Annotated in this window: 54 protein-coding genes (2 of these 54 only partly in view); 26 read left to right on the top strand and 28 right to left on the bottom strand. The window is 57.4% G+C overall.

Going from position 1 to position 56847, the window contains the following annotated elements:
• Positions 1 to 170, top strand: partial view of a YheU family protein gene (locus AC2AXP_RS18800; RefSeq protein WP_004956277.1) — the 3' portion only. It extends 64 nt beyond the left edge of the window; only the last 170 of its 234 coding nucleotides appear in the window; the start codon falls outside the window, past its left edge; its stop codon occupies positions 168 to 170.
• Between the two features lie 139 nt (positions 171 to 309).
• Positions 310 to 1179, top strand: a complete 870-nt coding sequence (locus tag AC2AXP_RS18795) for a phosphoribulokinase (protein WP_004956278.1) — start codon at positions 310 to 312, stop codon at positions 1177 to 1179.
• A 53-nt stretch (positions 1180 to 1232) separates the two neighbouring features.
• Here the strand turns inward: AC2AXP_RS18795 and AC2AXP_RS18790 are convergent, their stop codons facing one another.
• A complete protein-coding gene (locus AC2AXP_RS18790) occupies positions 1233 to 1640 on the bottom strand; it encodes an OsmC family protein (protein ID WP_039991345.1) in 408 nt (135 codons plus the stop codon).
• Between the two features lie 374 nt (positions 1641 to 2014).
• Between AC2AXP_RS18790 and crp the strand changes: the two genes are divergently transcribed.
• Positions 2015 to 2647, top strand: coding sequence for a cAMP-activated global transcriptional regulator CRP (crp, locus tag AC2AXP_RS18785; RefSeq protein WP_004956281.1), 633 nt, complete (start codon positions 2015 to 2017; stop codon positions 2645 to 2647).
• A gap of 121 nt (positions 2648 to 2768) precedes the next feature.
• On the opposite strand, the gene argD is transcribed toward crp, so the two are convergent.
• The 6 genes from argD to ppiA all read right to left on the bottom strand — a co-directional run bounded on the left by argD (position 2769) and on the right by ppiA (position 9558).
• Positions 2769 to 3989: a bifunctional acetylornithine/succinyldiaminopimelate transaminase gene (gene argD, locus AC2AXP_RS18780; protein ID WP_039992454.1), complete on the bottom strand. Its 1221-nt coding sequence runs from the start codon at positions 3987 to 3989 to the stop codon at positions 2769 to 2771.
• 132 nt (positions 3990 to 4121) lie between these two features.
• Complete coding sequence (locus AC2AXP_RS18775; RefSeq protein ID WP_198773714.1) at positions 4122 to 4697, bottom strand: aminodeoxychorismate synthase component II; 576 nt, start codon at positions 4695 to 4697, stop codon at positions 4122 to 4124.
• A 58-nt stretch (positions 4698 to 4755) separates the two neighbouring features.
• Positions 4756 to 6279, bottom strand: coding sequence for a helicase HerA-like domain-containing protein (locus AC2AXP_RS18770; protein WP_004956288.1), 1524 nt, complete (start codon positions 6277 to 6279; stop codon positions 4756 to 4758).
• 130 nt (positions 6280 to 6409) lie between these two features.
• On the bottom strand, positions 6410 to 7135 hold the full coding sequence (gene btsR / locus AC2AXP_RS18765) for a two-component system response regulator BtsR (protein WP_004956291.1): 726 nt from the start codon (positions 7133 to 7135) through the stop codon (positions 6410 to 6412).
• On the bottom strand, positions 7135 to 8820 hold the full coding sequence (locus AC2AXP_RS18760) for a sensor histidine kinase (protein WP_004956293.1): 1686 nt from the start codon (positions 8818 to 8820) through the stop codon (positions 7135 to 7137). Before AC2AXP_RS18760 ends, btsR begins: the two co-directional genes overlap by 1 nt.
• 168 nt (positions 8821 to 8988) lie before the next feature.
• Positions 8989 to 9558, bottom strand: a complete 570-nt coding sequence (gene ppiA / locus AC2AXP_RS18755) for a peptidylprolyl isomerase A (protein ID WP_004956296.1) — start codon at positions 9556 to 9558, stop codon at positions 8989 to 8991.
• A 320-nt stretch (positions 9559 to 9878) separates the two neighbouring features.
• On the opposite strand from ppiA, the gene AC2AXP_RS18750 reads away from it, so the two are divergent.
• The 6 genes from AC2AXP_RS18750 (at position 9879) to tsgA (ending at position 16034) form a co-directional block, all read left to right on the top strand.
• A complete protein-coding gene (locus AC2AXP_RS18750) occupies positions 9879 to 10184 on the top strand; it encodes a PTS sugar transporter subunit IIB (protein WP_039991347.1) in 306 nt (101 codons plus the stop codon).
• A gap of 19 nt (positions 10185 to 10203) precedes the next feature.
• Positions 10204 to 11529, top strand: a complete 1326-nt coding sequence (locus AC2AXP_RS18745) for a PTS cellobiose transporter subunit IIC (RefSeq protein ID WP_004956302.1) — start codon at positions 10204 to 10206, stop codon at positions 11527 to 11529.
• Between the two features lie 24 nt (positions 11530 to 11553).
• Positions 11554 to 11892: a PTS lactose/cellobiose transporter subunit IIA gene (locus AC2AXP_RS18740; RefSeq protein ID WP_004956304.1), complete on the top strand. Its 339-nt coding sequence runs from the start codon at positions 11554 to 11556 to the stop codon at positions 11890 to 11892.
• Complete coding sequence (locus AC2AXP_RS18735) at positions 11889 to 13199, top strand: 6-phospho-beta-glucosidase (protein WP_484381868.1); 1311 nt, start codon at positions 11889 to 11891, stop codon at positions 13197 to 13199. Before AC2AXP_RS18740 ends, AC2AXP_RS18735 begins: the two co-directional genes overlap by 4 nt.
• Before the next feature lie 484 nt (positions 13200 to 13683).
• Positions 13684 to 14664 carry a LacI family DNA-binding transcriptional regulator gene (locus AC2AXP_RS18730; protein ID WP_484381871.1) on the top strand — a complete coding sequence of 327 codons (981 nt, stop codon included), beginning with the start codon at positions 13684 to 13686 and terminating at the stop codon, positions 14662 to 14664.
• A gap of 185 nt (positions 14665 to 14849) precedes the next feature.
• A complete protein-coding gene (gene tsgA / locus AC2AXP_RS18725) occupies positions 14850 to 16034 on the top strand; it encodes an MFS transporter TsgA (protein ID WP_484381867.1) in 1185 nt (394 codons plus the stop codon).
• A gap of 120 nt (positions 16035 to 16154) precedes the next feature.
• On the opposite strand, the gene AC2AXP_RS18720 is transcribed toward tsgA, so the two are convergent.
• Together AC2AXP_RS18720 and codB are read right to left on the bottom strand one after the other, a co-directional pair.
• Entirely contained in the window at positions 16155 to 17438 is a 1284-nt protein-coding gene (locus tag AC2AXP_RS18720; protein WP_484381866.1) for a cytosine deaminase, read from the bottom strand.
• Positions 17425 to 18678, bottom strand: a complete 1254-nt coding sequence (codB, locus tag AC2AXP_RS18715; RefSeq protein WP_484381865.1) for a cytosine permease — start codon at positions 18676 to 18678, stop codon at positions 17425 to 17427. Before codB ends, AC2AXP_RS18720 begins: the two co-directional genes overlap by 14 nt.
• Positions 18679 to 19002: 324 nt before the next feature.
• On the opposite strand from codB, the gene nirB reads away from it, so the two are divergent.
• The 4 genes from nirB to cysG are packed head-to-tail and all read left to right on the top strand — an operon-like array spanning position 19003 to position 24180.
• A complete protein-coding gene (gene nirB / locus AC2AXP_RS18710; protein ID WP_039991348.1) occupies positions 19003 to 21552 on the top strand; it encodes a nitrite reductase large subunit NirB in 2550 nt (849 codons plus the stop codon).
• The gene (gene nirD, locus AC2AXP_RS18705; RefSeq protein WP_004956321.1) at positions 21549 to 21884 is read left to right on the top strand and encodes a nitrite reductase small subunit NirD; all 336 of its coding nucleotides are present in this window, start codon (positions 21549 to 21551) and stop codon (positions 21882 to 21884) included. Before nirB ends, nirD begins: the two co-directional genes overlap by 4 nt.
• A 42-nt stretch (positions 21885 to 21926) precedes the next feature.
• A complete protein-coding gene (gene nirC / locus AC2AXP_RS18700; protein ID WP_004956322.1) occupies positions 21927 to 22727 on the top strand; it encodes a nitrite transporter NirC in 801 nt (266 codons plus the stop codon).
• Between the two features lie 49 nt (positions 22728 to 22776).
• Positions 22777 to 24180 carry a siroheme synthase CysG gene (gene cysG / locus AC2AXP_RS18695; RefSeq protein ID WP_484381864.1) on the top strand — a complete coding sequence of 468 codons (1404 nt, stop codon included), beginning with the start codon at positions 22777 to 22779 and terminating at the stop codon, positions 24178 to 24180.
• Positions 24181 to 24247: 67 nt separating this feature from the next.
• Here the strand turns inward: cysG and trpS are convergent, their stop codons facing one another.
• The 12 genes from trpS to pilM all read right to left on the bottom strand — a co-directional run bounded on the left by trpS (position 24248) and on the right by pilM (position 34553).
• Entirely contained in the window at positions 24248 to 25252 is a 1005-nt protein-coding gene (trpS, locus tag AC2AXP_RS18690; RefSeq protein WP_004956324.1) for a tryptophan--tRNA ligase, read from the bottom strand.
• A gap of 2 nt (positions 25253 to 25254) precedes the next feature.
• Positions 25255 to 25953 (bottom strand): phosphoglycolate phosphatase, encoded by a 699-nt coding sequence (locus tag AC2AXP_RS18685; protein ID WP_004956325.1) that lies wholly within the window; start codon positions 25951 to 25953, stop codon positions 25255 to 25257.
• Positions 25946 to 26623, bottom strand: coding sequence for a ribulose-phosphate 3-epimerase (gene rpe, locus AC2AXP_RS18680; protein WP_004956326.1), 678 nt, complete (start codon positions 26621 to 26623; stop codon positions 25946 to 25948). The genes AC2AXP_RS18685 and rpe overlap by 8 nt, the downstream gene beginning before the upstream one ends.
• Positions 26624 to 26681: 58 nt before the next feature.
• Entirely contained in the window at positions 26682 to 27494 is an 813-nt protein-coding gene (gene dam, locus AC2AXP_RS18675) for an adenine-specific DNA-methyltransferase (protein ID WP_004956327.1), read from the bottom strand.
• Between the two features lie 319 nt (positions 27495 to 27813).
• Positions 27814 to 28797, bottom strand: a complete 984-nt coding sequence (locus AC2AXP_RS18670) for an SPOR domain-containing protein (protein ID WP_484381863.1) — start codon at positions 28795 to 28797, stop codon at positions 27814 to 27816.
• Between the two features lie 139 nt (positions 28798 to 28936).
• Entirely contained in the window at positions 28937 to 30025 is a 1089-nt protein-coding gene (gene aroB, locus AC2AXP_RS18665; RefSeq protein WP_039991351.1) for a 3-dehydroquinate synthase, read from the bottom strand.
• A gap of 99 nt (positions 30026 to 30124) precedes the next feature.
• Positions 30125 to 30646 carry a shikimate kinase AroK gene (gene aroK, locus AC2AXP_RS18660; protein WP_004391482.1) on the bottom strand — a complete coding sequence of 174 codons (522 nt, stop codon included), beginning with the start codon at positions 30644 to 30646 and terminating at the stop codon, positions 30125 to 30127.
• Between the two features lie 457 nt (positions 30647 to 31103).
• Entirely contained in the window at positions 31104 to 32339 is a 1236-nt protein-coding gene (hofQ, locus tag AC2AXP_RS18655) for a DNA uptake porin HofQ (protein ID WP_004956334.1), read from the bottom strand.
• Positions 32336 to 32695 (bottom strand): HofP DNA utilization family protein, encoded by a 360-nt coding sequence (locus AC2AXP_RS18650; protein ID WP_004956335.1) that lies wholly within the window; start codon positions 32693 to 32695, stop codon positions 32336 to 32338. The genes hofQ and AC2AXP_RS18650 overlap by 4 nt, the downstream gene beginning before the upstream one ends.
• Positions 32679 to 33185: a hypothetical protein gene (locus tag AC2AXP_RS18645; protein WP_004956336.1), complete on the bottom strand. Its 507-nt coding sequence runs from the start codon at positions 33183 to 33185 to the stop codon at positions 32679 to 32681. The genes AC2AXP_RS18650 and AC2AXP_RS18645 overlap by 17 nt, the downstream gene beginning before the upstream one ends.
• Positions 33175 to 33711 (bottom strand): PilN domain-containing protein, encoded by a 537-nt coding sequence (locus AC2AXP_RS18640; RefSeq protein WP_004956337.1) that lies wholly within the window; start codon positions 33709 to 33711, stop codon positions 33175 to 33177. Before AC2AXP_RS18640 ends, AC2AXP_RS18645 begins: the two co-directional genes overlap by 11 nt.
• Positions 33711 to 34553, bottom strand: coding sequence for a type IV pilus biogenesis protein PilM (gene pilM / locus AC2AXP_RS18635; protein WP_039992456.1), 843 nt, complete (start codon positions 34551 to 34553; stop codon positions 33711 to 33713). The genes AC2AXP_RS18640 and pilM overlap by 1 nt, the downstream gene beginning before the upstream one ends.
• A 122-nt stretch (positions 34554 to 34675) precedes the next feature.
• On the opposite strand from pilM, the gene mrcA reads away from it, so the two are divergent.
• A complete protein-coding gene (gene mrcA, locus AC2AXP_RS18630) occupies positions 34676 to 37234 on the top strand; it encodes a peptidoglycan glycosyltransferase/peptidoglycan DD-transpeptidase MrcA (protein ID WP_004956339.1) in 2559 nt (852 codons plus the stop codon).
• A gap of 75 nt (positions 37235 to 37309) precedes the next feature.
• On the opposite strand, the gene nudE is transcribed toward mrcA, so the two are convergent.
• Positions 37310 to 37864: an ADP compounds hydrolase NudE gene (nudE, locus tag AC2AXP_RS18625; protein WP_039992457.1), complete on the bottom strand. Its 555-nt coding sequence runs from the start codon at positions 37862 to 37864 to the stop codon at positions 37310 to 37312.
• Positions 37865 to 38292: 428 nt separating this feature from the next.
• Here nudE and AC2AXP_RS18620 point away from each other — a divergent pair, with 428 nt between their 5' ends.
• The 7 genes from AC2AXP_RS18620 to AC2AXP_RS18590 all read left to right on the top strand — a co-directional run bounded on the left by AC2AXP_RS18620 (position 38293) and on the right by AC2AXP_RS18590 (position 45221).
• A complete protein-coding gene (locus AC2AXP_RS18620; RefSeq protein ID WP_198773707.1) occupies positions 38293 to 40425 on the top strand; it encodes an intracellular growth attenuator family protein in 2133 nt (710 codons plus the stop codon).
• Between the two features lie 121 nt (positions 40426 to 40546).
• On the top strand, positions 40547 to 41227 hold the full coding sequence (yrfG, locus tag AC2AXP_RS18615) for a GMP/IMP nucleotidase (RefSeq protein WP_004956343.1): 681 nt from the start codon (positions 40547 to 40549) through the stop codon (positions 41225 to 41227).
• Positions 41224 to 41631, top strand: a complete 408-nt coding sequence (hslR, locus tag AC2AXP_RS18610) for a ribosome-associated heat shock protein Hsp15 (RefSeq protein WP_273871281.1) — start codon at positions 41224 to 41226, stop codon at positions 41629 to 41631. The genes yrfG and hslR overlap by 4 nt, the downstream gene beginning before the upstream one ends.
• 26 nt (positions 41632 to 41657) lie before the next feature.
• Positions 41658 to 42539, top strand: coding sequence for an Hsp33 family molecular chaperone HslO (hslO, locus tag AC2AXP_RS18605; RefSeq protein WP_004956346.1), 882 nt, complete (start codon positions 41658 to 41660; stop codon positions 42537 to 42539).
• Between the two features lie 197 nt (positions 42540 to 42736).
• Positions 42737 to 44356, top strand: a complete 1620-nt coding sequence (gene pckA, locus AC2AXP_RS18600) for a phosphoenolpyruvate carboxykinase (ATP) (protein ID WP_484381862.1) — start codon at positions 42737 to 42739, stop codon at positions 44354 to 44356.
• 125 nt (positions 44357 to 44481) lie between these two features.
• The gene (locus tag AC2AXP_RS18595; RefSeq protein WP_039991362.1) at positions 44482 to 44745 is read left to right on the top strand and encodes a FitA-like ribbon-helix-helix domain-containing protein; all 264 of its coding nucleotides are present in this window, start codon (positions 44482 to 44484) and stop codon (positions 44743 to 44745) included.
• Complete coding sequence (locus AC2AXP_RS18590; RefSeq protein ID WP_198773705.1) at positions 44742 to 45221, top strand: type II toxin-antitoxin system VapC family toxin; 480 nt, start codon at positions 44742 to 44744, stop codon at positions 45219 to 45221. Before AC2AXP_RS18595 ends, AC2AXP_RS18590 begins: the two co-directional genes overlap by 4 nt.
• 64 nt (positions 45222 to 45285) lie before the next feature.
• On the opposite strand, the gene envZ is transcribed toward AC2AXP_RS18590, so the two are convergent.
• From envZ to cbpA, 4 genes are all read right to left on the bottom strand, one after another.
• Positions 45286 to 46656 carry a two-component system sensor histidine kinase EnvZ gene (gene envZ, locus AC2AXP_RS18585; protein WP_484381861.1) on the bottom strand — a complete coding sequence of 457 codons (1371 nt, stop codon included), beginning with the start codon at positions 46654 to 46656 and terminating at the stop codon, positions 45286 to 45288.
• Complete coding sequence (ompR, locus tag AC2AXP_RS18580; protein WP_004709363.1) at positions 46653 to 47372, bottom strand: osmolarity response regulator transcription factor OmpR; 720 nt, start codon at positions 47370 to 47372, stop codon at positions 46653 to 46655. The genes envZ and ompR overlap by 4 nt, the downstream gene beginning before the upstream one ends.
• 258 nt (positions 47373 to 47630) lie before the next feature.
• On the bottom strand, positions 47631 to 47936 hold the full coding sequence (locus tag AC2AXP_RS18575; RefSeq protein ID WP_039992458.1) for a chaperone modulator CbpM: 306 nt from the start codon (positions 47934 to 47936) through the stop codon (positions 47631 to 47633).
• Positions 47937 to 47941: 5 nt separating this feature from the next.
• Positions 47942 to 48889 carry a curved DNA-binding protein gene (cbpA, locus tag AC2AXP_RS18570; RefSeq protein WP_004956353.1) on the bottom strand — a complete coding sequence of 316 codons (948 nt, stop codon included), beginning with the start codon at positions 48887 to 48889 and terminating at the stop codon, positions 47942 to 47944.
• A gap of 249 nt (positions 48890 to 49138) precedes the next feature.
• On the opposite strand from cbpA, the gene greB reads away from it, so the two are divergent.
• From greB to AC2AXP_RS18545, 5 genes are all read left to right on the top strand, one after another.
• Entirely contained in the window at positions 49139 to 49612 is a 474-nt protein-coding gene (greB, locus tag AC2AXP_RS18565; RefSeq protein ID WP_004956355.1) for a transcription elongation factor GreB, read from the top strand.
• Between the two features lie 155 nt (positions 49613 to 49767).
• Positions 49768 to 52092: a Tex family protein gene (locus AC2AXP_RS18560; protein ID WP_088499840.1), complete on the top strand. Its 2325-nt coding sequence runs from the start codon at positions 49768 to 49770 to the stop codon at positions 52090 to 52092.
• Positions 52093 to 52660: 568 nt separating this feature from the next.
• Complete coding sequence (gene feoA / locus AC2AXP_RS18555) at positions 52661 to 52885, top strand: ferrous iron transporter A (protein ID WP_004956358.1); 225 nt, start codon at positions 52661 to 52663, stop codon at positions 52883 to 52885.
• Positions 52886 to 52962: 77 nt separating this feature from the next.
• Positions 52963 to 55278: a Fe(2+) transporter permease subunit FeoB gene (gene feoB / locus AC2AXP_RS18550; RefSeq protein ID WP_039992460.1), complete on the top strand. Its 2316-nt coding sequence runs from the start codon at positions 52963 to 52965 to the stop codon at positions 55276 to 55278.
• Positions 55278 to 55517, top strand: coding sequence for a FeoC-like transcriptional regulator (locus AC2AXP_RS18545; RefSeq protein WP_004956362.1), 240 nt, complete (start codon positions 55278 to 55280; stop codon positions 55515 to 55517). The genes feoB and AC2AXP_RS18545 overlap by 1 nt, the downstream gene beginning before the upstream one ends.
• Before the next feature lie 88 nt (positions 55518 to 55605).
• Here AC2AXP_RS18545 and AC2AXP_RS18540 read toward each other — a convergent pair whose 3' ends face one another.
• Entirely contained in the window at positions 55606 to 55887 is a 282-nt protein-coding gene (locus tag AC2AXP_RS18540) for a YdgH/BhsA/McbA-like domain containing protein (protein WP_004956363.1), read from the bottom strand.
• Between the two features lie 256 nt (positions 55888 to 56143).
• Positions 56144 to 56847, bottom strand: the 3' portion of a protein-coding gene (gene bioH / locus AC2AXP_RS18535; RefSeq protein ID WP_004956364.1) for a pimeloyl-ACP methyl ester esterase BioH. 79 nt of this gene lie beyond the right edge of the window; only the last 704 of its 783 coding nucleotides appear in the window; its start codon lies beyond the right edge, outside the window; its stop codon occupies positions 56144 to 56146.

Here is a 56847-nt window from a genome sequence, read left to right as displayed (position 1 = left end):
TGCGCGAAGGCACTGACTACGGCGAGCATGAACGTTCGCTGACGCAGAAAGTGGAGGACGTTCGCCGGCAATTGCAAAGCGGCGAAGTGCTGCTGGTGTGGTCGGAACTGCATGAAACCGTCAATATCATGCCACGTGGCCAGTTCCGTGCCGGTCAGGAAGAAATGTAATCCGCCCTATGACTGACGGGAAAAATCAGGTATCAATGTGCCATACCCTACAGCACTCGAGTTGCATCGAGGCGGCCTACAGCAAAGCAGCTGAGGTACGACGGATAAAACACGCATTTTAGACGGAGTAACATATCGTATGTCTGCCAAACATCCCGTTATCGCGGTAACCGGCTCCAGCGGAGCCGGCACCACCACTACCAGCGTGGCGTTCCGCAAAATATTCCAGCAGTTGAATATTCGCGCCGCACAGTTGGAAGGCGACAGCTTCCACCGCTACACCCGGCCGGAAATGGACGCGGCGATCCGCAAGGCGCGCGACCTCGGCCGTCATATCAGCTATTTTGGCCCCGAAGCCAACGACTTCGGCCTGCTGGAGCAGAGCTTCCGTGAATATGGCAACGGCGGCAGCGGCCGTTCACGTAAATATCTGCACACCTATGACGAAGCCGTGCCGTACAACCAGGTTCCTGGCACCTTTACACCGTGGGAAGCCCTGCCGGAACCCACCGACGTGCTGTTCTACGAAGGGCTGCACGGCGGCGTCGTCACCGATCAGCATGACGTGGCACAGCAGGTCGATCTGCTGGTCGGCGTGGTGCCAATCGTCAACCTGGAGTGGATCCAGAAGCTGATCCGCGATACTGGCGAACGCGGCCATTCTCGCGAAGCGGTGATGGATTCGGTAGTGCGTTCGATGGAAGACTATATCAACTACATCACACCGCAGTTTTCACGCACCCACATCAACTTCCAGCGCGTGCCAACGGTGGATACCTCCAACCCGTTTGCCGCCAAGGCCATCCCGTCGCTGGACGAAAGCTTTGTGGTGATCCACTTCCGCGGGCTGGATCAGATTGATTTCCCTTATCTGCTGGCGATGCTGCAAGGCTCGTTTATTTCGCACATCAATACGCTGGTGGTGCCCGGCGGCAAAATGGGACTGGCGATGGAGTTGATCATGGCACCGCTGGTGCAGCGGCTGCTGGAAGGCAAAAAGATTGAGTAGCCAGGCGACACCGGACGGGCGCGGGGAGGATTAGGCCACCGCGCCACATGCCATTAGGCCACTTCCCGGACTTCAAAGCTGTGGGTAACGCTGGCGGCCTTGCCGAGCATCAGCGCTACCGAACAGTATTTGTCGGCAGACAGATCCACCGCACGCTCCACCGCCTTGTCGCCAAGCCCTTTACCGCTGACGATAAAATGCAGGTTGATATGGGTAAATACCCGTGGTGCCTCTTCGCGACGTTCAGAGGTCAGTTTTACCTCACAATCACGCACGTCGTGACGGCCTTTTTGCAAAATCGACACCACGTCAATCGCGCTGCATCCCCCCACGGACATCAGCACCATTTCCATCGGACTTGGCGCCTTGTCACCGGCATTGCCGTCCATCAATACCTGATGGCCAGACGCCGATTCGCCAAGAAACGTTAACCCTTCAACCCATTTGACTCTTGCCTGCATGCTCATGACTCCGATTGATTCTTTGTCATCAGACTACGCGTTAGCAGCAAAACTGGCAACGGAACCTGATACTGGTCATGTGTGAGCGAGACAACACAAGACACCCGCGTCACTCTGTGCTACAAACAGAGCCGCAATAACGCTTTCTGGACAGCGCTTTCAGGGAAATGCCCACGGAAAGGCACCTTAATGTGTATGTTAACAGAATGTAGCTTGCAGCTCTCACTGCAAGTTAATATGCTAGGGCAATAGCGTATTTTTACGTCACGCCTCAAAAACGGTTAATGGTCGCCGCTCATGGACAGCCATAACACGTTTGACAGGGAACTCTGACCCCTGTGATACAGGCAGATTACAACAGAGGATAACAGCGAATGGTTCTCGGCAAACCGCAAACAGACCCTACTCTCGAATGGTTCCTGTCTCATTGCCATATCCACAAATATCCATCGAAAAGTACGCTGATTCACCAAGGTGAAAAGGCCGAAACGCTTTACTACATCGTGAAAGGCTCCGTTGCGGTGCTGATCAAGGATGAAGAAGGCAAAGAGATGATCCTGTCCTATCTCAATCAGGGCGATTTCATCGGCGAACTTGGATTATTTGAAGAAGGCCAGGAACGCAGCGCCTGGGTTAGGGCTAAAACCGCCTGTGAAGTGGCTGAAATTTCCTATAAGAAATTCCGTCAGCTGATCCAGGTGAACCCTGACATTCTGATGCGCCTGTCGGCGCAGATGGCAAGCCGCCTACAGATCACCTCAGAGAAAGTGGGTAACCTCGCCTTCCTAGACGTTACCGGCCGCATTGCGCAAACCCTGCTCAATCTGGCCAAACAGCCGGATGCCATGACTCACCCGGACGGCATGCAAATTAAAATCACCCGTCAGGAAATTGGTCAAATCGTCGGTTGTTCACGCGAAACGGTTGGCCGTATTCTGAAAATGCTCGAAGATCAAAACCTGATTTCCGCACACGGCAAAACCATCGTCGTCTACGGTACCCGTTAATCCATTAAAACGGCACGCTTCAAAAAATGCCGGTCAGTTAACGCTGACCGGCATTTTTATGCGCCGTTTACCGTGGGCACAGTCGGACATCCGATACCGTCTGCCGACCGCCAGTGGGTAGCTACCCGGCGTTGATCACGTCCTGAACCGCCAGCTCAAACAACGCCATACCGTCGGCAATATCTTGCGGCTCAACGACCAGCGACGGCGCAAATCGGATCACGTTCGGCCCGGCATTTAAAATCATCAGGCCACGCGCGGCGGCCGCGGTGAGGAAATCACGTGCCTTGCCGTGGTAAGGCGCCGTCAGTTCGGCGCCGATCAACAGCCCCATACCGCGAATCTCGCTGAAAATACGGTATTTTTCGCCAATGTCCCGCAACGCCGCAACATACAGCGTATGACGCTGTTCGACGCCGCTCAACACTTCGGCGGTATTGATCACGTCCAACGCCGCCTCCGCCACCGCGCAGGCCAGCGGATTGCCGCCATAGGTGGTGCCGTGGGTACCGACTTGCATCACCGAAGCAATCTCCTCGGTGGTCAGCATGGCGCTGACCGGGAAACCGCCGCCCAACGCTTTGGCGGTGGTCAGAATATCCGGCGTCACACCGTAGTGCATATAGGCGAACAGCTTGCCGCTGCGCCCCATACCGCTTTGCACTTCATCAAATACCAACAGCGCCTGGTGGCGATCGCACAGTTCACGCACACCTTGCAGGAACTGCGCATCCACCGGAGTAATACCGCCTTCGCCCTGAATCGGCTCCATCACCACCGCGCAGGTGTGATCGTCCATCACCGCCTTGACCGCCGCCAGATCGTTGAACGGTACATGCACGATGTCGGCCGGCTTCGGCCCGAAGCCGTCGGAATACTTCGCCTGGCCGCCAACCGAGACGGTAAACAGCGTACGGCCATGGAACGCGTTATAAAACGCGATGATTTTGGTTTTGTACGGGCTGTGGCGGGTAATGGCATAGTGGCGCGCCAGCTTGAATGCCGCTTCGTTGGCTTCGGCGCCGGAATTGGCGAAGAACACCCGATCGGCGAAAGTCGCGGCGATAAGCTTGCTGGCCAGGCGCAGCGACGGCTCGTTGGTAAAGACATTGCTGGTGTGCCACAGGGTTTCACCCTGCTGCTTCAGCGCCGCCACCAATGCCGGGTGGCAATGCCCCAGCGCAGTCACCGCAATACCGCCAGAGAAATCAATATACTCCTTGCCGTTGCTGTCCCACACTCGGCTGCCCTTGCCCTTGACGGGGACAAACTGGGCAGGTGCATAAACAGGCAGAATAACCTGGTCGAACGTATTGCGGCTGACTGGGTATTTTTCGGTCATTATTGGGTCCACCCTGAACGTGATCGGATTTTCAATGTTGCCATTAAGTGAAAATATAATCACAAAATATGCATAAAAAACCAATCAAGGGCAAACCTAAATCGCCAAAAAAGGAAAAAAACTCATAACCGGTTAACTTTTAAGGAAATTATCCAGCAGTTGGTGCCCCTGCTCGCTGAGAATGCTTTCCGGGTGAAACTGCACCCCTTCCAGCGCCAGCTGACGATGGCGGATCCCCATGATTTCGTCAGGTTCGCCGTCGCGCTCACTCCAGGCGGTTACCTCAAAGCAGTCTGGCAACGTGGCGGCTTCCAGCACCAGCGAGTGGTAACGGGTTACGGTCAACGGATTGTTCAGCCCAGCAAAAACGCCGCCGTTATGGTGCCGAATGGCAGAGGTCTTGCCATGCATCACCTGACGGGCGCGTACCACCGTGGCGCCAAACGCCTGCCCCAACGCCTGATGGCCGAGGCATACGCCCAAAATGGGCAGCCTGCCGGCAAAGTGGCGAATGGCAGCAAGAGAAATGCCCGCCTCATTCGGCGTGCACGGGCCGGGTGAAATCACCAGTCGCTGTGGCGCAAGCCGTTCAATATCGGCCAGTTGCAATTCATCGTTGCGCTTGACCAACACTTCGGCGCCCAACTGGCAGAAGTATTGGTACAGGTTGTAGGTGAAAGAGTCGTAGTTATCAATCAGCAGCAGCATGACATGTCCAGGCAGAAAAAAGCTGCGCTAGTTTACTGCCGCTGACGAAATTTTCCGCTTACTTTTTACGGCCGCCCATAATCGATCCCAAAACGCCGCGCAAAATCTGCTTGCCGAGGTCGCGAGCCATGCTCTTGGCCGCCGTTTGAACAATACCATCGCGCTTGCCGCCGCGTGGACCGGTAGAGCCGAACAGCAGATCGTTCAACCCGCCCATCAGGCCACCACCGGCTGCATCCGCCGCCGGTTTCTGTGCCGGTTGCCCCGGCGGTGGCGTGCCTACGGTGGCGAAACCTTCCGAAGACAGTTTTTCATAGGCGGACTCGCGATCGACCATATCTTCATAGCGACCATACAGCGGCGATTTATTGATCGCGCTGTTGAGCCCGTCGGCACCCAGCATGCCCATCTTCGATTCCGGCGCGATGACCATTGCCCGCTCCACCACGTTGGGCCGCCCTTTTTCATCCAGGAACGACACCAGCGCTTCACCGACGCCCAGTTCGGTAATCGCCGTTTCCGCATCAAAGTCGGGGTTGGCGCGCATGGTCTGCGCCGCCGCCTTCACCGCTTTCTGATCGCGTGGCGTAAAGGCACGCAGCGCGTGTTGCACACGGTTGCCCAACTGGCCCAGCACGCTGTCGGGAATATCCAGCGGGTTTTGCGTAACAAAATAGATGCCGACGCCTTTTGAGCGGATCAGACGTACCACCTGCTCAATCTTGGTCAGCAGTGCCGGCGGCGCGTCGTTGAACAACAGATGCGCCTCATCAAAGAAAAATACCAGCTTCGGCTGTTCCGGATCGCCCACTTCCGGCAAATGTTCAAACAGCTCGGCCAGCAGCCACAGCAGAAAGACCGAGTACAGTTTTGGCTGGTTGATCAGTTTGTCTGCCGCCAACAGGTTGATGTTGCCGTGGCCATTGGCATCGGTTTTCATCAGATCGTTAATGTCGAGCATCGGTTCGCCAAAGAACTGATTGGCACCCTGCTCTTCCAGCGTCAATAGCCCGCGCTGAATGGCGCCGACCGAAGCGGAGGAGATATTGCCGTATTGGGTCTGGAACTGCTTGGCGTTGTCGCCGACGTACTGCACCATGGCACGCAGATCTTTCATATCCAGCAGCAGCAAGGCGTTGTCATCGGCGATTTTGAACACCAACTGCAACACACCGCTTTGCACCTCGTTCAGATCCAGCAGACGCGCCAGCAGCAGTGGGCCAAGATCGGATACGGTGGCGCGGATCGGGTGGCCTTTTTCACCGTAAATATCCCACGGAATAATGGTACAGGCTTGCGGTTGCCAATCGGTGACGCCGATCGCCGCCAGCCGCGCCTGCAGTTTTTCATTCGGCACCGCCTCGGTGCCGATACCCGACAGATCGCCTTTAACGTCCGACAAAAAGACCGGCACACCGAGGCGCGAGAACTGCTCGGCCATTTTTTGCAGCGTCACGGTTTTACCGGTACCGGTCGCGCCGGTGATCAGACCGTGGCGGTTGGCCAAGGCCGGTAAAATCACCAGATCCTGCACTGGTTTTCCGTCTTTCATCGCTTTGGCGATAATCCGTGCTTCACTCATTTTCTTTTCCTTTGACGCTGACGCGGCGCAAACGCGCCTGTAGATGCCATAAAGCTATAAGCGCGGCCCGATCGCGTCAAGGGCAAACGAAACGATGTGTCGGCAAGCGTGGCGTGACGCCAGCCCGCTATTATCCCCGCAGCCCCAGTTCCTCTTTCAGCGACTTAAGATAGCGGCGGCTGACCGGCACCGGGTCGCCGACCGGCATGATCATTTCTGCCGCGCCGCTGTCGTCAAAGCGTATTTCCCGTACCTGCTCCAGATTGACCAGATATTGCCGATGGCAACGCACCAGCGGCGTGCGATTTTCCAGCGTACGCAGCGTCAGTTCGGTAAAGCACTCCATACCGTCATTGCGCACCACGTAGACGCCGCTTGAGCGCGAACGAATGGCGACCACCTCCTCGAAACGCAGCAGGTAAATACGGCTATGGCCGGTGCAGGGGATGTATTTCAGGTATCCCTCGCTTTCCGGCAGTGCCGCAATGTCCTGCGGTACACGGCGCTGTTGCAGTCGTTGCAAGGTTTTGTTCAATCGTTGCGGCTCGGCCGGTTTTAGCAAGTAGTCGAAGGCATGCTGCTCAAACGCCTGCAAGGCGTATTCATCATAAGCGGTGAGAAATACAATGTACGGCATTCGGTTCGGGTCAAGCATACCGACCAACTCCAGCCCGCTGATACGCGGCATCTGAATATCCAGAAACACCACGTCCGGTTGCAGGCGGTGGATCTGGCTGATGGCCTCTATCGCATTGGCGCTTTCGCCGACGATGGTTACGCCATCCTCCGCGTCCAGTAAATGGCGCAGGTTGTCACGGGCCGAGGGTTCATCGTCGACAATCAATACATTCAGCATCAGGCCGCCCTCGTCATCGGTAGGTGAAGCGTGATACAGGTATAGGTTTCCGGTTCGCAACAGACCTGCACGCCATAGTCCTCGCCATAACGCACGCGAATACGTTTATCCACCAGATTCATCCCCAGGCCGTTTCCTGGCGTTTTCGCCTGAAACAAACCGGCGTTATCGGTGATCTGCAATAACAGCCGGTCCCCTTCACAACGGGCGCCGATGTCGATCCTGCCGATCCCCAGCAAATGCGATGTGCCGTGTTTGATGGCGTTTTCTACGATCGGCTGCAACGAAAAGGCCGGCAGGCGCACCGCCAGCAATGCCTCCGGCAACGACACGGCAATTTCCAGCCGATCGGCAAACCGCGCCTTTTCAATTTGCAGATAGGCATTTACATGTTCAATTTCATCCGCCAACGTCACCTCGTCGTCCGAACGCTTAAGGTTCTTGCGGAAAAACGTAGACAGATATTGCACCAGTTCACAGGCGCGATCGCCGTCACGGCGGATCACCGCCACCAGCGTATTGAGCGCGTTAAACAGAAAGTGTGGGTTGACCTGCGCATGCAGCAGCTTGATTTCCGACTGCGCCAGCAACTGCTTGTGGCGCTCATACTGGCCGGCCATGATCTGCGCCGACAGCAAGCTGGCGATGCCTTCACCCAGCGTGCGGTTGATGGTGCTGAATAACCTGCTTTTCGGCTCATACAGTTTGATGGTGCCGATTACCCGCTGATTTTCGCCACGTAGCGGGATCACCAGCGTAGAGCCCAGCTTGCAATTGCTGCTGATCGAACAACTGTACGACAGCTCGTTGCCGTCGGCATACACCACTTCGTTATTGTCGATGGCGCGGTGAGAATGCGCGGAAGAGATCGGCGTCCCCGGCAGATGGTGATCGTCGCCAATGCCGATGAACGCCAACAATCGATCGCGATCGGTAATCGCCACTGCGCCGATGCCCAGCTCCTGGTAGATAATTCGAGCCACTTTCATGCTGTTTTCCCGGTCAAATCCCTGGCGCAGAATGCCTTCGGTACGTTCAGCCAGCTTCAGCGCCTTGGAGGAAAAGGCGCTGGTGTATTTTTCGAACATGGCGCGCCGATCCAGCAGGATTTGCATGAACATCGCCGCTCCCACGGTATTGGCGATCAGCATCGGCAAGGCAATGTGCTCCACCAGCCGCAGCGCTTCACCGAACGGCCGGGCAATGGCCAGAATAATCGCCATTTGCAGCACTTCGGTAGCAAAGGTGACGCCGGCGACAAACAGCGGATTGAACAGCAAATCGATCCGGCCGCGACGCATCGCCGCGCTGTGCACCAGTCCCCCCACCAGGCCTTCGGCAATGGTGGATACCGCACAGGCAACATCGGTCATGCCTCCCAGCGTGTAGCGGTGCAGCCCACCGGTCAGCCCTACCAGAAAGCCGACCGACGGCCCGCCCAACAGACCGCCCAGCACCGCGCCAATGGCGCGCGTATTGGCGATCGAGTCTTGGATATGCAAACCGAAATAGGTGCCCATGATGCAAAACACCGAAAAGATGACGTAGCACAGCAACTTATGCGGCAAACGGATCGTCACCTGCATCAGCGGGATAAACAGCGGGGTCTTGCTTAATAAATAGGCAATAACGAGGTAAACGCACATTTGCTGCAGTAGCAGCAAAACCTGGTTGAATTCAAACATAACAGCGGCTCATCCTGAACAAGAACAGCAGATAAACGCCGGGTATCCGGTCTGGTTATAGGATGGCGATTAAAGCATGTACGAATGAATAAAACAGTGATGCAGGCAAAGCTTCGAACGGGAAGGGCAACGCACGCCGGATCCCGAGAGGGAACCGGCACAAAAAGCTTAAGGCAGGACTTTGGCCGACAAAATGACTACCGGTTTGGTAGGGACATTCTGATAAGGTCCGACGTTGCCAGTCGGCACCTGAGAAATCTTGTCTACCACTTCCATGCCCTTCACCACTTTGCCAAAGACCGCGTAGCCAAAATCACGCTGGCCGTGATCGAGGAAGGCGTTGTCCGCCACGTTGAGGAAGAACTGGCTGGTGGCGCTGTCTTTATCTGCCGTACGCGCCATGGAGATGGTGCCACGCAGGTTGCGCAGGCCGTTGTCCGCTTCATTCTTGATCGGTGCCTTTGTCGTTTTCTGCTGCATGTCTGAGGTGAAACCGCCGCCCTGCACCATAAAACCAGGAATGACACGGTGGAAAATGGTGTTGTTGTAAAAACCGCTGTTCACGTAATCAACGAAGTTTTGGGTTGATACCGGTGCTTTCTGACTGTCGAGCGCCAATTCGATATTCCCGGCCGAGGTGGTCAGCATGACGTGGGTTTCACCAGCGGCGAAGGCGGCAGGTGCCATTGCTGTCAGGGAACACAGCGCAACGAAGGTCACTAAAGTACGTTTGAACATGAATGGGTCCTTTCTCTGAGAGACAAACAACGGAAAAGCGCATTGATTCTAAAGAGCTGTACCGGTGAGTGCCAGCCATTTACTTATATTTACTCAAATGTGGGACCTTTCTGACGCCGTCCCGCTTTTCTTGCCAAAAGTATGATCGTCTCACTCATTTTTGCCAAGCCGGTCACGCATTATTTGCCTGCTTGGCGGCTTCGATGATTTTTGCGAGCCACCTCCCGTTTTGATTTTTGGTTCCCGCTACCCTTAGCAAAATGAGAGCGCTCTCATTTAGCCGGAGCCAATAAAAATGACGTCTTCAACGGAGAGTAATGATGAAAAGAATAGTGCTGTGCTGTGCGGCGGGAATGTCCACCAGCATGCTGGTCAAACGCATGCAGGACGAAGCGGTGAAACGCGAACTGGCTATTGAAATCAAGGCGGTGCCCGCCGCCGAGTTTGAGGCCGAACTGCCCACCGCAGACGTCGTCCTGCTGGGGCCGCAGGTCAAATACGAACTGGCACGCTTTAACAAAATCGCAGAGCCGTACGGCTTGCCCGTCGCGGTGATCGACATGATGGATTACGGCACCATGCGTGGCGACAAAGTGCTGGATCACGCCCTCAACCTGATCGCCTGACGCGGCGGCGGAGAACATCATGAGCCTGTATGCATCCCTTATGCGCGTGGTGGAAAACCATATCGCGCCGTTGGCCGGCAGGATCGGCAGCCAGCGCCATATCATTGCCATTCGCGACGGTTTTATCTGTGCCATGCCGTTTCTGATTGTCGGCAGCATCATGCTGATCGTCGCCAACCCGCCGTTTGACGCCAACACCACCTCCAGCTTCGGCCGCGCCTGGCTCGGTTTTGCCAAAAGCCATTGGAACACCATCACCATGCCGTTCTTTATGACCATGGGCCTGATGAGCGTGTTTGTTGCCGTTGGCACCGCCTACAGTCTGGCAAAGCACTATGGTCTGGACGCGCTGACCGCAGGTTTGCTGTCGCTGATGGCATTCCTGCTGACCGCAGCGCCGCAGGTCGACAACAAGATGTCGCTCGATTTCCTGGGCGGCCAGGGGGTGTTCACCGCCCTACTGTGCGCCATCTGGTCGGTGGAACTGATCCGTTTGTTAAAGAAATACAACATCACGCTGCGTATGCCGGAACAGGTGCCACCGGCGATTGCCCGTTCATTTGAGCTGCTGTATCCGGTGGTCGGCATTTTGTTGACGGTATACCCGCTAAGCATTCTGATGCAGAGCGAATTCCAGCTGCTGCTGCCGGCTGCAATCATGCAGCTGTTCCAGCCGCTGATCGCCGTCGGCGATACGCTGCCGGCCATTCTGCTGGCGGTGTTGATCGCCAACCTGCTGTGGTTCGCCGGCATTCATGGTGACAATATCGTTACCGGTCTGCTCAACCCGATTTTTATGGCCAATCTGGCCACCAACGCCGCGCTGGTGGCGCATGGCGATCCGACCAGCCAAACGCTGACCGCGCCCTTTTGGTCATTTTACGTCTGCATCGGCGGCTCAGGCTCCACGCTGGTGCTGGCCTTGCTGTATCTCCGCAGCCGCTCCGTTCATTTACGCACCATCGGCAAACTGAGCGTGGTGCCGGCGGCGTTCAACATCAACGAACCGCTGCTGTTTGGTTCACCGGTGGTGATGAACCCGACGCTGTTTATCCCGTTGATGGTGGTGCCGGTGATCAACGCCACCCTGGCCTATTTCGCCCTGCACTGGGATTTGGTGGAAAAAATGGTCGCCATGGCGCCGTGGACCGCACCTGCCCCGCTCGGCGCCATGATTTCTGCCTCGTGGGACATTCGCGCCGCGCTGCTGGTGTTGCTGCTGATGGCGATCGATCTCGCCATTTGGCTGCCGTTCTTCAAAGTCTATGAAAAACAGTTGCTGGCGCAGGAGCAGCAACAGGCCAAAACCGAGCGCGCCGCGTCCGATGCGGCGGCCGCACAATAACAGGAGAGTCGCGTGAGTGAAGCCATGGCTGCAGACAGCCCTGATTTTGAAAGCACGATTATGGAGCTGCTGGTATTGGCCGGCAGCGCACGCAGCAGTGCATTGATGGCGCTGCAACAGGCGCGGGCCGGCGAGTTCAACGCCTCCGCCGCGCATATGGCCGACTCGAAAGAGGCGGTACAGCAGGCGCATCGCATTCAGACCCGGCTTATCAGCCTGGATGAAGGCTGCGGCAAACTGCCGATTAATCTGATTACCGTCCACGCCCAGGACCATTTGATGAATGCCATGGTGATTCAGGATCTGGCCGACGACATGATTGAACTTTTTCGCCGTCAGGCGCAACGGGAGACCGCTTTATGAATTCGCTGAAAATCGCCATTATCGGTGGTGGCAGCAGCTACACGCCGGAGCTGGTTGAAGGCCTGATCCAGCGCATTGACCAACTGCCGGTCAGCGAACTGGCGCTGGTTGACGTCGAGCCGGGTCGTGAAAAAGTGGCAATCATCGCCGCGCTCACCCAACGTATGCTGGCGCGCCATGGCTTGGCACAGGTGAAAGTCAGAGTGCATTTTGCGCTGGACGAAGCGATTCGCGGCGCACGGTTCGTATTAACCCAGTTCCGCGTCGGCCAGTTGCCGGCACGCGCCGCCGATGAACGCCTGGGGCTGAAGTATCACCTGATCGGCCAGGAAACCACCGGCGTCGGCGGCTTCGCCAAGGCGCTGCGCACCATTCCGGTGATGCTGGACATTGCACGCAAGGTTGAGCAATTGGCACCGGACGCCTGGATCATCAATTTTACCAACCCGGCAGGCATGGTAACCGAAGCCGTTTCCCGTTATACCAAGGCAAAAATCATTGGCTTGTGCAATGTACCCATCAGCATGCATCACATGATAGCCAACATGCTGCAGGCACCGTATCAAGATCTTCAACTGCGCTTCGCCGGGTTGAATCATATGGTCTGGGTGCATCAGGTACTGCAAAACGGTCGCGACATGACCGGCAAAGTGATTGATATGCTGTGCGACGGCGCGGCGCTGACCATGAATAATATCAAGGAGGAACCATGGCCGCCCGAGTTCCTACGGGCTCTGAAGGCAATCCCCTGCCCGTACCACCGCTATTTCTACCAGACGCAGGAGATGCTGGACGAAGAGATCGCCGCCGCCGCCGACCGCGGCACCCGCGCCGAACAGGTGATGCAGGTGGAAAAAGAGCTGTTTTCCCTGTATGCCGATCCGCATCTCGATAGCAAACCGGAACAGCTCAGCTTTCGCGGCGGCGCCTTCTACTCTGAAGTGGCGCTGGAGCTGATTCGTGCGATCCATAATAATCTCGGCACGCAATTGGTGGTCAATACCGCAAACCGTGGCGCCATTCGCGGTTTGCCAGACGACGCCGTGATAGAAACCAACTGCGTGATTGATGCACAAGGCGCTCACCCGCTGGCCTTCGGCCCGATGCCGGATACCATGCAGGCGCTCACCCAGCAGGTAAAGGCCTACGAGCGACTGACTATCGAGGCCGCAGTGCATGGCGATCGCCGCAGCGGCTTGCTGGCACTGGTGACACACCCGCTGATTGCCAGCGCCAGGATCGCGCAGCCGCTGCTGAACGACGTACTGGCGGCCAATAAGGCGCATTTACCGCAGTTTGATGATTAAATGGACGTCGCAGCGGCAAGCATAAGAAGCCCGGGGAGCTTGGCCGTACCACGTGACCAGGGTTCGCGTGTACAAACAACAACGAGGCAGCTCGAGAAAACCGGGGGGATACCCAATGGATGTCGAGTTGCATCCAAGCGGCAAGCATAAGAAGCCCGGGGAGCTTGGCCGTACCACGTGACCAGGGTTCACGTGTACAAACAACAACGACGCAGCTCGAGAAAACCGGGGGGATACCCAATGGATGTCGAGTTGCATCTAGGCGGCAAGCATAAGAAGCCCGGGGAGCTTGGCCGTACCAAGTGACCAGGGTTCGCGTGCGCAGCCAACAACGAGGCAGCTCGAGAAAACCAGGGGGATACCCAATGGATTTCGAGTTGCATCTAGGCGGCAAGCATAAGAAGCCCGGGGAGCTTGGCCGTACCAAGTGACCAGGGTTCGCGTGCGCAGCCAACAACGAGGCAGCTCGAAAGACGAAGGGTATATGGTGACACTGGAAGATGTAGCCGCTCTGGCGGGCGTATCCCGCGCCACGGTATCGCGCGTGGTCAATGGCGACAGCAACGTCAAGGCGCCGACGCGCGAAAAGGTTGAACAGGCGATCGCACAGTTGAGGTATACCCCCAATCCCGCCGCGCGTGCGCTGGCGTCCAGCCACAGCAATACGCTGGGCTTGGTAACCACTTCTTATCGTGGCGGCTTTTTTGGCATGCTGATGGATTTTGTGCAAGGTGAAGCCGAAAGCCACGGCAAGCAGCTGTTGGTGACACAGGGGCGCAACAGTGCGCAAAACGAGCTGCACGCCATCCAGCGGTTATTCAGTCTGCGCTGCGACGGGGTGATTTTGCATGTGCGTTACCTCAGCGACCAGCGCTTACGCCAGTTGGCGGATGAGCGGCATCGCTTTGTACTGCTCGACCGTCTGGTGCCCGGGTTGGAAGATCGCTGTGTGACTTTTGACCATGCGCGCGCCAGCCGCATGGCGACGCAGCAGTTGATTGATGCAGGTCACCGGCGCATCGCCTGCATCAGTGGGCCGCGCCAGCGTGCCTCCAGCCGGTTACGCATACTGGGGTTTGAGCTGGCGATGCAGGCGGCGATGCTGACCCCGCTGGCGTGTCTGGAAGGCGCGTACGACCTGGAAAGCGGCTATCGGTGTGCCGATCGGCTGTTACGCGCAGCCCCCCTGCCAACGGCGATATATTGCTGCAACGAAGAAATGGCCATCGGCGCGCTGTTAGCGATTAACGAGCATCGCCTGAGCGTGCCACAGGATATTGCGCTGATCAGTTATGACAGCGGCGAACGGGCGCAATTTATGCGTCCGGCGTTGACCAGCGTGCACTTCCCGATTGCCGAAATGGCGCAATTCGCAACCCGTTTGCTGATCGCACCGGAAACGCCGGCGGTGACGTTCACGCCCATCGTGATTCCACGTGATTCAATTGCCGCACCAGCGGCATAAGTCACGAGATCCCCGACGGCAATTACATTCATTGCACCAAAAATAAAACAAGCATCACATAAAATGCCCTGAGCTATGCTAGGATCCGCCTCCTGGCAGCCGGATCGAACGTTTACTGCGTAGACCCAGAAAACGCGGCATCCCCCTGTCCATAGACCAATCCACATACCAATCAGGCTTATTCAATGAATGATAGCAACCGTATCCGGCTTACCTGGATCAGCTTTTTTTCCTATGCGCTGACCGGTGCTTTAGTGATCGTCACAGGGATGGTGATGGGAAACATTGCAGAATATTTTAACCTGCCGGTTTCCAGCATGAGCAACACCTTCACCTTCCTGAATGCAGGCATTTTAATCTCGATTTTTCTTAACGCCTGGCTAATGGAAATCATCCCGCTCAAGCGTCAGTTGATCTTTGGTTTTCTGCTGATGGTACTGGCGGTTATCGGCCTGATGGTCGGCAAAAGCCTGACCATGTTCTCCATCTGCATGTTCATTCTTGGCGTGGTCAGCGGCATTACCATGTCGATCGGTACCTTCCTGATCACCCATATGTACTCCGGTCGCCAACGCGGTTCACGCCTGCTGTTTACTGACTCATTCTTCAGCATGGCCGGGATGATTTTCCCCATCGTCGCCGCCATGCTATTGGCGCGTCATATCAGTTGGTATTGGGTGTACGCCTGTATCGGCCTGCTGTACGTGGCAATTTTCGTGCTGACCCTGTGCTCCGACTTCCCGGTTCTGGGCCACAAGGGCGATGAGAGCGGCGCCCCGCTCGCCAAAGAAAAATGGGGGGTTGGCGTGCTGTTCCTGTCGATCGCCGCGCTGTGCTATATCCTCGGCCAGTTGGGCTTTATTCAATGGGTACCCGAATACGCCACCAAATCCTTCGGTATGGACATCAACCAGGCCGGCAAACTGGTCAGCGACTTTTGGACGTCTTACATGATTGGCATGTGGGTGTTCAGTTTCGTGCTGCGCTTCTTTGACCTGCAACGCATTGTCACCGTGCTGGCGGCACTGGCTACCGGTGCCATGTACCTGTTTGTCAGCAGCGATAACCCGCAGCATCTGGCTTACTACATCATGGCTCTGGGCTTCGTTTCCAGCGCTATCTACACCACGCTTATCACCCTCGGTTCTCTGCAGACCAAGGTGTCTTCGCCGAAACTGGTCAACTTCATCCTGACCTGCGGCACCATCGGCACCATGCTGACCTTTGTCGTCACCGGCCCAATCGTGGCCAAGGGTGGCGCGCATGCCGCACTGACGACCGCCAACGGTCTGTATCTGGCGGTATTCGTGATGTGTCTGCTGTTGGGCTTTGTGACCAAACATCGCAGCCACGGTCACGTCACCAACTGATATCCTCACAGAGCCGGTGGGACAGAAGACACCCCCACCGGCAGACTCTGCCCACGCCCTACCCTTATCAACAGCCAAAAAGGGCGCTTATCGCGCCCTTTTTTTTAACCTGTCAGCCGATTAGCGTCGGAAATCGACCTTTTCTTCGCTGGACAGATATAGCGTGGTTTCCGCTGGGCGCGTTTCGGCTATTACCGCACCCTGGCGAATGGAGTAGCGCACCGGCGTCTGGCGACGTACCGCGTCAAAGCCGCTTTCCGCCGGTAAAATCACCAGGTTGGCACTGTTGCCCGCCGTCAGGCCGTAATCCTGCAATTGCAGCGTACGGGCGCTGTGGCTGGTAATCAGCTTCAGCCCGTCATCAATCTGACCGTAGCCCATCAATTGACACACGTGCAGCCCCATATGCAGCACCTGCAACATATTGGCGGTGCCCAGCGGATACCACGGATCGAATACGTCGTCGTGGCCGAAGCAAACGTTAATCCCTGCCTCGAGCATCTCTTTTACCCGCGTGATACCACGACGTTTGGGATAACTGTCGAAACGCCCCTGCAGATGAATATTGACCAGCGGGTTGGCGACGAAATTGATGCCGGACAGCTTCAGCAGGCGGAACAACCGTGAGGTATAGGCGCCGTTGTAAGAGTGCATCGCCGTGGTATGGCTGGCGGTGACCTTGTCGCCCATTTCCAGCTTCAGCGCCAGCGCCGCGACGGTTTCCACAAAGCGTGACTGCTCATCGTCAATTTCATCGCAGTGCACATCCACCAGCCGATGGTATTTTTGCGCCAGTGCGAAGGTTTTATGCAGCGACTCCACGCCGTATTCGCGGGTGAACTCAAAGTGCGGAATGGCGCCGACCACGTCCGCGCCGAGGCGCAGTGCCTCTTCCAGCAACGCTTCGCCGTTGGGATAGGACAGAATACCTTCCTGCGGGAAGGCGACGATCTGCAGCGTGACCCACGGCGCGACTTCCTGTTTCACCTCCAGCATGGCTCGCAGCGCGGTCAACGTGGGATCCGACACATCGACGTGAGTGCGCACATACTGGATGCCATTGGCGATTTGCCATTTCAGCGTTTGCCAGGCGCGCTGTTTGACGTCTTCATGACTCAGCAACGCCTTGCGTTCCGCCCAACGCTCAATACCTTCAAACAGCGTGCCAGACTGATTCCAGGCCGGCTGCCCGGCGGTCTGGGTGGTGTCCAGATGGATATGCGGCTCGACGAATGCCGGCAGCGCCAGCCCGCCCTCGGCATCCAGCGTATCGCTGCGCCACTCCTGCCCTTGCGGTTGCGGAATGATATGGGCGATGCGCCCCTGCTCGATCGCCAGCTGCCACAGCCCTTCGTGCCCGCCGAGGCGCAGGTTATCGATATATTTCAAATTATTCACCGGCATGCTGCTCCTTGATATGTTGTATGAACTGGCGGTTTGCCAGCAGGTTCAGTACGGCATAGCTCAACGCCGCGCCCAGTACCGCATTGATCGGCACGATGCCCGGCAACCAGTGCCCCGCCGCAACGCCAATCGCCACCGCCAGAATCGCCACCCAGTTGACGTTCATCATCCGCGCCTGTGCAAACGCCAGATAACGCTGCCGGTTAGCCAGATAATCGACAATGATCACACCGCCAATCGGCGGAATGGCCGCCGACAGAAACGTCAGCCAGCCAACGAAGTTATTATACAGCCACAGTGCGCTGAGCGTGCCGATGGCGCCGTTGATCATCGACAGGGTTTTGCTCGACCAGCCGGTAATGTTGGCGAATCCCAACCCGGAAGCGTACAGCGCGTTGTCGTTGGTGGTCCAGATATTCAGTCCCAGCACCACGATTGCCGGCAACAATAGGCCCTGCGCAAACATCACATCGGAAATGTCGGCCATGCCGAGCGTCGCGGCGCCGGCGGCGCCAAAAATGAACATCAGCGAATTACCGAGGAAGAAGGCCACCAGCGCCACCAGCACCGCCATTTTGGCGCTGCGGCCAAAACGCACGAAGTCTGCGGTCAAGGTACCGGCGCTGATAAACGAACCGATCACCATCGCCAGCGCAACGTTAAAATCCAGCGGCTGCGCCGGCATGATGTGGCGCACCGCATCCATACCGCCAGCGTGCTGCACCGCCAGCCACACCGAATAGCTGCCGAGCAAGGCAATAGCCGGCACCGCAATGGCAGAGAGAATGGTCAACGCAGAAATGCCGAAAAACACCGTGATGGTCATCAACACGCCAGACAGCGCAATCAGCCAGTTGACGTCCCAGCCGGTGGCCTTGCCGACCGGGATGGCAAACATCGCCACGCCAACGCCGAACCAGCCGACCTGCGTCCCACCCAGCAACAGCGAAGGCAGCCACGAGCCGCGCACGCCAAAAGAAAAACGCGCCAGCAGGTGGGTGGTCAGCCCGGTCTTTGCACCAATATAGCCCAGGCAGGCGGTGTATACGCCCAGCAGCAGGTTGCCGATCAGCACCGCCAAAAAGAAATCGTGATAGTTCAGCCCGGTGCCCAACGCGCCGCCGGTCCACATACTGGCAGAGAAAAAAGTCAGCCCCAGCATCACAAACGTCAATGCCATCGCCCCTTTACGCGCCGCTGCCGGCACTTGCTGCTGACTGAAATTATTATCCGGTGTCATGCGTGGTGTTCCTCCCCTGTGCTGATAAAAAAACCGCCGCAGTTTATAACGCGACGCGTCGAAAGCAATCGTTTTCGTCAAGCAATGGCTGTGCCAGCTTCGGCGGTAGAGCGAAATACTTCAGCACTACTCCAGAATAAGTACGACTACCTTCAACTGGCACGATTCAGCCAAAGTTGAATAAAAACCGCAACTTATCAATTATCGATAAAAATCATCGATATAACACCTTAGAGGTATATGAAACTACTCTTGATTTACATCAATAAGTCGCCGAGCGGGAGGAATAAGGTAACGCTAGGAAATCAGAATTTTGAGGCAATAATGAGCAGAGTCAAACTTGCTATCATCGGTAATGGCATGGTCGGCCACCGGTTTATCGAAGACCTGCTGGATAAAGCAGGCCCTGACCACTTCGACATCACCGTTTTTTGCGAAGAACCCCGCATCGCTTACGATCGCGTACACCTGTCGTCCTATTTCTCGCACCATACCGCCGAAGAGCTTTCGCTGGTGCGCGAGGGATTTTACCAAAAGCATAACGTCAACGTGCTGGTGGGCGAACGCGCCATCACCATCAACCGCGGCGAAAAGGTGATTCACTCCAATACCGGCCGCACGGTGTACTATGACAAACTGATCATGGCCACCGGCTCCTATCCCTGGATCCCGCCGATCAAAGGCGCCGAAGGCCAGGACTGTTTCGTTTACCGCACCATTGAAGATCTTAACGCCATTGAAGCCTGCGCGCGCCGCAGCAAGCGCGGTGCGGTGGTCGGTGGTGGGCTGCTCGGTCTGGAGGCCGCCGGTGCACTGAAAAGTCTGGGCGTCGAAACCCACGTGATCGAGTTTGCGCCGGTGCTGATGGCCGAACAGCTCGATCCGATGGGCGGCGATCAACTGCGTCGCAAGATTGAACGCATGGGAGTCAAAGTCCACACCGGCAAAAACACCGAGGAGATCGTCCACAGCGGCCAGAACGCACGCAAAACCATGCAATTTGCCGACGGCAGCGCGCTGGAAGTCGATTTTATCGTGTTCTCCACCGGTATCCGCGCCCAAGACAAGCTGGCGCACCAGTGCGGGTTGGCAACCGCGCGCCGCGGCGGCATCGTTATTAACGACAGTTGCCAGACGTCCGATCCGGACGTGTATGCCATCGGCGAATGCGCCTCATGGCAGGAGCGCACTTTTGGCCTGGTGGCGCCAGGCTACAAAATGGCTCAGGTGGCGGCCGATCACCTGCTGAACCGTGAAAATACCTTCTGTGGCGCCGACATGAGCGCCAAGCTGAAACTGTTGGGCGTCGACGTCGGCGGCATCGGCGACGCGCACGGCCGCACCGAAGGCGCCCGCAGCTACGTCTACCTGGATGAAAGCAAAGAGGTTTACAAACGCATCGTGGTCAGCGCCGATAACAAAACGCTGATCGGCGCGGTACTGGTCGGCGACACCAGCGACTACGGTAATCTGCTGCAACTGGCACTGAACCGCATCGAACTGCCGGAAAACCCCGACAGTCTGATCCTGCCTGCGCACGCTGGCAGCAAGCCGGCCATCGGCGTCGACTCCCTGCCGGAAAGCGCGCAGATTTGTTCCTGTTTCGACGTCAGCAAGGGCGACATCATCAACGCGGTAGCCATGGGCTGTCATACCGTGGCAGCCATCAAGGCCGAAACCAAGGCCGGCACCGGCTGCGGCGGCTGTATCCCGTTGGTTACCCAAGTGCTGAATGCCGAGCTGAGCAAGCAGGGCATTGAAGTCAACCATCACCTGTGCGAACACTTCGCCTATTCTCGCCAGGAGCTATACCACCTGATCCGCGTCGAGGGCATCAAGTCCTACGACGCATTGCTGGCAAAATACGGCAAAGGCTACGGTTGTGAAGTCTGCAAGCCGACCATCGGCTCGCTGCTGGCCTCCTGCTGGAACGAGTACATTCTCAAACCGCAGCATACGCCGCTACAGGATACCAACGACAACTTCCTCGGCAATATTCAGAAGGACGGCACCTACTCGGTGATCCCGCGCTCCGCCGGCGGCGAGATCACGCCAGACGGCCTGGTGGCGATCGGCAAGATAGCCAAGGAATACAACCTCTACACCAAAATGACCGGTTCACAGCGTATCGGCATGTTCGGCGCACAGAAAAACGATCTGCCGGCCATCTGGGCCAGGCTGATTGACGCCGGTTTTGAAACCGGCCACGCCTATGCCAAAGCGCTGCGAATGGCGAAAACCTGCGTTGGCAGCACCTGGTGCCGTTACGGCGTTGGCGACAGCGTCGGCTTTGGCGTGACGCTGGAGCACCGCTACAAAGGCATTCGTACCCCGCACAAAATGAAGTTCGGCGTTTCCGGCTGTACTCGCGAATGCGCGGAAGCACAGGGTAAGGACGTCGGTATTATCGCCACCGAAAACGGCTGGAACCTGTACGTCTGCGGCAACGGCGGCATGAAACCACGCCATGCCGATTTGCTGGCGGCCGACCTCGATCGCGAAACGCTGGTACGTTACCTCGACCGTTTCATGATGTTCTACATTCGCACCGCCGATAAGCTGCAACGTACCTCGGTATGGCTGGAAAGCCTCGATGGCGGCATCGATTATCTGCGCAAGGTGATCGTCGACGACAAGCTGGCTATCAACGCACAGCTGGAAGCGGAAATTGCCCGCCTGCGCGAAGCGGTGATCTGCGAGTGGAACGAAACCGTACAGCACCCTGAATCTCAGGGACGTTTTGCCCACTTTATCAACAGCAGCCAGCGCGACCCGAATGTACAAATGGTCGCCGAGCGCCAACAGCACCGTCCGGCTCGCCCTGACGAACGCATCCCGGTCACGCTGCTTGAAACCGAGGAGAACATTGCATGAGCCAGTGGATTAACGTTTGCTCAATCGCCGATATCCTGCCCGCTACCGGCGTGTGCGCCCTGATCGGCGAACAGCAGGTGGCAGTGTTCCGCCCCTACGCCGACGAGCAGCTGTTCGCCATCAGCAACATCGACCCATTTGCCCAGTCGAGCGTGCTGTCACGCGGCCTGATCGCCGAACACCAGGGGGAGTTATGGGTGGCCAGCCCGCTGAAAAAACAGCACTTTCGCCTACACGACGGCTTCTGCATGGAAGATGAAAGCCGCTCGGTAATGGCGTTCCCCTGCCGCGTGGTCGACGGCGTGGTGCAGGTTGCCAGCGCTGGCCGGTAAGCGCTGGCCAGGCAAGAATCATTTAAACTTTAGGGAAAAACCATGTTTACCGACACCATCAACAAATGCGCCGCCAACGCGGCGCGCATTGTCAAACTGGCGAAAGAGAGCCCGCTCGGATTCTGGATCGGTTCGGCGATGGCCGGCGCCTACGTCGGCCTCGGCATCATTCTGATTTTTACCCTGGGCAATCTGGTGGATCCGTCGATTCGGCCGCTGGTGATGGGTGCCACCTTCGGTATCGCGCTGACGCTGGTGATCATTGCCGGTTCAGAGCTGTTCACCGGCCACACCATGTTTCTGACGCTCGGCGTCAAGGCCGGCACCATCAGCCATAGCCAAATGTGGGCGGTGTTACCGCAGACCTGGCTGGGTAACCTGCTTGGCTCGGTGTTGGTGGCGTTGATGTATTATTACGGCGGTGGCAGCCTGCTGCCGGTGGATACCAGCCTGGTACATAGCGTAGCGCTGGCGAAAACCACCGCGCCGGCGAGCGTACTGTTCTTCAAGGGCGTACTGTGTAACTGGCTGGTGTGTCTGGCGATCTGGATGGCGCTGCGCGTTGAAGGCGCAGCAAAATTCATTGCCATCTGGTGGTGTCTGCTAGCCTTCATCGCCTCCGGCTATGAGCACTCGGTCGCCAACATGACGCTGTTCGCCCTTTCCTGGTTTGGTCAGCACGGCGATGCCTATACGCTGGGCGGCATCGGCCACAACCTGCTGTGGGTGACACTGGGCAATACGGTTTCCGGCGCCGTATTCATGGGCCTCGGCTATTGGTACGCCACGCCGCGCGCCCAGCGCCCGCAGGCCGAGAGCGCCAACGCACGTCAAACCGCGTAATATCGGGGGGTCTGGCGCCCCCTTTTGTCGCCTTCCCTGAGGATTGCTGATGGATTACCTACCGATATTTTGCCAACTGCAACACAAGGCTTGCCTGCTGGTGGGCGGCGGTGAAGTCGCCGAGCGTAAAGCGCGTCTGTTGCTGGATGCCGGCGCAGCGCTGACCGTCAACGCCAGCCAATTCAATCCGCAATTTCGGCAATGGGCCACTGAAGGCCGGCTGACGCTGGTGGTTGGGGAATTCAACGCTGATTTGCTGGTGGGAAAATGGCTGGCGATCGCCGCTACGGACCGCGTGGAAGTCAACGCCCTGGTCTATCAGTGCGCCAATCAGCAACGGGTTTTCTGCAATGTGGTGGACGATCCGAAACGTGCCAGTTTCATTATGCCGTCGATTATCGACCGGTCGCCGATCATGGTTGCCGTCTCCTCTGCTGGTAAAGCGCCGGTGCTGGCACGCCTGCTGCGAGAAAAACTCGAGGCGATGCTGCCACAGCATCTCGGCCGCCTGGCGCATTGGGGCGGAGCCCTGCGCCAGCGCGTCAAACAGCACTTTGCCGATCCGGCCGATCGCCGCCGTTTTTGGGAAAGACTGTTCAGCCACCATCGTCTGGCACAATCGCTGGCCAACAACGATGCCGCGCTGGCGGCGCAGCAGACCGAAGAGCTATTCGACACGCCGCAGCGCGCGCGCGGTGAAGTGGTGCTGGTGGGCGCCGGACCCGGTGATGCCGGCCTGCTGACGCTAAAAGGTCTGCAGCAGATGCAGCAGGCCGATGTGGTGGTGTATGACCGACTGGTGTCCGACGAAGTGATGGCATTGGTACGGCGCGACGCCGAACGCATTTTCGTTGGCAAGCGCGCCGGACAGCATTGCGTACCGCAGGAGCAGATCAACCGCATCCTGCTTGAACAAGCGCAGCGTGGCAAACGCGTTGTTCGGCTGAAAGGTGGCGATCCGTTTATCTTCGGCCGCGGCGGCGAGGAATTGGAAACGCTGGCCGATGGCGGTATTCCGTTCTCGGTAGTGCCCGGCATTACCGCCGCATCGGGCTGTTCAGCCTACAGCGGCATTCCCCTCACCCACCGCGACCATGCGCAAAGCGTCCGGCTGGTAACCGGCCACGCCAAGGCCGATGGCGGCCTGGACTGGGCAACGCTGGCCGCAGACCGGCAGACGCTGGTATTTTACATGGGATTGACGCAGGCAGCTGAAATCCAATGCCAATTGCAGGCACACGGCATGGCCGCTACAACGCCGGTCGCGCTGGTGGAAAACGGCACCTCTTGCCGTCAGCGGGTTATCGAAGGAGAACTGGCCCAGTTGGCATTATTGGCACAGCAGGCCGCCAGTCCAAGCCTGATTATCGTCGGCAGCGTGGTGAGTCTGCGCAGCAAATTGAACTGGTTCGCCAGCCACAGCGCCGCGCCGGATCTGGCAAAAATGGCATAACAAAAGGCCGGGCAAGCCCGGCCTGATACACAGAGCGCGGCAGCCGCGCCCGGCGGTAACGTCACGCTTACGGCTGTGTCACAAAGCCGATGGCCTGATAGACCTTGCTCAGCGTTTCCTGCGCCCGTGCACGCGCCTTGGCCGCACCGTCACGCATCACCTGCTGCAGATAGGCTTCGTCGTTACGGAACTGATGGTAACGCACCTGCAACTCGCTCAGCATGCCGGAAACCGCGTCGGCAACCGCCCCTTTCAGGTGGCCGTACATTTGCCCTTCAAACTCGGCTTCCAGCTCTGCGATAGGTTTGCCGGTGACGCCTGACAGAATATCCAGCAGATTGGATACCCCGGCCTTGTTCGCCACGTCGTAACGAATAACCGGCGGCTCATCGGAGTCGGTCATCGCACGTTTGATCTTTTTGGTCACCGCTTTCGGATCTTCCAGCAGGCCGATCACATTGTTGCGGTTATCGTCCGACTTGGACATTTTCTTGGTCGGTTCCTGCAACGACATCACGCGCGCGCCGGACTTGGGAATAAACGGCTCAGGGACCTTAAAGATCTCGCCGTACAGCGCGTTGAAGCGGGAGGCCACGTCACGGCTCAGCTCCAGGTGCTGTTTCTGATCCTCACCCACCGGTACCTGATTGGTTTGATACAGCAGGATGTCCGCCGCCATCAATACCGGATAGCTGAACAGGCCGGCGTTGATGTTCTCTGCATAGCGGCTGGACTTGTCCTTGAACTGGGTCATGCGGCTCAGTTCGCCGAAATAGGTGTAGCAGTTCAGCGCCCAGCTCAACTGGGTGTGTTCCGGCACGTGCGACTGCACAAAGATGGTGCTCTTGTTCGGATCGATGCCGCAGGCCAGATACAGCGCCAGCGTATCCAGCGTGGCCTTGCGCAGGGTTTCCGCGTCCTGACGCACGGTAATCGCATGCAAATCAACGATGCAGTATATGCAGTCGTAATCGTCCTGCAAATGTACCCACTGACGCAGTGCACCCATGTAGTTGCCAATGGTCAGTTCGCCGGACGGCTGTGCGCCGCTAAATACGATGGGCTTACTCATGTTTACATTTCCTGATTCTCTAAAGATGACAGCCCAAGGGCGGGCAACAAATCGGCAAAGCGCTCCAACACCCGATCTGGATGGCTCAGGGCAATCGCTTCACCGTAGTTATAACCGTAAGTCAGGCCAACGCTCGGGCAACCTGCCGCCTGTGCCGCCTGAATATCATTGCGCGAATCACCGACGAACAGCAGTTGACTGGCATGCAGGCCAAGCTTGCCGAGCACCAGATACAACGGCGCCGGGTGCGGTTTTTTCTCGATAACATCATCGCCGCCGATAATCAGCGAAAAATAGTCAAAGATCCCTAGCGTCTGCAATAGCGGGGCAACAAACGGCGTCGGCTTGTTGGTCACCAACGCCATCGGGTAACCCGCGGCCGCCAACTGCGCCAGCGTGGACTGCACCTGCGGGAACAGGCGGCTGCCGCTGCTGACGGTTTGTGCATAAAAATGATCGAAGCGGGCGCGCATTTGTTGGTCGAGCTCCGGATTGGCGTCACGTTCCGCCCAGCGCAGAGCGCGTTGCACCAGCACGTCGGCGCCATTGCCAATCCAGGTGCCTACGCGAGCCTCGCCGGCCGGTGAACAGCCCAACTCCAGCAACGCCATGTCAATGGCGGCAGCCAGGCCCGGTGCGCTGTCCACCAGCGTACCATCGAGATCAAAAGCCAGACCGCGAATGGCCGAAAAATCAGCCATGCGTCACCTTCGCCAACTCGCTGCGCATCTCGTCGATCACTGCACGGTAATCTGGCTTGCCGAAAATCGCCGAGCCGGCGACAAACATGTCAGCGCCTGCGGCGGCGATTTCCGCGATATTATCCACCTTGACCCCGCCGTCGACTTCCAGACGGATATCACGACCGCTGTCGTCGATCAGCTTACGAACCTGACGCAGCTTGTCGAGCGTGCCGTGAATGAACGATTGGCCGCCGAAGCCCGGGTTGACCGACATCAGCAGGATCACGTCGATTTTATCCATCACGTAATCCAGATAGCTCAACGGGGTCGCCGGGTTGAAGACCAGCCCGGCCTTGCAGCCGTGCTCTTTGATCAATTGAATGGTGCGATCGACGTGTTCAGAGGCTTCAGGGTGGAAAGAGATGTAGCTGGCACCGGCCTTGGCAAAATCCGGGATGATACGGTCAACCGGCTTCACCATCAGGTGTACGTCAATCGGCGCGGTGATACCGTAATTGCGCAGCGCCTGACACACCATCGGGCCGATAGTCAGGTTGGGCACGTAATGGTTGTCCATCACGTCGAAATGCACCACATCGGCGCCTGCTGTCAGCACGTTGGCCGTGTCCTCACCTAACCGGGCAAAATCTGCCGACAGAATGGACGGGGCAATCAAAAACTTTTTCATCCGCTTCTCCAAACGTAGGGGTAATTATTATACGCCGGGGTGCCTGCCTGTTCCCGGCTTAGCGATACAGCGCCAAAAGCTCGTTGACCTTGCTACGGCCCAAAATATTGCGGCTGATGGTACGACGCGCCTTCACCACATACAGTGAGGCGTGCTGATACCAGTCACGGGTCAATTCGGTATCGTGATTGGAGATCAATACCGGCACCCGGCTTTCCACCGACAACTGATGCGCTATCTGCGCCAGTCCCTGCTGATCGGCAAGGCTGAAACTGTTGGTGTGGTAGGCGGTAAAGTTCGCCGTGGCCGACAGCGGCGCGTACGGCGGATCGCAGTACACCACCGCACCGCTGGACGCTTTCAACATGGTATCGCGGTAATGCTCACAGACAAAAGTGGCATTGCGTGATTTTTCAGCGAACCAGTACAGTTCTTCCTCGGGGAAGTAAGGCTTTTTGTAGCGGCCAAACGGCACGTTGAATTCACCACGCAGATTGTAACGACACAGGCCGTTGTAACAGTGGCGATTCAGATAGAGAAACAGCAGCGCCCGACGGTAAGCGTCCTGGCTAGTATTGAACTCTTCGCGCAGCAGGTAAAACTGGTCTGAGTTATTGAATTCATCGGTGAACAGAGTGCGGGCATCACGCACGAAGTCATCCGTACGCAGTTTAACGATATTATACAGGTTGATAAGATCGCTGTTGATGTCGGCGAGAATATAGGCGTCGTATTCCGTGTTCAGAAAGACTGAACCCGCACCCACGAAGGGCTCGATTAAGCAGTCGCCCGCCGGCAGATGACGACGGATCTCGTCAACCAGCGGGTATTTTCCACCAGCCCATTTTAAAAAAGCGCGGTTTTTCTTCATGCCGTCAGTTAGCTACTTATACAATTCAGAGCGGCGGATTGTACTCTGTTTCAGACAGCACATCAGCGCACAAATTAAAATGATTTACGCCCGTCATACCTGAAGCCGCATCTGGGCTGGCTGCACACACTGCTCCGAATCCTTTACCGTGTAAGCTGATCGGAATGCGTTTAGCTGCCGCCTTGATGCCATGGCCAGTCATTCAGGGCCTACACCCCGCCAATTTCAACCGGCTGGCGCGGCGAGTCGGCGGGGCGTAGCGCACTACGCCCCTGTCGCTCTCGTCCGGCTGCCTGGCCGTCACTTGAAATCTGTCGGGTTACTTTTTCAGATCCTGCTGTACCTGACGTACCGAGCGGACCCAGGGTTTTTTCGCCTGCACATCTGCCGGCAGCGTGGCTATCGCCCGTTTTGCCTCAGCGGAAGACGCATAGTTGCCGCTGACCAACACAAACCACTGCTTGCCGTTACGCCTGGTTTCGTAGACGAAATAATGCGGCAGCTTTTGCTGCTTGGCATAGGCGTTCAGCGTATCGGAACGGGAGGCACTGCTCAGCTGCAGCGTATAGTGACCGCCCGGCGCAGAGGCGATGGCGCCACCGTTGCCGCTGGTCGCAGCAGGTTTGCTCGATGCCGGTGGCGTTGTTTTATGCTGGTTGGCGGTTGCCGGTTTGCTGGCGGTTTTCGCCGGTGTCTTATGCGTTTGTGCCGGCGTGTGGCCTTGTACCGGACGGGTAGTTTCCCCCGGCGCTGCGCCACCCATCACCGTCGCCGGTGCCGTCGGCAAACTGGACACCGCACCGTTGGCCCCCTGGGTTGCAGCATCGACCTGGCCTTGCTGCGACGACAGGGCATCAGCCATGTTGCCCGGCAGCTCTACGCGCTGCTGCGCGCCACCCTGCGGTGGTTGCTGCTGTGCTTCGGTTGGCGTAGCAGAAATCGGCGGAACGCTGATGTTTTGCGGCTGCTGCGTTGAAAGGTTGACGCCGTTGGCATCGTTGGCATCGTTGGTGCCACCCGGCACGCCCTGATTATTCGCCGTCAGCGACGAAGAGCCCGCCAGATTGATATCACGTGCCGCTCCCGGCTGGGTGCCCTGCTGGGCAGCCTCATGCTTGGTGGGTGCCTTCAGCGCCGAACCGATGCCGATGATCAGCAACAGCAGCACCAAAATGCCGATGCCAATCATCATGTGCTGACGTGAAACGGCAAAACGCGGCCCCGGAGCTGGCTTGCGCGAACGTGCAGGACGACGATCGCTGCTGTCAGGTCTGAGATCGTCTTCCGGTTTAAACTCATCCATCTGAAACCCTCCCACTAGAGGCAAAGGCCTGCCACCGTCATCTGCGGTGAGGCAAACCGATTAACCCAAATCATGACTCACGGGATGACCCCGTTCGCTCGTTATTAATATAGCCGTTAGCTGGCAACTGCCTTGCCGGTTAGTCAGGCAGGCAATCGGCGATCGACGCCAGTACCTGCTCGTGCGACACGCCGCTGCGAACTTCCGCCGCGCCGATCGCCGTCGGCAATACCAGTCGCAGTTCGCCGGCCAGTACTTTTTTATCACGCATCATATGCGGTAAATAGGCTGCCGGCGCCATTTCCTGCGGCCCGTTCACCGGCAGGCCGGCGCGTAACAGCAGTTGACGAACGCGTGCGATGTCGTCGGCGGAAAACTGGCCAAGACGATGTGCGGTATAGGCCGCCATCATCATGCCGGCGGCAACGGCTTCGCCGTGCAGCCAGACGCCATAGCCCATTTCAGCCTCGATGGCATGGCCGTAAGTATGGCCCAGATTCAGCAAAGCGCGCAGCCCGCTTTCTCGTTCATCGGCAGCGACCACCTCGGCTTTCAGCTCACAGCAGCGACGAATGCAGTACGCCAGCGCCTGCATATCCAGCGCCACCAGCTTGCCGATGTTGTTTTCCAGCCAGGTAAAGAAATTCGCGTCGAGAATAATGCCGTATTTGATTACTTCGGCCAGACCGGAGGAGAGTTCACGCGCCGGCAGCGTCTTCAGGCAGTCCAGATCAATCACCACCGAAGCGGGTTGATAGAATGCGCCGATCATGTTTTTGCCGAGCGGATGGTTGACGGCGGTTTTGCCGCCAACGGAAGAATCCACCTGCGAAAGCAGGGTGGTAGGCACCTGAATGAACCGCACGCCGCGTTGGTAACACGCGGCAGCAAATCCAGTCAGGTCACCGATCACGCCGCCGCCCAGGGCGATCAGCGTGGTATCACGGCCGTGTGGTTTTTCGAGCAGCGCCGAGAACACCTGATCCAGCACGGTCAGGGATTTATACTGTTCGCCATCAGGCAAAATCACCTGATCCACCACCACGCCGCCTTGCTCCAGCACCTTCCGAACAGCGTCCAGATACAGCGGTGCCAGCGTTTGGTTGGTGACCAGCATCACCTGTTCACCCGCCTTCAGCGGCATAAAAGAAGCCGGATCGTCAAACAATCCGGCAGCAATGGTAATCGGGTAGCTTCGCTCCCCAAGCGTTACAGTAATTCTCTCCATGTCGCGCTCAGTTCTCATTGTGGTGGTGGTTTATCCCCACGTTAGGGGAAACACAATCAGTCTTCCGCCTCTGCCCAAAGCCGAACACGGAAACCGCAATCAGTTGCTTTCCAGCATGTTGATGATCTGGTTGGCAACTACTTTAGCGCTTTGATCGTCGGTGCGGATAGTCACATCGGCAATTTCTTCGTACAACGGGTTACGTTCTTTGGCCAGTGCTTCCAGCACTTCGCGCGGAGGCGAATCAACCTGTAGCAGCGGACGCTTTTTATCACGCTGGGTACGGGCCAATTGCTTCTCGATGGTAGTTTCCAAGTAGACAACGACGCCACGCGCCGACAGACGGTTACGCGTTTCACGCGATTTAACCGATCCACCGCCGGTAGCCAGCACGATCCCTTGCTTTTCCGTCAGTTCATTAATGACTTTTTCTTCACGATCGCGGAAACCTTCTTCGCCTTCCACGTCGAATACCCAGCCCACGTCAGCTCCGGTACGTCGCTCAATTTCTTGATCGGAGTCGAAAAACTCCATATTGAGTTGCTGAGCTAACTGACGGCCAATAGTGCTTTTGCCGGCACCCATAGGCCCAACCAGAAAGATATTGCGTTTCTCTGCCATGTTTTTCGGTATTACTAAGACTATTCGTTAATGTTAACCCGCCCCGCCAATCAAATCAGCGGCGGGACCTAAACTGAAACCTCATGAGCGATAGTGCGAGATCAGACAAAAAATTATCTCAACACTCTTGGTAGTTTGGCAACCGAATAAATCGCCCTACCCCGTATCTTTCAAGCAAGCCTGCCGTTGACTGCCTTACTCACCCCGGTTTGCGCGGGATTCGTTCAGTTGCCGCCGTGATGCAACTTGAAATCTATTGGGTATATCTACGCCGCAGGAGGGAAACCATACGTTTTTAGCGGCGTCTTGGCGTTAACAAAAAAACCTCGGAGCTCAATTCGGTAACCCTTGTAAGCTAAATCGGTCGCAGCGTCAAACGCAGATGCCCTCAAGATGACAAAAAAGTGCATCTGCTCATCAACTTCAGCAGATTTTCGTCCGGCGAGTGTCCACCTGTTCAGACCTTAATCAGGGTTGGTGTGATGAATATCACTAACTCGCGCTTTTTGTGCTGTTTGCTGCTTTGTTTGAATAACGATCCCAGCAGCGGCACATCCCCCAGCCCCGGCACCTTATCGGCGCCATGGCTGCGTTGCCGCTGGAAGATACCGCCCAATACCACGGTTTCGCCGTTTTTCACCGTCACCTGGGTTTTTATTTCCTGCTTGTCGATCGCCAGCGCTTCACCGCTGCCCTGCCGAACGGCACGGCCGGGCATGTTCTGGCTGATATGCAGCGTCAGGGTGATCAGGCCGTTGGGTAAAATTCTGGGCGTCACCTCCATGCCCAGCACCGCCTCCCGAAACTGTATCGCGGTGGCTCCACTGGCACCGCTGGACACTTCATAGGGAATTTCCGTCCCCTGTTTGATGCTGGCGGTCTGCTGATTGGCCGTCAGCAAGCGTGGGCTGGCGATGATCTCCACCGCGTTTTCCTGCTCCAGCGCCATCAGTTCCAGATCCAACAGGCGCCCACTGACGCGCGCCAGATGAAAACCGACGTTTATCGCGCTGCGTTCCAGCGGCAGACCGACGCTGAAATTGTCGATACGCAGGCGTTTGGCCGCCCGCTGATCTGCCGTCAATCCCCAGCGAACGCCAAGTTCGCGTAAGTCTTCACGGCTGATGGTGACAATGTGCGCCGCCAATTGCACCTGCTCCAGCGGTTTATCCAGCTCGCGCAGCCAGCCCTGCAACGCCGACAGCGCCGGTGCAGCATCGCGGATCATCAGGGCATTGGTGCGTTTATCCACCACCACGCTGCCACGCTCGCTCAGCAGGGTGCCGCGCTGAGCCTGCAAACTTGCAGCGATGGTCTCGGCATCGGCGTGCTGCAACGCCAGCGTCAACGCCTGTAACGGTTGCTGACGTGCCAATGCCTGTCGTTGCTGTTCATCCGGCTGCGCAACCACCATCATCACCGAACCGTCCTGGGTCATCGACAGTTTGCCAATACGCAAGATCAGCGCCAGCGCCTGCCGCCATGGCACGTTGTCCAGCTGCAGCGTCACATTGCCGCCGATGCCCGCCGCCGCAACCAGGTTCAACCCCTGATAATCCGCCAGCGCCTGCAAGACCACCGTGGCGGGCGTATCGTGGAACGCCAGTGAAATCGGTTTGTCGTCCTGCGCCATGGCGCTCGTCGCTGTAGCAGCGCTCCACAACAGCAGCACCGCAGCTTTGCATCCCTTCATTTTTCTTCCTTATGGTTATCCAGCGTCAACCTGAGGTCGTCGGCTGCCGGCGGGCAAAGCGGGTCGTTGGCGATGGCATGCAATACCAGCATCCGAGCTGAAATCGCCCCCACCCGCCAACCGTCAGCCAACACCGTTTGCTGCGCGATCAGCCGCAGCCACTGCCCGTTCGGCGTTAATACCCAGCCATGACGCCGCGCCGGTTGCCCGACGATGCCCTTCAACTGCCAGCCGGCCGGCGATAGCGAGGGCGCACTGCATGGCGCCAACAACGGCGGCTGAAAGGGATTGCGTGCCGGTTCAGCCCATAACGCAGGCGACAGCAGCAGCCATAGCCAGTTAACTCGCGTCGTCATCGTCGCCTCGCGCCTGCAGCACCAACTCGGCAACCAGCCCCTCCGCCCGCGCATCTACCCCCAGACGCTCAATGCGCAAGGTCGTGGGCAATGCGTTCAATACGCGCAGCAGGCCAGCGTAATCTACCCGCATGTTCAGCGTTTGCCGCAATGACGGTTGCTGCTGCCAGCGCAGTAGCACTACGCCGGCCTGTTGCAGGCTGGACGACAGGTCGCCATCGGCCGGTTGTGCCGCCCGCACGGCCAGCCGCCGTTGCAGTTCATACAGCGCAGGCTGCTGCGACAGTTGCTGTTGCAGTTGGTCGATACTTACCGCCTGCTGTCGCATTTCGGATTGCAGCCGCACGTGCTGCTGCCATTCGGCCTGCACCCACAGCGCGCAGGGTAACGACGTCAGCCCCGTCAGCAACAGCCACTGTCCGGCCAGCAGTTGCCAGGCCGGACGACTCAGCCACGGCGTCAACCAGGACGGCAGGGATTTATTCATCATCTCCCCACGGCGCCGTCAGGACAAAGGTCAGCAAACCGTCCTGCCGCTGGATCACCTCGGCCAACCGATGGCCCGGCAATAGCGCCTGCGCCGTTAAATTGTGCGTCAGTTCGACTATCGCCGGGTAATGTGGACTTAGGCCGCGCAAGGTTACACGCTGGTGGTGTTCCTCCAGCGCCACCAGCCACAGTGGCTGCGGTAACGCCTCCGCCAACTGCCGCAACAGTCGGGGATAACGTTGGTTATGCGTTTGATTGCGTCGACGCTGTGCATCCAGTGCGGTCAACTGCGTCCATTGCGCCAGCGCCGCCTGGGTTTGCCGGTAGCGCTGCGCCAGCTCGTCATACTGCCGTTCCCGCCCTTGCAGCGTGTCGCGCAGTTGCTGCTGCTGATAACGCAAGCCACCCAACATCAGCGCCGGGATGGTCAATGCCACCATCAGGTGTAGCATCAACAGGCGCAACCAGAACATGCCGCGCCGCCGCAGCACACGCTCACGCCAGGGCAACAGATTCACTTGATACATCAGCCATCCTCCGCACGTAACGCCAGCCCGCCGGCCAGAACGAAGGCCTGTGGCCAGGCAGGCAGCGGCGGCTGCAAGTGGCTGAAGGCGCTTAACGGCGACCAGCGCAGCGCGCCGTCCGGCAATGGTTCTTCAAACACGCTGCTGTAATAGATTTCCTTGTCACCCAGCGACGGACAGGCAGCGCGTACCGCCCGCAACGCCTGCGCCACATCGGCCTTGTTATCCACCGGCAGCAAACCACAGGCAAACGCCTCGCTGCGTGGCGCTGCCCATAGCCATTGATCGTCCAGCCGATGCAGCAGCGCGGCCTGCGGCGCCAACCCGGCCTGGGCCGCCATCGACAACAGGGCGCAAGGGGTGATGTCCACCACCTGAGGATGCAGATCGGCCTGTTGCAGGCAGTGCAACCACTGCTGCAGCTCCTGTTGACGCGCGGCGGTCAACAGCAGCGTTGCCGACTGAGCCGACGGCGCACGGTAGTCGAGCACCAGTGTCTGACCGTCGAGCGGAAACTGTTTCAGCCCCTGGCTGGTGACATAATCGTTGCGTGCCGACGCCTGTAAACGGCTATCGGGCATGGGGATCTGTTGTTGCAAAACACGTTGCACCGGCAAGGCAATGCGTAAGGAAATATGTCTCGGCAAACGGCTACGCCATTGTCGTAACACCGGAACTAAACTTTCGGATTGATCCAGATAACCGTCACGCAGGATCGGCCGTGGCAAGCTTTGTTGCCACCAATGACGCAGTTGCCAACCGCCGCGACGCCGCTGTGCCGCCAGCGCGCGCACGCTGCTGCTTTGTATATCGAGCCCCACCGTCCATGCTTGTGAGAACATATTTTGACCAGCCTCCATACAGCAAGATGATAAAAGAACATATCCATGTCGCAGGCTTGCCTTTATACTACCGCGCGGTTGTTTATAAACTGCCCAAATGACATGAAAATGGGAAATCTCAGGTGAAGTTCGTAAAGTATTTTTTAATCCTTGCAGTGTGTTGCATCGTGCTGGGAGCAGCCTCGATTTTTGGCTTGTACAAATATGTCGAGCCACAGCTGCCCGACGTAGCAACGCTGAAAGATGTTCGGCTGCAAATCCCGATGCAGGTTTACAGTGCCGATGGCGAACTGATCGCCCAATACGGTGAAAAACGCCGTATCCCGCTTAAACTGGCGCAAATCCCGCCGGTGATGGTGCATGCGTTTATCGCTACCGAAGACAGCCGCTTCTATGAGCACCATGGCGTCGATCCGGTAGGTATCTTCCGCGCGGCCTCCATTGCCCTGGTTTCCGGCCATGCCTCACAGGGTGCGAGTACCATCACCCAGCAACTGGCGAGAAACTTTTTCTTGAGCCCGGAGCGCACCCTGACGCGCAAGATCAAGGAAGCCTTCCTGGCGGTACGCATCGAGCAGATGCTGTCGAAAGATGAAATTCTTGAGTTGTATCTGAACAAGATTTATCTGGGTTACCGTGCCTACGGCGTGGGCGCCGCCGCACAGGTCTATTTCGGCAAAGACGTCAGCCAGCTCAGCCTAAGCGAAATGGCCACCATTGCCGGCCTGCCCAAGGCGCCGTCGACCTTTAATCCGCTGTATTCGCACGATCGTGCCGTAGCGCGCCGCAATGTCGTGCTGTCGCGTATGCTGGACGAGCATTACATCACCCAGGCGCAGTACGATCAGGCGCGCAGCGAAACGCTGGTTGCCAATTACCATGCACCGCAGATCAGCTTCTCAGCGCCGTATCTGGCCGAAATGGTGCGCCAGGAGATGATCAAGCGTTACGGTGAGAACGCCTATACCGATGGCTATAAGGTTTACACCACCATCACCAAAAAATTGCAGTTGGCCGCACAGAAATCGGTGCGCGACAACGTGCTGGCTTATGATATGCGCCACGGTTATCGCGGCCCATCCAACGTGCTGTGGAAAGTGGGCGAAGCCGCCTGGGATCAGAAGCAGATCGTTGATTCGCTGAAGAACCTGCCGAACTATGGCCCGCTGGCGCCGGCGGTGATCACCCAGGCCGACGCCGAACAGGCGACCGCCCTGCTGGCCGACGGCAGCAGCATCGCCTTGCCGATGGCCGGCATGCGCTGGGCACGCCCATACAAGTCCGACACGCAGCAGGGGCCGACACCGAAACGCGTTACCGATGTGGTTCAGGCCGGCCAGCAAGTGTGGGTGCGTAAAGTGGACGATGCCTGGTGGCTGTCGCAGGTCCCGGATGTCAACTCGTCGCTGGTTTCGCTCAATCCGCATGACGGCGCGGTGAAAGCACTGGTCGGCGGTTTCGACTTCAATCAGAGCAAGTTCAACCGCGCAACCCAGGCGCTGCGTCAGGTGGGCTCCAATATCAAGCCGTTCCTGTATACCGCGGCGATGGACAAGGGGCTGACGCTGGCCACCATTCTTAACGACCTGCCGGTCACCCGTTGGGATGCCGGTTCCGGCACCGAATGGCGTCCGAAGAACTCGCCGCCGACCTATGTCGGGCCAATCCGCCTGCGTCAAGGGCTGGGGCAGTCGAAGAACGTGGTCATGGTTCGCGCCATGCGCGCCATGGGCGTCGACTACGCTGCAGAATATCTGCAACGTTTCGGCTTCCCGGCGCAGAATATCGTGCATTCGGAGTCGCTGGCGCTCGGTTCGGCGTCGTTCACCCCAATGCAACTGGTCCGCGGCTATGCGGTACTGGCCAACGGCGGTTATCTGGTCGACCCGTATTTCATTACGCGCATTGACGACGAAACCGGCAATACCATCTTCGAAACCAAACCGAAAGTGGTGTGCAACAGCTGCAACCTGCCGGTGATTTACGGTGATACCCATCGCTCTGCGGTATTGTCTGACGATAACGTCGAGAATGTGGCGGTATCGCAGGAAGGCAACAATGCCGGCGTGCCAATGCCAAAACTGGAGCAGGTGACCCCGGCCCAGGTATTGCAGGACGGCGATCAGCAGTATGCGCCGCACGTCATCAGCACCCCGCTGGCCTTCCTGATCCACGATGCGCTGAACAGCAACATCTATGGCGAGCCGGGCTGGATGGGCACCGGCTGGCGTGCCGGTCGCGATCTGAAACGTCATGACATCGGCGGCAAGACCGGTACCACCAACAGTTCGAAAGACGCCTGGTTCTCCGGCTACGGCCCGGACACCGTGACCACCGTATGGATTGGCTTTGACGATCATCGCCGCGATCTCGGCCGTTCCACGGCGTCAGGGGCGATTGACGATCAGGTCTCCGGCGGCGAAGGCGGCGCGAAGAGTGCGCAACCGGCCTGGGACGAATTTATGAAAGTCGCGTTGGACGGTATCCCGGAGCAGAAGGTTACTCCGCCACCGGGCATTATCAGCGTCACCATCGACAAGGCTACCGGCAAGCTGTCGAAAGGCGGCGCGGGCAGCCGGTCCGAGTATTTCATTGAAGGCACCCAGCCGACCGAGTACCCCACATACGACGCCGGCACCACGCTAATGGATGCCGGCGGCGAGAGCCACGAACTGTTCTAAACCAAAAGGGCCAGAATCATCTGGCCCTTTTTCTTTGTCTCGACGAACAGCGAGCCCGCATTGTGCATACCAGCCTCAGCGTGAGCCGCGCAAAAACGCCTCGGTCAGGAACAGCGCGCTAACGTTGCGCGCCTCGCGAAAATCCGGCTCCGCCAGCAGCGCCATCATATTGGCAATTGGCCAGCGCACCTGCGGCAACGGTTCCGGCTCGTCGCCCTCCAGACGTTGCGGGTAAAGATCGTGCGCCAGCACGATGTTCATTTTGCTGGAAAAGTACGACGGCGCCATCGTCAGTTTGCTGAGAAAATCAAAGCGCTCAGCGCCGTAGCCCACCTCTTCCATCAGTTCGCGGTTGGCCGCTTCCAACACGCCTTCACCCGGATCGATAAGCCCCTTCGGAAAGCCCAGTTCGTAAGATTCGGTGCCGACGGCATATTCGCGGATCAGCAACAGATCGTCGCCGATGACCGGCACAATCATCACCGCTTCGCGATCGGAGGGCCGCATGCGCTCATACACCCGCCGCACACCGTTACTGAACTCCAGATCGACCGACTCTACGTGAAATAAACGCGAACGCGCGACCGTTTCTACTTTCAGGATGTTGGGTTTTTGCAGGTGTTTATCCATGATGGCCTCAAATTGGTTGACGCGGCTAGCCCCATCGTCTTGGCGTAGCCCGCAGTCAACCAGGATAATGGTGGGCGCCGTGGGCTGCTTCGGCCGGTTTAAACGCTCACCCGATTCGATCTTGATCACATTGTGCGTTAATGAGAACCTTGGCCGCAACGCGCACCGTCTGTAATTTACTTTTTTTTAACAAGCGCCGCCAGCGCCAGCGGTTTTTTTGCGCTAATTCAGTAAACAAAGCATGATAAAATAGGATAATGCCGATATTAGCACTGCATGCCGATTGCTAGCATTATGGGAGGCTGGCATATTTTTGCACCGCAATTTCAAAGCCTGCCGATGTATTGGATGCTTAGCGGATAATTATTGCCTATAATATGCAACTTTTATTCTGGTTGGTGAGGTTCACGGCATAAGATGGGGATAGCATGAGCACAATAGTGTTGATATTGGCCTTAGTGCTTGCCTGCCTGATTGCCGCCGGCCTGTATTTTTGGTTCAGGGCACGCAACCGGCCGGTATTGGCGCGTTCACTGCCATTTATCAAGCCCACGCACCGTAAACTGACGACGGAAGAGCGTGCGGCTGTCGAACATTATCTCGGCCAGCAAAATCGCCTGGGCAATAAATTATTGCCCAGCAGTTCGGCGTTGTCCTCCGCCAAACTGGCGCTGACGCCGCAAAGCGATAACGTTTACCCGATCACCCATGCCATTACCCGCTATGGCCTCGCCAGCGATGAACCCAACAAGTGGCGCTATTATCTGGATTCCGAAGAGGTGCATTTGCCACCGTTCTGGGAACAGTACATCAGTGCCGACAACCACGTTGAAATCATCAAGACGCAAACCCTGCCGCTGGTGATCTCGCTTAACGGCCATTCGCTGCTTGACCATATCCACGATCGGCCGCAGCCGCCGACGGTCAGCGCGACGCCGGCGCGTAACGCATCGATCCGCAAGGAAGAAAGCGAACACGTCGAACTGCTCAACATCCGCAAGGAAACGCCCGAAGAGCATATGCTGCATCGCCCGAACGGCATCAAGGAGGCCGGCATCATTTCTGCCGCCCTGCTGCTGTTGTTCTTTAGCCTGATAAGCCCGGTACTGGTGATCCCGTGGATGATTTTTGTCGCGGCACTGATGATTGCCTGGGGATGCTGGAACCTGCTACGACGCCCTGCCGAGCACGAACTGAACGAAGTGCACAGCCTGCGCGGTACGCCAAAGCGCTGGGGATTGTTTGGTGAATCCAATCAGGGTCAGATCAGCAATATTTCTCTCGGCATCATTGACCTGATTTATCCACCGCACTGGCAGCCATTCATTGGCGCCGATCTGGGCAAGACCACTGACGTCGACATTTATTTAAACCGTCAGGTGGTGCGCCAGGGGCGTTACCTGTCCCTGCACGATGAAGTGAAACACTTCCCGCTGCAACAATGGGGCAAGAACGCCATGCTGATGGCAAGTTCGCTGCTGGTATTGCTGCTGCTGATCACCTACGTGCCGCTCAGCCTGCCGCTGAAACTGAGCGTAGCCTGGCTGCAAGGCGCACAAAAAACCGATGTCAGCACCGTCCAGGCCCTGGAGGCCATACCGTTGCATATCGGCGATACCCTGCGCATTCAGGGCAACGGCATGTGCTATGTGCCGCCAACGCCGATCAACACGCCGTCCACCGGCTTTATGCCGTTCGACTGTTCGGGTATTTACTGGAACACCGCGGCCCCGTTGCCTCAGCCAGAATCTGACATTATCGATAAAGCTTCGGCGCTGCTGGCAACGGTCAACAGTCAGTTACACCCAAGCGGCACCGACCAGAAAATCAACCCGCAACTGGCCAGCGCCATCGAAAAGTCCGGCATGATCCTGCTGGATGATTTTTCCGATATTGTTTTGAAAACGCAGGACTTGTGCTCGGAAAATAACGAATGTGGCCGCTTAAAGAACGCGCTGGTTAACCTGGGTAACGCCAAAAACTGGAGCAGTCTGGTGAAACGCGCACGCTCCGGCGCGCTGAACGGCGTTAACGTACTGCTACGGCCGGTCAGTGCCGAATCGCTGGAAAACCTGACCAAATCGGCAACCTCGTCATTCGTCTATCAGGAAACACGTCAGGCCGCCGCGGCCCTCAACAGTCCGCCGCCGGGGGGCTTCCTGATTACCAGCGACGAAGGCAAACAGCTGGTCAGCCACCCGCTGCCAACCACGCCGCTGAATGACTTTAACGCCCTGGATCAGTGGAACGAACTGCAACGTCTGGCCAGCATCCTGCTGCATACGCCTTTCCAGGCGCATGGCGTAATCACCAATATCAGCGTGGACGCCAACGGCACCCGGCATATTGCGCTGCACAGCGAACCTGACATGATCACCCTATGGCGCTATCTGGGCACCAGCCTGCTGTTGATTGGCGTCGTGGTCAGCCTTGGCTACAACGCCTGGCGGGTGGTGCAACGTCAGCGCATGAACCGCCGCCGCCTGGCCGATATCCAGCGCTATTATGAGAGCTGCTTCAACCCGCAATTGACGCCAATGTCATTGCATCCGATAGCATAACCCACCGCATCGGGCCGGCAGAGCACGGCCCGTTATCACCTCCCGCCATCCGGTTATGCTACCCTAAGCCTATACCCTGTTTACCCTCTGCAAGCCGTGACGGCTTGCCCCTGGAGAACCGATGATCCCGGACATTGACTGGCGCAATATCGATACCGTTCTGCTGGATATGGACGGCACCCTGCTCGATCTGGAGTTCGACAGCCATTTCTGGCTAACGCTGGTGCCGCAGGCGTTAAGCGTACAACGCGCAATCCCCCTCGAACGGGCGCGTCAGCTGATTGAGGCGGAGTACCTGGCGGTGCAGCACACCATGAACTGGTACTGCTTTGATTACTGGAGCGAACGACTGGAGCTGGATATTTATGCCATGACCAGCGAGGTAGGCTATCGCGCGCGCCTGCGCGATGATACCGAGCCGTTTTTGCAGGCATTGCGCAGCAGCGGCCGCCAAACCATCCTGCTGACCAATGCGCATCCTCACAGCCTGGCGGTAAAAATAGCGCACACCGGGTTGGATCGGCACCTTGATTTATTGCTTTCCACCCACACATTTGGTTATCCGAAGGAAGATCAGCGTCTGTGGCAGGCCGTTCAACAGCAGACCGGTTTCGATGCGCAGCGTACGCTGTTCGTTGATGACGGCGAGCCGATCCTTGATGCCGCCAGCCGCTTTGGCATCCGTTATTGCCTGGGCGTGCAGAATCCGGATTCCAGCACGGCGGAGAAAACCTTCCAGCGCCACCCGTCGATGCGCGATTATCGCCATTTGCTACCGGCGCTGGAACGGGAGCTTTCATGAAGGCAAAAGACACCGCAGACGACGCGGTCCGGCTGGATAAATGGCTGTGGGCCGCGCGCTTTTACAAAACCCGCGCACTGGCACGCGAAATGATCGACGGCGGCAAGGTGCACTATAACGGCCAGCGCAGCAAGCCCAGCAAAATCGTCGAGGTCAATGCCGAGATTAAACTGCGACAGGGCAACGAAGAGCGCACGGTGACAATACGGGCAGTAACCAGCCAACGCCGCAGCGCCAGCGAGGCGCAGCAGCTGTATCAGGAAACCGAAGCCAGCATCGTCAACCGTGAAAAAATGGCGCAGGCGCGCAAAATGAATGCCCTGACCATGCCGCATCCGGATCGCCGTCCGGACAAAAAAGAGCGGCGCGATCTGATTAAATTTAAATTTGGCGAGCCGGAATAAATCCCTCGCCTCAATGAGAGAAAATTATGTCCAACCATGACCAATTACACCGTTACCTGTTCGAAAACTACGCGGTGCGCGGTGAGCTGGTTACGATCAGCGAAACCTATCAGCAGATGCTGGCCAATCATGATTACCCTGCGCCGGTGCAAACCCTGCTGGGCGAGATGCTGGTAGCCACCAGTCTGCTGACCGCCACTCTGAAGTTCGAAGGCGACATCACCGTGCAATTGCAGGGCGACGGTCCGCTGAAACTGGCAGTGATCAACGGCAACAACCAGCAGGAAATGCGCGGCGTTGCGCGCCTGCAGGGTGAAATTGCCGACGACAGCACGTTGCATCAGATGATCGGCAACGGCGTGATGGTCATTACCATTACACCGGCCGAAGGCGAACGCTATCAGGGCATCGTAGCGCTGGAAGGCGCAACGCTGGCGGCCTGCCTGGAAAACTATTTCCAGCAGTCCGAACAGCTGCCTACCCGCCTGTTCATTCGCACCGGCGAAGCCGCGGACAAACCGGCAGCGGGCGGTATGTTACTGCAGGTACTGCCGGCGCAGGACGATAAAAACGCGGACGATTTCGACCATCTGGTGCAGTTGACTCACACCATCAAGAGCGAAGAGTTGTTCACCCTGCCGGCCAACGAGGTGCTGTATCGCCTGTACCATCAGGAAGAAGTGACGCTGTATGAGCCGCAGCCGGTAGTGTTCCGCTGCAGCTGCTCACGCCAACGCTGCGCCGACGCGCTGCTGACCCTGCCGGCAGACGAAGTGGCCGAGATGTTGGAACAGGATGGCAACATCGACATGAACTGTGATTACTGCGGTAGCCACTACCTGTTCACGCCAACCGACGTTGCTGCGCTCTATACCGGCAATACCGATGAAAGCGATCGGTTGCACTAAGTTGCACTCTTGACTGGCGGGCCCATCCGGCGCCCGCCTGCCCACGCCGTTTGCACGCTTGCTTTTTTCCGTGTGCTATCTCTCAGTTCGTAACGAAAAACAGTGTAAATCGTTAAATATTTGATACCTATCGCGGTTAACGCGCTGCGAATCCCTACAATTGGCGCCCAGAAATTCTGTGACCAAGGAGTAGTGACATGCGTGCTAAAGGTATCACCCACCAGGATCTCGCCGCTTATGGAATTCATGACATCGGCGAAATCATCCACAACCCCAGTTATGACCTGCTGTTCGAGGAAGAAACCGATCCTTCCCTGACAGGCTATGAGCGTGGGGTAGTGACCAAACTGGGCGCGGTAGCCGTCGACACCGGGATTTTTACCGGCCGTTCCCCCAAGGATAAATACATTGTTCGTGACGACACCACCCGCGACACCGTGTGGTGGGCCGATCAGGGCAAAGGCAAAAACGACAACAAACCGATGAGCCCGGAAGTATGGGCTTCGCTGAAAACCCTCGTTACCGAACAGCTTTCCGGCAAACGCCTGTTTGTGGTAGATACCTTCTGTGGCGCCAACGCAGATTCCCGCCTGAAAGTCCGCTTCATTACCGAAGTCGCCTGGCAGGCACATTTCGTTAAAAACATGTTCATTCGCCCCAGCGACGACGAGCTGGCAGACTTTGAACCGGACTTCGTGGTGATGAATGGCGCCAAATGCACCAACCCCGATTGGCAGCAGCAGGGGCTGAACTCGGAAAACTTCGTGGCGTTCAACCTGACCGAACGCATGCAGTTGATCGGCGGTACCTGGTACGGCGGCGAAATGAAGAAAGGCATGTTCTCGATCATGAACTACCTGCTGCCGTTAAAGGGCATCGCCTCGATGCACTGCTCGGCCAACGTCGGTGAGCAAGGCGACGTGGCGATCTTCTTCGGGCTGTCCGGCACTGGCAAGACCACGCTGTCTACCGACCCGAAACGCCAACTGATCGGCGATGACGAACACGGTTGGGATGACGACGGGGTATTCAACTTCGAAGGCGGTTGCTACGCCAAGACCATCAAACTGTCTGAACAGGCTGAGCCGGACATTTACCGCGCCATCAAACGTGATGCGCTGTTGGAAAACGTCACCGTACTGGCCGACGGCAGCGTAGACTTCAACGACGGTTCGAAAACCGAAAACACCCGCGTTTCCTATCCGATCTACCACATTCAGAACATCGTCAAGCCGGTATCCAAAGCCGGTCATGCCACCAAGGTGATCTTCCTGACTGCCGACGCCTTCGGCGTGCTGCCGCCGGTATCACGCCTGACCGCCGATCAGACACAGTATCACTTCCTGTCCGGCTTCACCGCCAAGCTGGCAGGCACCGAACGCGGCGTAACCGAGCCAACGCCGACCTTCTCTGCCTGTTTCGGCGCGGCATTCCTGTCGCTGCCCCCAACCCAGTACGCCGAAGTGCTGGTCAAGCGCATGCAGGCCGCCGGCGCCCAGGCCTATCTGGTCAACACCGGCTGGAACGGCAGCGGCAAGCGTATCTCAATTCAGGACACGCGCGGCATTATCGACGCCATTCTTAGCGGCGAGATCGATAACGCTGAAACCATTACCCTGCCGATCTTTGATTTGGCCGTGCCAACCGCGCTGCCAGGCGTCAACCCGGCCATCCTCGACCCACGCGCGACCTATCAGAGCGAAGCGCAATGGGAAGACAAGGCCAAAGATCTGGCGCAGCGCTTTATCACCAATTTCGACAAATATACCGATACCCCAGCCGGTGAAGCGCTGATTGGCGCCGGTCCGAAGCTGTAATTTTCTCGCATTACCTCTTCAATCAAGGCGCGGATCCCGCGCCTTTTTTATTGGCATTGATTGCATTTTAACCGGTGAGGCAAGACAATGCAGCAATGCAATCATTGCTAGCAAAGGAGGTTTTAATGGCAACGATCACCGTCAGGAATCTGGATGATGAAGTCAAAGAGCTGCTGCGTATCTCCGCGGCCAAAAACGGCCATTCCATGGAAGAAGAAGCACGCATGATCCTGAAACAGGCGCTGGTGAAGAAGCCGCCACGCTATGGGTTGGGTACCTGGATGCACCAGCAATTTGCCGAATTCGGTGGCGTTGAGCTGGAGATCCCGCCGCGCGATGCCGAGTCGCCGCGCATAGCCACCTTTGGCGATGAAGACGGCAAAGCATGATTATTCTCGATACCGACGTCATTTCAGAAACGCTGCGCCCTCATCCGCACTATAACGTGATCAATTGGCTAAATGAAAAAGACAATGATGAGCTCTACTTATGCGCCATTGTCCTTGCCGAGCTGTTCAGCGGCGTCGCCTGCCTGCCTGACGGCAAACGACAGCGCACTCTTCAGCTTAAATTGGCCGAGGCGTTGCAGATAAGATTTGATGGGCAAATTTTGCCGTTTGATGCGCTGTGTGCGATGCAGTACGCGCAATTGACCACGAAGAACCGCCTACAGGGCAAGGCGATGAGCATGGCGGACAGCCAGATTGCCGCCATCTGTCTGCAGTATGGCGCTACTCTGGCCACGCGCAATACCAAAGACTTTGCCTATTGCGGCATCGAACTGATCGATCCCTGGCAGGCGACAACCGGCCGCCGCCTGCATGAAGAGGCGGCGGAATACTACGTCATGAGCCGCAAAACCTGAGCGAGAGCCGCGCCGGAGGAAACGGCGCCGCAGTCAGCAGCGCTGCGCTACTACGGCCGTCGCCTCAGGCTTTTTCTTTCGGCGTGGCATGGCCGTTGGCGGCTTCGCGCTTTTCGATTGGCAATGGAATGTAAGCGCGGATACGCAAACCGCCGCGTTCACTGGAGCCGAACTCCAACGCCCCGGCATGACCATCGATAATGCGCTGTACGATAGCCAAGCCCAGGCCAGTGCCGCTGGTACTGCGTGCGCTGTCGCCACGGACAAACGGTTGCAGCAGATGCTTCAGCTCTTCCGGCTTGATACCGGGGCCGTCGTCCTCGACCTGGAACCAGCCGCGTTGCAGTTCGCGTCCGCTGCTGACCTTGATCCAGCCGTTGCCATAGCGAGCCGCATTAATCACCATATTCACTGCGGCACGTTTGATCGACAACGGGTTGACGTTCATCATCAATTCACCCCCCAGCAGTTCTGAATCAATCACGCGTTCGTAGCCGCTTTCCGCCGCCACAACTTCACCCAGAATGGAATTCAGATCGCAAAATTCGGTCTGCATTTCCTGCCCGGTACGCAAATAGTCAATAAACTGCTCGATGATGGCATTGCATTCCTCAATGTCTTTATTGATCGACTCCGCCAGATAGCCATCTTCGGCGCTCATCATTTCGGTTGCCAGACGAATGCGCGTCAGCGGCGTACGCAAATCATGGCTCACGCCGGCCATCAGCAACGTACGATCGTCGGCCAACTGTTTGACGCCGGACGCCATCTGGTTAAACGCCCGCGTTACCGAACGCACCTCGGAAGCGCCATACTCACGCAGCGGCGGTGGAATATTGCCCTTGCCCACCTGCAGTGCAGCATGTTCCAGCTCCACCAACGGTCGGTTCTGAATGCGAATAAACAGCCAGGCGCCGCCTATCGCCAATAGCATAATCGCCAGCGTATAGCGGAACAGCGGCGAAAAATCGCCCTGATGGATTTCGGTCAGCGGTACGCGCACCCAGATATCCGGTGACAGCCAGGTTTTCAGCCACACCACCGGAGAATTCTTGTTCACTTCTACACGCACGTCGGTCGGACCACCCAACTGTTGCGCCATCTGCTGGCTCAGAAACTCGTAGTGCTGCGCCCAGCGCAGACCACTCTCTTCCGCCGCCGCATTGGTATACAGCGAAATGCCCAGTTCGCGATAGATTTCCCGCCGAAACGCCGGCGGTACTTCCAGCAAAGTACCATCTTCCAATTGCAGCCGGTCAGTCATCAACATACGCACTTCGTACGCCAACACCTTATTAAACTGCTGCAAACTGGGCAAAATGGCGAAGTTGAGCACCACCAGATAGGTGGTCACCAGGCTGACGAACAGCAAGGTGACGATCAACAACAGGGTTCGGGCAAACGAGCTACGCGGTGAAAAGCGCAATCGCCTCATGCCTTACTGCCGTCCGGCACAAAGACGTAGCCCAGACCCCAAACGGTCTGAATATAACGTGGGTGCGCCGGATCTTCTTCAACCATGCGCCGTAAGCGGGATATCTGCACGTCGATGGAACGTTCCATCGCGCTGTATTCACGCCCGCGAGCCAGGTTCATCAGCTTATCGCGCGACAACGGCTCGCGTGGGTGGCTTACCAGCGCCTTCAGCACCGCAAATTCGCCGCTGGTCAATGGCATCGGCTCATCTTCACGGAACATTTCGCGCGTACCGAGATTCAGCTTGAACTTGCCGAAGGCGATCACCGCTTCTTCCTGCGAAGGCGCGCCTGGCAGCTCGTTAGCCTGACGGCGCAGCACCGCACGGATGCGCGCCAACAGCTCGCGCGGGTTAAACGGTTTGGGGATGTAGTCATCGGCACCGATTTCCAGCCCGACAATGCGATCGACCTCTTCGCCTTTGGCGGTCACCATGATAATCGGCATCGGGTTGCTCTGGCTGCGCAGGCGGCGGCAAATCGACAGGCCGTCTTCGCCAGGCAGCATCAGGTCCAGCACCATTAAGTGGAAGGATTCCCGTGTCAGCAAGCGATCCATTTGCTCAGCGTTGGCCACGCTGCGAACCTGAAAACCCTGTTCGGTTAAATAGCGTTCTAATAGCGCACGCAGACGCATATCGTCATCGACGACCAGAATCTTATGATTCTCTTGCATTGTATTACTCCCAAAGGCTGTATTGCCTGACGCCAATATTGTTAAAAAACCCTGTCATTTCGGACAGCGATTATTGGTATATATTCTAGACGAAATTGTTACAAAGCTTATTCTTTTGCCCATTTATCAATAATTTTCGCTGAATGTCGATGGCAAGCCGTCAAAATTTCGCCGCTTTTCGGCGCCAGGTGGGACAACGGCCCAATTTAAGGCCATTCTGCCACCGGCGGTAGCGCACGGTGGCAGTGGGGCGCCAGATTATGAGGTGTGCAGGAAACGCGCCAACTGCCGGCGCAGCCGTTGGTTTTCTTTCTGCAGCGCGTCGACCCGATCCAGCAGCGTCAACGCCATGGCGATCCCCGGCCAGTCCAGATCCAGCTCGGCACGCAGCCGCCGTGCGCGCTGCAGATGGCTCAGCGCCGGGTAATCAAACAGCCAGCTCGACGGCGCCGACTCCAGAGGCGCGATCACGCCAAGTTCGACGATCTCGATCAGCTCATCCTGCGAAATATCCACCTGCTGGCACAGTTCTACCACGGTAAAAGTGATCTCTTGTCTCATCATGATGCTTACTCCCATTCCGTGCGAGGGTTGAACGCCGCCTGCTCGGCCAGCTCACGCCACAGGGCGCTGGCTCGTTCATTCGGCTTCGGCGGCATCACTACCTTGAGAATGACATACAGATCGCCGGTCTCTTTCTTGCCGGCCAACCCCTTACCTTTGACCCGCAGCCGTTTGCCGCTCTGGCTGCCGGCGGGAACGGTCAGCGCGATTTTACCGGTCAGCGTCGGCACCTCGATGCTGGTGCCCAATGCCGCTTCCCAGGGTGCCAACGGCGCCACGATATGCAGGTTATGACCATCGACCTCAAACAGCGGATGCGGCGCGAGGCGGATAATCAGATACAGATCGCCGTTCTGGCCACCACCGATGCCGGCAACCCCCTGCCCCTTGAGACGGATACGCTCGCCGTCGCTCATGCCCGCCGGAATTTTCACGTTCAACGTCTTGCCGGCTTCGCTGACCTGCCGTCCCAGTTCGTCGTAGACCGGCAGCGTATAGGAAATCTCCCGGCTCTGATCGTGCAACGTCTCTTCAAGAAACAGCGGCACTTCCATTTCGAGGTCCTGACCACGCAAACCCTGGCCGCCACGCGACGAAGAACGCTGTCCCGCAGCGGTTCGTCCACCGAACATGCTGTCGAAAAACTCGGAAAAGTCTTGCGTCCCGCCGTGCCATGCGGCGTTCTGCTGGCGTTCGCCAGCTCCGCCACGCGCACGCTGGCCAAAGTTCGGGTCGTTGCGATGCAGTCGAATCTGATCGTACTCGGCACGACGCTGTTCATCCTTCAGCACTTCATAGGCTTCGGCCAGCGCCTTGAACTTGCTCTCGGCGTCGTCTTCACTGCTGACGTCAGGATGATATTTACGCGCCAGTCGGCGATAAGCGGTTTTGATGGTTTTCAGATCGGCGCTGGGCTCGACGCCCATCGTCGCGTAATAATCTTTAAATTCCATACGGTAATACCTTCAATGTGATGTGCGCCAAAAATCCTTCTTTCTGCTGCCAGATAGTCCCTCCTTTTCGTCACCTTCCTTCTCCGGTATCGAGGTTAGCGGCGTACCGCTATGCTAAGCATACTCCCGATTGTCAAAAGCTGCGCAGACTGATAAAAACCGTACGACGACACGCAGACTGGCGGCCATTTTTAAAGCCCCTTGCATTCACGTACACTGTGCCGGTGGCTCCCTACAAGATAAATCACCATGAGAACGCAACTGATAACCCGTGAAGGGTATGACAAGCTCAAACAGGAACTGGATTACCTGTGGCGTGAAGAACGCCCGGAGGTCACCAAAAAAGTCACCTGGGCTGCCAGCCTTGGCGATCGCAGTGAAAACGCCGACTACCAGTATAATAAAAAGCGCCTGCGCGAAATCGATCGCCGGGTGCGCTACCTCACCAAGTGCCTGGAACAGCTGAAAATCGTCGATTATTCGCCACAGCAGGAAGGCAAAGTGTTCTTCGGCGCCTGGGTGGAAGTAGAAAATGACGATGGCGATCTCAAGCGTTTTCGTATTGTCGGCTACGACGAGATTTTTGGCCGCAAAGATTACATCTCCATCGACTCACCGATGGCCCGTGCCCTGCTGAAAAAGCAGGTCGGCGACACCGCCATGGTCAACACGCCGGCAGGCGAAGCGCTGTGGTACGTCAACCAGATTGAATACGTTAAATAAGTTTCAGCTTATTCCGAACGGCGAGGATCGCCGGGCAACGCGGCGCTTACGGCGATTGCCCGGCACAACCCTGGCCAGCCGTACTGGCAATTTCCCGGGGCAATACGTATAACTGTCCCCCTGATTATTTACCGTTCCTAACAGATACCAGACATATGAATGACCCACTGAGCCGCATTATTGCAACAGAATTGCAGGCCCGGCCGGAGCAAGTTGACTCCGCCATCCGCCTGTTGGATGAAGGTAATACCGTGCCGTTTATCGCACGCTATCGCAAGGAAGTCACCGGGGGCCTGGACGATACCCAACTGCGCCAGCTGGAAACCCGCCTGGGTTATCTGCGTGAACTGGAAGACCGTCGTCAGACCATCCTCAAGTCGATTGAGGAACAGGGAAAACTCACCGAGCAATTGGCCGGCGCCATCAACGGCACACTCAGCAAGACCGAACTCGAAGACCTGTATCTCCCTTACAAACCCAAACGCCGCACCCGAGGTCAGATCGCCATCGAAGCTGGTCTGGCACCGTTGGCCGACACCCTGTGGGCCGATCCGCAGCAGCAGCCAGAGTCACTGGCCGAACGCTTTGTTGATGCCGACAAGGGCGTGGCGGACGTCAAGGCGGCGCTGGACGGCGCGCGCTACATCCTGATGGAACGCTTTGCCGAAGATGCCGGCCTGCTGGCAAAAGTGCGTGACTATTTATGGAAGCATGCGCATCTGGTGTCCAAGGTCGTGGAAGGCAAAGAGCAGGAAGGCGCCAAATTCCGCGATTACTTCGATCACCACGAGCCGATTTCCCAGGTCCCTTCACACCGCGCGCTGGCGATGTTCCGCGGCCGCAACGAAGGCGTTCTGCAACTGGCCCTGAACCCCGATCCGCAATTTGAGGAAGCGCCGCGCGAAAGCCAGGGCGAACAGATTATTATCCAGCACCTCAGTCTGCGGCTGAACAACGCGCCGGCTGACGCCTGGCGTAAAGCGGTGGTCAACTGGACCTGGCGCATCAAGGTGCTGTTGCATCTGGAAACCGAACTGATGGGTACGGTGCGCGAGCGCGCCGAAGATGAAGCGATCAACGTATTCGCCCGCAATCTGCACGATCTGCTGATGGCTGCGCCAGCCGGCATGCGCGCCACCATGGGTCTCGATCCGGGTCTGCGCACCGGGGTAAAAGTGGCGGTGGTAGACGCCACCGGCAAACTGGTCGCAACCGACACCGTGTATCCGCACACCGGACAGGCCGCCAAGGCCGCCGCCCTGGTCGCCGCGCTGTGCATCAGGCACAACGTGGAACTGGTAGCGATCGGTAACGGTACGGCATCACGCGAAACCGAACGCTTCTTTATCGATCTGCAAAAGCAATTCCCAGAGGTCAAGGCGCAGAAAGTGATCGTCAGCGAAGCCGGCGCCTCGGTGTATTCCGCCTCGGAACTGGCGGCGCTGGAGTTCCCGAACCTCGACGTTTCACTGCGCGGCGCGGTGTCGATCGCACGCCGTCTGCAGGATCCGCTGGCCGAACTGGTGAAGATTGATCCAAAATCCATCGGTGTCGGCCAGTATCAGCATGACGTCAGCCAGAGCCAGTTGGCGAAGAAACTGGATTCGGTGGTCGAGGACTGTGTGAACGCCGTCGGCGTCGATCTGAACACCGCGTCGGTACCGTTGCTGACCCGCGTTGCCGGCCTGACGCGCATGATGGCGCAAAACATCGTGAACTGGCGCGACGAAAACGGCCGTTTCAGCAACCGTGAACAGTTGTTGAAAGTCAGCCGCCTGGGACCAAAAGCGTTTGAACAGTGCGCCGGCTTCCTGCGCATCAACCACGGCGATAACCCGCTGGATGCCTCGACCGTTCACCCAGAAACCTACCCGGTAGTGGAGCGTATTCTGGCCGCCACCCAGCAGGCATTGCAGGATCTGATGGGCAACCCGAGCATGGTTCGCAGCCTGAAAGCCAGCGACTTTACCGACCAGCAGTTCGGCGTACCAACGGTTACCGACATCCTCAAGGAACTGGAAAAACCGGGCCGCGATCCGCGTCCGGAATTCAAGACCGCCACCTTCGCCGACGGTGTGGAAACGCTCAACGACCTGCAACCGGGCATGATTCTGGAAGGTGCCGTCACCAACGTCACCAACTTCGGGGCGTTCGTTGACATCGGCGTCCATCAGGACGGTCTGGTGCACATCTCCTCGCTGGCAGATAAATTCGTTGAAGATCCGCACAGCGTGGTGAAAGCCGGTGATATCGTTAAAGTGAAAGTGATGGAAGTGGACCTGCAGCGCAAGCGCATTGCATTGACCATGCGTCTTGACGAGCAGCCGGGCGAAGGACCCGCGCGCCGCGGCGGTACCCCGCCAGCACGTGACAACGCGACCCGTCCAGCCGCCGGCAAGCCGAAAGCGCGCACCAGTACGCCGGCTGGCAACAGCGCCATGGGCGATGCGCTGGCCGCAGCGTTTGGAAAAAAACGTTAATCCCTGCGGGCGAGGCATCCGCTTCGCCCGTTTTTCACCGGCGTTTTTTGATTTATCGCAATTGTTTGCCATTTTTATTTCAACCGGCGTTTATAAATAACTTACCGGCATCTAGCATTAGATATATTAATTAAACTTTCGCGTTAACATGTTCATTAACATTTAATAGCCGCGGCTATTTTTTGGCAGGTAACACAATCGGTTGGTAGCGTTATTTTACGCAGAGTTTGTTAGCGAAAAATGTGGGTTGTTAGCGGTATGGAAAACTAACGCAAACATATTTATTAAATGATTTCTAAACAGAAAATACTGCCACAATCCATTAACCTATTTAACCTAAACCACGCATTTGCAGCCTATCTTGCTTAGTGGTAATAATAGCAGCCATGTTATTTCCGTAGAAATATGTGTCGATATTTACCAATAGTTACCAATACCCCTATTTTTTGTATTGAATACGATAATCATTCTCACTATTATTCCCTTACGTATTCAACGTAATCCTCGCCCGCCGCAATGGGGGCCATGCACGTAAATAGCCTGATGGCATCGGCTCTAGGAAGGTAATATGCATCTTCTGCCTAAACAGTCTTATAAAATTACCGGCTTCGCCAGCGATATCAGCCCTGCCTATCGCCAGAAACTGCTGTCGCTTGGCATGCTGCCGGGAGCGTCGTTTGAAGTCATACGCATTGCCCCGTTCGGCGACCCCATAGAAATAAAAACCCAACGCGTCAGTCTGGTGCTGCGTAAAAAAGATATCGCCCTGATCGCGTTGGAAGGCCAGCCGTAAGCCTGACCATCCACCCGGGGCCTTTGCCGCGCTGCATTGCGTGGTGCCGATATACTCTATTGAACTCATGTTGAATGATGAAAAAATTAACGATTGGCTTAATAGGTAATCCAAATTCGGGGAAAACCACCCTGTTCAATCAGCTCACCGGGGCACGTCAGCGCGTCGGCAACTGGGCAGGCGTCACGGTTGAGCGTAAAGAGGGGCATTTCACCACGCCGCAGGCGCAGGTCACGCTGGTGGACCTGCCCGGCACCTATTCCCTGACCACCATTTCAGAGCAAACCTCGCTAGACGAACAGATCGCCTGCCATTATATCCTCAGTGGCGATGCCGACGTGTTGATCAACGTGATCGACGCCTCGAACCTTGAACGCAACCTCTACCTGACGCTGCAGCTACTCGAGCTCGGCATTCCGTGCATTGTCGCGCTGAACATGCTGGATATCGCCCACAGCCAGCATATCCAGATCGACGTTGCCACCCTGTCGGCACGCCTCGGCTGCCCGGTGGTGCCGATGGTGTCGACCAAGGCGGACGGGATCGGCGTGCTCAAGCAGATGATTGATAATCATCAAACCAACCAATTGACCGCGCTGGTGGCCTACCCGCCTTTACTGCTCAAGGAAGTCGACACGCTCAGCGCCGCAATGCCTGCCAGCCTGCCGTGCGAACAGCGCCGCTGGCTGGCGCTGCAAATGCTCGAGGGCGATATCTATAGCCACCAGTTGGCGGGCGACGCCCTCCCGCTGTTGCCGGCGGCCAAAACGGCGCTGGAACAGCAGCAGCAGGAAGACCCGGCGCTGGTGATTGCCGATGCGCGCTATCGGTCAATTGCCACCATTTGTGCCGACGCCAGCAACGCACAGCAGGCACAGCCGAACCGGCTGACGGCGATCCTCGATAGCGTGATCCTCAACCGCTGGCTGGGGGTGCCGATCTTCCTGCTGGTGATGTATCTGATGTTCCTGCTGGCCATCAACATCGGCGGCGCGCTGCAACCGATTTTCGATCTCGGTTCCGCCGCGATTTTCATTCAAGGTATTCAGTGGCTCGGCTATACCCTGCACTTCCCGCAGTGGCTGACAATTTTCCTGGCACAGGGCGTCGGCGGCGGTATCAATACGGTACTGCCGCTGGTGCCGCAGATCGGCATGATGTACCTGTTCCTGTCGTTCCTGGAAGATTCCGGCTATATGGCACGGGCGGCGTTTGTGATGGATCGCCTGATGCAGGCGCTTGGCCTGCCTGGCAAATCCTTCGTCCCATTGATCGTCGGCTTTGGTTGCAACGTACCGTCTATCATGGGCGCGCGAACCCTGGACGCGCAGCGTGAACGGCTGATCACCATCATGATGGCACCGTTTATGTCCTGTGGCGCACGGTTGGCGATCTTCGCCGTGTTTGCCGCTGCCTTCTTTGGTCAGGATGGCGCAAGCGTCGTGTTCTCGCTGTATATGCTCGGTATCGTGGTCGCCATTCTGACCGGGCTGGTGCTGAAGTACACCATCATGCGCGGCGAAGCCTCGCCGTTCGTGATGGAATTGCCGGTATACCATGTGCCGCACCTGAAAAGCCTGCTGCTACAAACCTGGCAGCGGCTGAAAGGCTTTGTGCTGCGCGCCGGCAAGGTGATCGTCATTGCCAGCATCTTTATTGGTGGGCTGAACAGTTTCTCCTTCAGCGGCAAACCGGTAGACAGCATCAACGACTCGGCGCTGGCCTCGGTCAGCAAGCTGCTGACACCGTTGCTACAACCGATGGGCGTCCACGCCGACAACTGGCAGGCGACCGTCGGCCTGGTCACCGGCGCGATGGCCAAAGAAGTGGTGGTCGGCACGCTCAATACCCTTTACACCGCCGAACAGATCGCCAATGCGCCTTTTGACGCCGCCGAATTCGACCTGCCGGCAGCGCTGGGCGACGCGCTACACGAGACCTGGCAAGGCCTGAAAGACACTTTCAGCCTGAGCGTCCTGTCCAACCCGATAGAAGCCAGCAAGGGTGATGGCGAAATGAACGCCAGTTCGATGGGCACCATGAGCAGCAAGTTCGGCACCTCGATTTCCGCCTACAGTTACCTGATCTTCGTGCTGCTGTATGTGCCGTGCGTATCGGTGATGGGGGCCATTGCCCGCGAATCCAGCCGTGGCTGGATGACATTTTCGATACTGTGGGGGCTGAACGTCGCCTACTCGCTGGCCACGCTGTTTTATCAGGCCGTCACCTTCCAGCAACATCCGCAGTACAGCCTGATCTGCATACTGGTGGTACTGGTGTTTAACGCGCTGGTTCTGTTGGGGCTGCGCAAGGCGCGCAACCGTGTCACGGTGCGCCTGCATCGCGCTACGCCGACCGGCTGCTGCCAAAGCCCACAGGGAGAGTGTCACTGATGGCCAGCCTGCTGCAGTTACGTGATGCGTTGGCGCTGAACGGCAGCCTGCAGGCGCAGCAGCTTAGCCGTCAGTTGGCGACGCCGTTGCCGCTGGTGCAGGCGATGCTGGAACGTTTGGCCGCGATGGGCAAAATAGAGTGCATTGAACAGGACGACAGCGCCTGCCTGAGCGGCAGTTGCAAACATTGCCCGGAAAGCCGTAAGTGCAATACCGTACTTTATCGGCTGAAACAGTAAATACGTGCCGGCCAGAAACCCACCGTGTGGCGTGTGGGCGGCCGCATAAAATCAGAGGCGCTGTTCAGCGCCTCTTTTATCGACTTTATTACTTGTCTTTATACACTTCAGCAGTAGCGCTGAATTTGCCGTGCTCGCGCCCGGCGATAACTACGTAATACTGCCCGCCTTTTTCATCGGCCAGTTTGGACAGTTCCTGTTTGGCATCCATCGGCGACGTGGTTTCTGCCGTGGTGCTCACCGTGCCGACTTTCTCGTATTTGCCCGGATCTTTTGCCAAATCTTCTTTGGTTAATTCCGTTGCCGCCATGGTGCCAAAAGAAACGGAACCGACAACTAACGCTGCAACGATCATCTTCAATGATTTCATGACTCAACCTCTCAATGGATAATTTATATGTTTTGAAAGCCGTCAAGATTAAATACGCGTAGTTTCAGGTTGCTGCGCTACCCATGAACCTCGTTGCTTTCCCTGACGAGGTTCATCCCAGAGACGGCACGCCAAAGTGAAAAGACCGGGATACGGTCTTTTCATTTTGCACCCCACGTATTTACTCATTAAGTATCGAACAGGTTTGGTTTTTATCCACTTATCGGCAATTTTTTTTACGCAGATTTGAGCTAGGTCAATGGGTTGAGTTATCGACAAATTGTTTGATGACATCGGCAAATTCATCAGGATGAGAAATAAACGGCGCATGGGCAGCCTTGTCGATAATCACCGACCTGCTGGCCGGCAGCAGGTCGTCCACCAACGCCGCCACCTTGCGCGGCACCAGGCCATCGAGATAGCCGTAAATACGCAGTAGCGGCAGCGCCGGTGACAGCGAGGTCATGGCACGGCGTAAATCGACCGTGCGCAGCATTTCCAGTCCGCCGTTGAGCACCTCAACGCTGGGTATCGGCTGATTGAGCACCACCCCCTTCAACGTTCTGGCGTCCTGCCGGGCGCTGGCGGTGCCTAGTGTCTGCAAGGTCAGAAAACGCTCCACCGTACGCTGAAAATCTTGGCTCAGCTGCTGCTGGAAGCCACTCAATACGTTTGGGCGAATGCCAGGCCAATCTTCCTCGGCGTGGAAACAGGGAGACGAGGCGACGCTGATCAGACCGCAAGTCCGCTGCGGCTGCGTCAAGGCAATCTGGCTGGCCACCAGCCCGCCGAGTGACCAGCCCAGCCACCAGGCCTTGGCGGGAGCCTGTTCCAGGACGATCTCGGCCATCTGCTGCAGCGTCAGCGCAGCGTAACCCTGACTGCGGCCATACCCCGGCAAATCCAACAGGTGCAGGCGAAAATGCGGCGCCAATCGCGCCAGCGTGCAACCCCAGACCT

Source organism: Serratia sp. Sp408, from assembly GCF_057180665.1.
The sequence above is the reverse complement of the archived record's forward strand: the minus strand, read 5'-3'. Positions and strand labels throughout refer to the sequence as shown.

What these genes read in the sequence shown, in the direction of transcription:
- AC2AXP_RS18795 (WP_004956278.1), top strand. Translation starts at nt 310, where the DNA reads ATGTCTGCCAAACATCCCGTTATCGCGGTAACCGGCTCCAGCGGAGCC.
- AC2AXP_RS18790 (WP_039991345.1), bottom strand. Translation starts at nt 1,640, where the DNA reads ATGCAGGCAAGAGTCAAATGGGTTGAAGGGTTAACGTTTCTTGGCGAA.
- crp (WP_004956281.1), top strand. Translation starts at nt 2,015, where the DNA reads ATGGTTCTCGGCAAACCGCAAACAGACCCTACTCTCGAATGGTTCCTG.
- argD (WP_039992454.1), bottom strand. Translation starts at nt 3,989, where the DNA reads ATGACCGAAAAATACCCAGTCAGCCGCAATACGTTCGACCAGGTTATT.
- AC2AXP_RS18775 (WP_198773714.1), bottom strand. Translation starts at nt 4,697, where the DNA reads ATGCTGCTGCTGATTGATAACTACGACTCTTTCACCTACAACCTGTAC.
- AC2AXP_RS18770 (WP_004956288.1), bottom strand. Translation starts at nt 6,279, where the DNA reads ATGAGTGAAGCACGGATTATCGCCAAAGCGATGAAAGACGGAAAACCA.
- btsR (WP_004956291.1), bottom strand. Translation starts at nt 7,135, where the DNA reads ATGCTGAATGTATTGATTGTCGACGATGAACCCTCGGCCCGTGACAAC.
- AC2AXP_RS18760 (WP_004956293.1), bottom strand. Translation starts at nt 8,820, where the DNA reads ATGTTTGAATTCAACCAGGTTTTGCTGCTACTGCAGCAAATGTGCGTT.
- ppiA (WP_004956296.1), bottom strand. Translation starts at nt 9,558, where the DNA reads ATGTTCAAACGTACTTTAGTGACCTTCGTTGCGCTGTGTTCCCTGACA.
- AC2AXP_RS18750 (WP_039991347.1), top strand. Translation starts at nt 9,879, where the DNA reads ATGAAAAGAATAGTGCTGTGCTGTGCGGCGGGAATGTCCACCAGCATG.
- AC2AXP_RS18745 (WP_004956302.1), top strand. Translation starts at nt 10,204, where the DNA reads ATGAGCCTGTATGCATCCCTTATGCGCGTGGTGGAAAACCATATCGCG.
- AC2AXP_RS18740 (WP_004956304.1), top strand. Translation starts at nt 11,554, where the DNA reads ATGGCTGCAGACAGCCCTGATTTTGAAAGCACGATTATGGAGCTGCTG.
- AC2AXP_RS18735 (WP_484381868.1), top strand. Translation starts at nt 11,889, where the DNA reads ATGAATTCGCTGAAAATCGCCATTATCGGTGGTGGCAGCAGCTACACG.
- AC2AXP_RS18730 (WP_484381871.1), top strand. Translation starts at nt 13,684, where the DNA reads ATGGTGACACTGGAAGATGTAGCCGCTCTGGCGGGCGTATCCCGCGCC.
- tsgA (WP_484381867.1), top strand. Translation starts at nt 14,850, where the DNA reads ATGAATGATAGCAACCGTATCCGGCTTACCTGGATCAGCTTTTTTTCC.
- AC2AXP_RS18720 (WP_484381866.1), bottom strand. Translation starts at nt 17,438, where the DNA reads ATGCCGGTGAATAATTTGAAATATATCGATAACCTGCGCCTCGGCGGG.
- codB (WP_484381865.1), bottom strand. Translation starts at nt 18,678, where the DNA reads ATGACACCGGATAATAATTTCAGTCAGCAGCAAGTGCCGGCAGCGGCG.
- nirB (WP_039991348.1), top strand. Translation starts at nt 19,003, where the DNA reads ATGAGCAGAGTCAAACTTGCTATCATCGGTAATGGCATGGTCGGCCAC.
- nirD (WP_004956321.1), top strand. Translation starts at nt 21,549, where the DNA reads ATGAGCCAGTGGATTAACGTTTGCTCAATCGCCGATATCCTGCCCGCT.
- nirC (WP_004956322.1), top strand. Translation starts at nt 21,927, where the DNA reads ATGTTTACCGACACCATCAACAAATGCGCCGCCAACGCGGCGCGCATT.
- cysG (WP_484381864.1), top strand. Translation starts at nt 22,777, where the DNA reads ATGGATTACCTACCGATATTTTGCCAACTGCAACACAAGGCTTGCCTG.
- trpS (WP_004956324.1), bottom strand. Translation starts at nt 25,252, where the DNA reads ATGAGTAAGCCCATCGTATTTAGCGGCGCACAGCCGTCCGGCGAACTG.
- AC2AXP_RS18685 (WP_004956325.1), bottom strand. Translation starts at nt 25,953, where the DNA reads ATGGCTGATTTTTCGGCCATTCGCGGTCTGGCTTTTGATCTCGATGGT.
- rpe (WP_004956326.1), bottom strand. Translation starts at nt 26,623, where the DNA reads ATGAAAAAGTTTTTGATTGCCCCGTCCATTCTGTCGGCAGATTTTGCC.
- dam (WP_004956327.1), bottom strand. Translation starts at nt 27,494, where the DNA reads ATGAAGAAAAACCGCGCTTTTTTAAAATGGGCTGGTGGAAAATACCCG.
- AC2AXP_RS18670 (WP_484381863.1), bottom strand. Translation starts at nt 28,797, where the DNA reads ATGGATGAGTTTAAACCGGAAGACGATCTCAGACCTGACAGCAGCGAT.
- aroB (WP_039991351.1), bottom strand. Translation starts at nt 30,025, where the DNA reads ATGGAGAGAATTACTGTAACGCTTGGGGAGCGAAGCTACCCGATTACC.
- aroK (WP_004391482.1), bottom strand. Translation starts at nt 30,646, where the DNA reads ATGGCAGAGAAACGCAATATCTTTCTGGTTGGGCCTATGGGTGCCGGC.
- hofQ (WP_004956334.1), bottom strand. Translation starts at nt 32,339, where the DNA reads ATGAAGGGATGCAAAGCTGCGGTGCTGCTGTTGTGGAGCGCTGCTACA.
- AC2AXP_RS18650 (WP_004956335.1), bottom strand. Translation starts at nt 32,695, where the DNA reads ATGACGACGCGAGTTAACTGGCTATGGCTGCTGCTGTCGCCTGCGTTA.
- AC2AXP_RS18645 (WP_004956336.1), bottom strand. Translation starts at nt 33,185, where the DNA reads ATGATGAATAAATCCCTGCCGTCCTGGTTGACGCCGTGGCTGAGTCGT.
- AC2AXP_RS18640 (WP_004956337.1), bottom strand. Translation starts at nt 33,711, where the DNA reads ATGTATCAAGTGAATCTGTTGCCCTGGCGTGAGCGTGTGCTGCGGCGG.
- pilM (WP_039992456.1), bottom strand. Translation starts at nt 34,553, where the DNA reads ATGTTCTCACAAGCATGGACGGTGGGGCTCGATATACAAAGCAGCAGC.
- nudE (WP_039992457.1), bottom strand. Translation starts at nt 37,864, where the DNA reads ATGGATAAACACCTGCAAAAACCCAACATCCTGAAAGTAGAAACGGTC.
- AC2AXP_RS18620 (WP_198773707.1), top strand. Translation starts at nt 38,293, where the DNA reads ATGAGCACAATAGTGTTGATATTGGCCTTAGTGCTTGCCTGCCTGATT.
- yrfG (WP_004956343.1), top strand. Translation starts at nt 40,547, where the DNA reads ATGATCCCGGACATTGACTGGCGCAATATCGATACCGTTCTGCTGGAT.
- hslR (WP_273871281.1), top strand. Translation starts at nt 41,224, where the DNA reads ATGAAGGCAAAAGACACCGCAGACGACGCGGTCCGGCTGGATAAATGG.
- hslO (WP_004956346.1), top strand. Translation starts at nt 41,658, where the DNA reads ATGTCCAACCATGACCAATTACACCGTTACCTGTTCGAAAACTACGCG.
- pckA (WP_484381862.1), top strand. Translation starts at nt 42,737, where the DNA reads ATGCGTGCTAAAGGTATCACCCACCAGGATCTCGCCGCTTATGGAATT.
- AC2AXP_RS18595 (WP_039991362.1), top strand. Translation starts at nt 44,482, where the DNA reads ATGGCAACGATCACCGTCAGGAATCTGGATGATGAAGTCAAAGAGCTG.
- AC2AXP_RS18590 (WP_198773705.1), top strand. Translation starts at nt 44,742, where the DNA reads ATGATTATTCTCGATACCGACGTCATTTCAGAAACGCTGCGCCCTCAT.
- envZ (WP_484381861.1), bottom strand. Translation starts at nt 46,656, where the DNA reads ATGAGGCGATTGCGCTTTTCACCGCGTAGCTCGTTTGCCCGAACCCTG.
- ompR (WP_004709363.1), bottom strand. Translation starts at nt 47,372, where the DNA reads ATGCAAGAGAATCATAAGATTCTGGTCGTCGATGACGATATGCGTCTG.
- AC2AXP_RS18575 (WP_039992458.1), bottom strand. Translation starts at nt 47,936, where the DNA reads ATGATGAGACAAGAGATCACTTTTACCGTGGTAGAACTGTGCCAGCAG.
- cbpA (WP_004956353.1), bottom strand. Translation starts at nt 48,889, where the DNA reads ATGGAATTTAAAGATTATTACGCGACGATGGGCGTCGAGCCCAGCGCC.
- greB (WP_004956355.1), top strand. Translation starts at nt 49,139, where the DNA reads ATGAGAACGCAACTGATAACCCGTGAAGGGTATGACAAGCTCAAACAG.
- AC2AXP_RS18560 (WP_088499840.1), top strand. Translation starts at nt 49,768, where the DNA reads ATGAATGACCCACTGAGCCGCATTATTGCAACAGAATTGCAGGCCCGG.
- feoA (WP_004956358.1), top strand. Translation starts at nt 52,661, where the DNA reads ATGCATCTTCTGCCTAAACAGTCTTATAAAATTACCGGCTTCGCCAGC.
- feoB (WP_039992460.1), top strand. Translation starts at nt 52,963, where the DNA reads ATGAAAAAATTAACGATTGGCTTAATAGGTAATCCAAATTCGGGGAAA.
- AC2AXP_RS18545 (WP_004956362.1), top strand. Translation starts at nt 55,278, where the DNA reads ATGGCCAGCCTGCTGCAGTTACGTGATGCGTTGGCGCTGAACGGCAGC.
- AC2AXP_RS18540 (WP_004956363.1), bottom strand. Translation starts at nt 55,887, where the DNA reads ATGAAATCATTGAAGATGATCGTTGCAGCGTTAGTTGTCGGTTCCGTT.